This window comes from Flammeovirga sp. EKP202 (assembly GCF_014534745.1).
GTDB lineage: Bacteria > Bacteroidota > Bacteroidia > Cytophagales > Flammeovirgaceae > Flammeovirga.
In genome coordinates, this window is sequence record NZ_JACVVP010000024.1 from 1 (window position 1) to 57671 (window position 57671).

A 57671-nucleotide genomic window follows, 5' to 3' on the forward strand; every position below is an offset into this window, starting at 1 on the left:
GTTTGAAGCTGAATCTCTCAAAAAAAGATAATTATCTTTTCTGCTTAGACAGTCCGAACTACTGGGGTAACTATATTTCCCCATAGTTTTATAAAGTTATACGTCACAGACTTAAACTATGCTATAGTTCTCAGTGATGCCTTACGGCTTGACACTAAGAACAGACATTTTAATCTCACAAGACAAATAATCTTCTAAGTATTTATTATGTAAGATGATTCTATCATCGCATAATAATTTAACTTTATCGTCATCAGTATTTTTAGGGAGTGAAGGGTTTGAAAAACGATCAAATTCTCTTAAAATTTTGTAGTCCATACTTTTAGTTGAATTAGTTAAGTCTGAGGGATCTACTATTTCTATTTTTAAATTTTCATTATAAAAAAATGCTGTCTGAATAATTCTATTTATATGATCATCTCCAAGTGAATAACCCACAATTATTAATTTATTACTCTCCATACAATCTTTTTCAAAGGCATTATGCATTTCTCTAAGAGGTGGAATACTTATTCTTTGAACTTTTTGATAACCTGATATGATACTTGATAATAATAATGGCTTTCCCTTTTCCACTCCTTTAAAAACTCTCATTTCAGGCAAACTGGGGCCATATCCTTTTACTATAAAAGGAATGTTATCTTCATGTTCCCAATCGTCAATATCTGTAAATCTCCAATAGATTGAACCATGTAAATTATAGTGAATATCTTCTTCTGAATCTGAAATAATTTTATATAAATCAGGCCCCCTCTTATTAAGATTATCGGTTTCATTAAATCCATCGAATAAGTTTATCCCAACTTCTTGCATAATTGCTTTAAAAATCGAATCATAATTAAGGGTATAAATTCGAATTGATGATTCACTTTTTATTGATTGAATCCATTTTTGAAAATTTTCAATTAAACCTTTTTTATCTTCTTCATTGGTAGAAAGCAGTTTCAGTTTTGAACTTTTAGTGTGATATGCATATTGGTGAATTTCAGCATTGATTTCAATAATGATTTTACCCACTAACTCCTTTATGATTTCTTGTATTTCATTTTCAGTTGTAGCACCAGATTCCAGCATTCTAACTGTTCCCTCTAGATGATTTGGATTAACAACTTTATGCTTGAATTTATCACCATTTAGAAATACACTATAGAAAGATGATATATTATTATGAGTATTAGCATAGAATATATACAGTTCTTCTAAAACGGCAATTAGTGTCTCGAAGTTTACTTCATCTTCTGAAAACCCTGCATCAAGCAATTTATCAAAAATGTATTGTGTAATTGTTTTTTCTTCATCACGTATATTTGGTCCAATTTTAAGGGCAATTTGTGTTAAGTCATGAGTTGTCGGACCATTAAACGGTATTGCTGCTCCTGCTCCAAATAGAAATGTTGTTTTAGTTTTATTTGAACTTCCATTGATTGCTTTGCTCATTCTTAATTTTAGTTTATTATATAGATTTCTTTAAGAGATAAATAAAATTAGATATTCTAAAGAAGAATTAAAACTAAGATCAACTTATTACATTGTAAACGAAACTATCGTTAATTATTCTGTTTAGAAATCAGGAGATTTCTGATGATCTCAAGGACACGAATGACGCTTACGCTTAACATTCGCGCCAGTGAGGTTTCTACCATTTGGACCTGCTATTCAATTTCAAACACAAAAAAAGTGATGCCATTGAAAACAGCATCACTTTGTAGTTTGAAATTAGTATAGCTTAATCCCAAAGTTCTAATGAAAGTTCTTTGTTTCTGAATGTTAGAGTATCTGTAACGATATGCGTTTGATTGTCCAATTCATATTTATATTTCAAGTACACTCTTTGGTCTTCTTTTACGTAACGAGAAGCAATATTTTCAACATCTTGGATTTCAGAATCTGAAGCACTTGTTACATCAATGATACCGCTTTCGAAATCCATATTCATATGTAAGCGGGATGTAAAACGAATTCCTGAAAGTCCATTTGAGATCACCTCTGTTGCACCTACTGTCGAAAGATTCCAAGTGGTGTTGTTCACCATATCTTCGTTGCTATTTACAGTCACCTCTTCTAAGCCTCCTGTTGTGTTGAAAGCGGAATCAACGCCGTGATGATACCAAACGGCATCTAACGTATGAATGTACTTGATCACCGGAATCATATAGTCCATAGCTTCTACCCCTTTCGTTTCATCTCCAGTCAGTACTGAGTCTGTAGTGGAAGTTAGAATTCGGATGGGTAGAGCATAATTTCTGATCAATGCATTAGGATCTTGAAGGAATTGTGCAGAATCTAAAACAACGTCAATTAAACCGTTGAATTCTCCTTCTTGAATCCACATTTCATTATCATTGCTCAAGGTGTAATATTCCGAAGGTAAAAGCTCAAATGCGGTACCTTCTAACAGGGTTGAATCAATGGTATAGCTTACCACCTCTGTTCTGTTGTTCTCTCTTTTTCCTCCAAGCACTACGCCCATTTTAAACTGTAAGCCCTCTCCTGCAATCACCGTTCTTACTGGTTTTTGATACGGAAAATAGACTGTTGAATAATCGTAGTCGTTAAGGTAGTTATTGTAACTTTCGCAACTTGTCAAGAAGAACAATGATGCGATAAAAGTATAAAGTAATTTTCTCATAATTCATTCATTTACCATCCCTTATTTTGAATAATAGCATCACCTTTCAATACTTCACGATATGGAATAGGTCCGTAAATCATGTAGCTTTGGTAATTTCTATCTTCAACATGAATCTTTTGATAGGAAGTTGTCAGTGTGTTTTGATCTATATTTATTTCAATACCATTTACAGGTAAATTTATTGCATCTAAGCTGTAATTCCAACGGCGAATATCATAAAAACGGTGATTTTCAAAAGCCAATTCAATACGTCTTTCGTTATGAATAAAGTCTCTGAAAGCCTCTCTTCCCGCAATGGAATTAAGGTAAGCGTCTGAAGTAATTTTGGCTCTCTGACGTACTACTTGGATCGCCTCTTTAGCAGTCATTCTACCAAACGGCGGTACAGTGTTAGGGCCTGATAACTCATTAGCAGCCTCTGCATAATTTAAATAAGCTTCCACTTTTCTAAATAAAGCAATATAATGACGTCCGTTAGAGACAGAACCTGGCGTAATACTCACATTAGGATTGATAAACTTTTTTAGGTAATACCCCGTTCTTGTGGCAAAATCATTGACTTGAACATGGTCTTCTCCTCCTACATGCGTTGCAATTGTTGTGCCTTTAAAAGAAGTACCATTGTGAATAATTGTTGCGTAAAAACGTTCATCTCTCCCTTCATAAGGTTTTGTAGCATCGTAACCAGAATCTGGGTGATCAATCGGATAACCATTGGCCATCGGGAAAGCGTCTACCAACTCTTGTGATGGGTTCGTACTTCCTTGTCCATTGAGTGATGGTGGATAGTTTTTACGCTCAATATCGTTGTTGTTGGCATATCTTCTCATAATCGGCTCGCCCAATCGGTCATCAAAGAAAATATCATCATCCCATGCAGGAAGTCCGTTCATGATATCAATCAATTTCTGACTTTCGTATAACGCTCTACCCCACTTCTCTTCCGCAGAAAGTTGGTCTTGTTGATCTGCGAATGCAGGACTCGCAGCATAAAGTGTAACGACTGAACGAAGTGCTTGAGCAGCCATTTGAGAAGCTCTACCAATATTCGATTCTCCAAAATCTACATCCGAACCAGTGTATTCCAATGGCAAGTTCTCCATGGCTACTTCGGTATCTTTTAAAATTTGTGCCACTACTTCTTCGTAAGTATTTCTTGGCAATGTGGTATTGTCAGATGTTTGTCCAAGCATAATGGGAACACCCAATACTCTACCATTTGTGGCTACCCCACCATGTCTTTTTAAAAGATTAAAATGATAATAAGCTCTTAAAAAGTGGGCCTCACCATATAAACGTTGTTTGTAGTTGGCGTTTCGGAGTGAATCAGAGATAAAGTAATCCACGGCTAAACCTTTTTGAAGAAAATCATTGATATTTCTAATCACCTCATAAGATCCTGACCAATCACCAATAGGATTACTTGAAGGGTTCCATCCGCCAGCTGACATTCTTCTAAGCGATGATTCAATTTGTCTTGTTACGGCATTGTCAGTCGCACAATCTAAAATATCATTTCCATAAGAAGTATACACTGATGGAAGTGCTTGGTAAGCAGAAAGCAATACACCTTCTGCTGTGCTAGGGTGAGCCCAAATTTCTTTTTCAGGTCTGTGGTTATCTCTCTCTAACTCTAAGTAATTTGAACATGCTGATGTTGATAATCCAATAATCAAGCTTAGCACTATGTATTTTATTCTTTTCATATCATTACATCAATTAAAATTTAAAATGAGCTCCCAAAGTCACACTTCTCATAATCGGGAAGTTCGTGATCCCTGTATTGGGTCTTTCAGGATCTAAATTTTTATTTCCAATCGTTGTGAATTCATAAAGATTATTACCTCTCAATGTAAATGTTGATTGAATTCCAGCCATTTTCTGTACAATTTTAGCTGGCATTGTATAACTCAACTCTACACTTTTGATTCTGAAGAAATTGCCTTTTTCTAACCAGAAATCTGAGTTTTGGAAGTTGTTGGTAGACTGTGCTGTTGTTAAGGCAGGGTAAGATGCCTCTCCAGCTGTTGCCTCCGTCCATGCTCCTCTTGCAATCTCAGAGTAGTTCATCAGACCATCAAACTGATAGTATTGACTGTTGTTGTTGACGTAGTGACCTGCCAATCCAGAACCATGAACGAATAGGTTAAAGTTCTTATACCCCACATTCAATTGGATACCGTACGTCATTGTAGGGTCCGTTGTGCCCAAGTACGTTCTGTCATCTTCATCAATCACACCATCGTTATTCAAATCAGAATACTTCAAATCACCAGGTCTTACCGCACCAAATGTTTGGTTGGTAGCACCTGCAATGTCACCGGCATTTTGGAAGAAACCTAAGTTTCTGTAGCCGTATATATTACCAATCGGCATTCCTTTTTGACTCAAGTAAGTTTCATCAAACTGATATTCTAACACCTCATCCCACTCTGTTTGCTGATACATGAAATTGGATGAAACACCAATATGCCATGCTCCTAATTGCTTCATGTAAGAAACCATTAACTCAAAACCATTACTTAATGTAGCGTTATAATTCATCATCATTTGATTTCCGCCTAAATAATCAGGGTAAAAATCGTCCATGGCTACCGGCATATCTTTACGGGCATTTCTAAATACATTTGCCTCCACATAGATTTTATTGAATAATGCCAACTCAGTACCTAAGTTTAACTCAATTGATTTCTCATATTCAATGTCCTCATTACCGTATGCCGTTGGTGTCCAAACAGGGTACCTGTTGTTGTTGGTAGGACCAAAACGAGCATCGCCACTTTCTCCGTATCGAAGTACCTCTGTATAATAATTCAATGAATTATTGTGTGCTAATACACCTGCAGAACCCTTTAGTTTTAAGTAAGTCAACACATCATTGTTTTTGAGGAAGTTTTCATTAGAAACTATCCAACCTAAACCGCCTGAGTAAGTCCACATCGATTGATTTTGGTTCTGCAGTGTATTAGAAGTCACAAGCACAGAAGATCCTTCCACTACATATTTTTTATTGAACATGTAATTCGCCGACAGTCCTGTATGCAAGTGTTTGTGCACTTGGAAACTTTGACTGTCCGAAGTTCCTTGAAGATATCCTACACCTGTTAGAAGTAAGTGGTGTTTGTCATTAAAAGTTCTGTCGTAGTTAATCGAACCGTAAAACGTATTGCTGTAGTAATCACTTGATCCTTTTCGCTCTTGGTCATCCGATTTAAGACCTGAATTGACCAATTGTAATTTATATCCTTCTTCTTCGCCTGGCATCACAACAGCATAACTGTTATAACCTTCATTTTTGCCGTATCTAAACATAGAGTTATAGTCAATAGAGGCATAGATATCAGCTGATAAACCTTTAACATAATCGTCTAAATCAAAATCAAAACCGATTCTTGTTTGGATATTTCTATCATTCTGAATATCATATCCGCCATAATTCATTTGACCATAAATGTTTTGAGGGTGATTTAAACTACCTCCCAATACGGTCGTTTCTCTAGAGTCGCCTTGTTCAATAAAAATAGGATATTCTAATGCTCTTGTTGACGCTAAATCCGTAAAGAAATTAGCCGTGGACATTGCTGGTTTATTTCTGAACTCTGCTCTACCCGCTACATCCGTTTTTAAAGTAGCCCAGCTTGACAATTCAATATCAACATTGGCTCTCATATTGAAACGTTCGTAAGTGGTCTCAAAACCCGTAGATTCTAATCCTCCATCACCAGTGTATCCTAGGTGAGCAAAGAACTTCGCCTTTTTTGTCCCTCCTTGAAAATTCAAATACCCCTTTTGATACTGCGCTGATTCTTTTAAAGCAAAATCTCTGTAATTTTCATTAGGGTATAAAAGTGGATCTGTCCCATTTCTATACGCTGCAATCTGTTCTTCACTGTAAAAAGCAGGAAGACCATCATTCAAACGCGCTTGATTATAATACTGAGCGTACTCATCAGCACTTAAAAACTCAGGGTTACTGGTTGGCGTTTTCATTCCAAATTCAAATCCGCCACTAATTTGAAGACCACTTGACTCCCCTCTTTTGGTTGTAATCAAAATTACACCATTGGCTGCTCTTGATCCATAAAGAATCTTTGCTGTAGCATCTCTAAGAACTACCACTTTGTCGATTTCCTCTGGATTCAGATCCATCCAAGGTCTATCAATACCATCTACCAATACCAAAGGTGAGTTACCACTGTTACTGTCTTTTCCGCGTACAGTAATAGAGGCTCCTCCACCTCCTGGTACGTTGGCATTTGTAGTCACTTGCAAGCCAAGGATTCTACCTTGTAATGTGTTAGAAAGATTGAGTTCATTGGAAGTCGAAAGATCATCTCCATAAATTCCGTTGGCTACTCCAATAAACTGCTCTTTCGAAAGCGTTCTGTAAGTAGTTTCTACCTTTTCGTCACTACTTAGTTTCAATGTTCTTTTGAACCTTTCAGTCCCCTCAGAAGTCACTTTTGAAGGTACTTCTTGTAATGGCACTTCAACTTCTTCTTGCGCATAAGCATTTGCACCCATAAAAAATACGAGGGAAGCAAAAGTCCATTTATATATTTTATTCGTATAATTCATAACTTTCTTACCATCCTGGATTTTGAGTGAAATTTTCATTTTTACTTACTTCCTCCAATGGAATTGGGTACCAATAATTTCTTTCGGCAAAGTTTCTCGCATTCGGAATTTCAGGGTATTCATAAGTATAGTTATCCCCGTCTTTTGTAATAATTACTTTTCGGATCGAACGGTAATCTTGCTCGGCTGTTTTCCATCTACGCGAGTCGAACCAACGGTGCCCTTCAAAACATAATTCTACAGCTCTTTCGTTGCGAATTCTCTCTCTAAAAACATCTTTACTAGAAGTGTATTTAGCGTTTACATCTGGCATCCCTACTCTGTTTCTGATAATATTGATGGCTTGAACGGCTGACATTCCTGCCTCTGGAGCTACTGTCGTTGGGCCGTATACCTCATTGGCTGCTTCCGCAAAATCTAAATAAATCTGTGCATAGCGAATAAATACCCAAGGCATATAATGCATACCGTATCTATTTTCCCAACGGTTGTTGCCTACTGGCCAGTATTTTTTGACAAAATAACCTGTCAATGATCTTTGGTTGATCGGTAACTTATCTTCTCTACCTCCAGTAAATGTTTCAATGTACAATTGTGTATTACCATTTTTACCCCAAGGTGCTCCATTATACAAAATGTTGTTGTAGAATCTAGGGTCACGATTTTCATATGGATTATTCGTATCATAACCTGAATCAGGATCATTGATTGGTAATCCATTACTCATTTCATATCGATCTACTATATTTTGTGTTGGGCCAGTTGTGGCATTGGCACCTCCATAGGATTGTGGTATAAAGTGATTTCTTACATCAGTAGAAGATCGGATACCTGTATGTCTCCAGAATACAAATTCTGAATTGGCTGGCTCAAACTCATTGTAAAAAATATCACTATAGTTATTTCCATTCATCAATTGAATACCGTATTCACCGGCAGTTCTGAACAACTCTCCTTGAACAGTCATGGCTTGCTGAAGTAATTCATTATTATAAACCGCTCCATTTCCTGCATCTTGTTGCATTAATGGTGAAGCCATATAAAGTTGAATCATTCCTTTTAATCCTAAAGCGGCACCTTTAGTGACACGACCTAGTTGATCGGCTTCCCATCGATTGGGTAATAACTCTAGTGCCATATCTAAATCTTCCACACAATCTTGAGCACTTTCTACAAAGTTTCTTCTTGGAAGGTTAAAATCCGTATCCGGTGTAAACGAGTTTTTCATTTCCGGCATTCCTCCCCAACGAATCAACACTTGGAAATAATGCCAAGCTCTCATAAAGTAGGCTTGTCCTAATAACTCATCAATTTGTTGTGGAGTAGCATCCTCTAACATCTCAATTCTTTCGATTGTGATGTTCGCTGTACGAATAGCCTGAAAACTATTCGCAATGACCGGAGAACGTGAACCAATACCTTGATTGCTCATTTCCCAACCTACTTCTGTATTATTAGCATTACCTGGTTTTGAGTAAAAACCACCTGCATTCATATCGTTTTGAACGGTCCAGTTCGAATTGTTCTCCGTTTCGTCACTGAAACTACCTGAATCAAAACGACGACGCCAATCAAAATAATCATCTAAATAAGCATATAGTTTGTCATTGAAGGCTCTATATGACTCATAATTGGTAAATACTTCAGACTCTGTAACACCTTGATCTGGTGAACGATCTAAGAATCTTTCGCAAGAAAGAAAACCAATTGCCAGTAATAATATTATAAATCTTTTCATTTCCTTTTCTTATAAACCAAGTCGTAAACCAAGATTAAATCTTCTCACTAGAGGATAAGCCGCATTTGAGTTGGCAGGGTCCAATCTCTCATCAAAATCAGTAACTGTAAATAAGTTATTACCTGATGCATAGATGTACATATTTCTGTAGAAAGCCCCTGTCTTGCCTTTCAGCGTATAGCCAACTTCTAAGTTTTTCAGACGCCAGTAAGACGCATCTTCCCATCTGTATTCCGTTGGGTTATTGTTATGCTGTCTGTTTTGGAAGTGAAGAGTTGGGTTCGCATTTGCGTTTGGATTTTCTGCACTCCAAGTATTAGTATGGAATTCATCCAATACATAAAAACCTTTTGAGAAGCCCCACATCATATCGTCTGAGATATTTGCGTAATTACCACTTACACCGTAGAATAATGCTGAAACAGAAAGTCCTTTATAGCTCAATGAAAGGTTCACACCATACGTCTGTGTTGGCACATCCAATCCTTTCAGTACAGTTTGATCATTGATGTCTACACTACCATCGCCATTAAAATCAACATATTTGATATCACCCGGAATCGGCGAACCACCCAAGTTAGTATTTGGTGAGTTATAAATGTCGTCCCAGTTTTGGTATAAGCCATCAGTAACGTATCCTTTTTTCCATCCAATCGGCTTACCTGCATCTTTTTGTGATTCAGGAAGTAAAGCTGGATCATCTCTGTTGATGATTTTACTTTCGTTCATTGAGTAGTTTGGAGCAATTCCAATCTTCAAGTAATCTCCTACTGTAAAGTCATAACTTAATGCCACTTCAAAACCTCTTGATTTCACCTCTCCAATATTGGCATAAGGATTATCAGGGAAACCTGACCATGCTGGAATATTTCTTCTTTCCATCAAGATATCATAACGGTACTCATTGAATAGATCTACGGTCAGTTTCCAGTTCTTTAAAACTGTCGCTTCAAAACCTAAGTTCTGTTTCACCGCTTTTTCCCAAGTTGCATTTTCGTTAGGGATTCTACCTTCATAATAGTGAGGAGCCCAGTTTCTCGGATCTTGTCCTAATCTCCAGTTGATGTTACCGTCTTGGTAGTATTCGCCAAAGTAAAGGTGTCTTGTATTGTTGTTGATGTGCGAACGTCCAACGGTACCATAAGAGTAACGTATCTTAGCACTGTTCAACCAATCCAATCTTTTAAAGAAATTTTCTTCTGAAATGGCCCAACCCAATGCAAATGATGGAAATACACCAAATCGTTTTCCAGGAGCGAAGTTATCAGATCCATTGACACCCACGTTGATTTCAGCCATATACTTCATACGGAAGTCATAAGTTAGTCTACCTGCCCAGTTCTCTTCATAGAATGGGAAAGAAACGTCGGGTGAATTAATTCTTCTTGAGAAGAGTAATAAACCGGTTACTGAATGGTCTCCAAATGTTCTGTTATAACGAGAAGAAAATTCATACAACATCGTTTTTCTAAACCAACCATATTCCCAATTTTCAATAGTGACCGGTTGTTCAACGAAGTTAGCATCAGGATAACGTACTTGGTTTTCAGCGTCAGGAGTTGGATAGTGGAATAATGTTCTGTCTTTAACAATTGATTTGTTAAACTCTGTATAAGTATCAAAAGCAATTTTAGCTCTAAACGTAAGTCCTTTAGTAATGAAATCTAGTTTTTGATCTAGTTGTAAGTTTGTAAACAGCTCCGAACGTCTCGTTTGTCCGCTACCTGATTCGTTTAGAATTGATAAGGGGTTGTCTGCTCCGTTTGGATCAATACCACCATAAGTCCCATTTTCAAATCTTGCAGGATAAAGGTAAGAAGGTGTTCTGTAGATTTTCTTAAAAAATTCACCTTTTTGATATTCACTTGATTTTACTTCTTCAGGACTTGAATACCTTTTTTGATTTCCTGAAATACCAAAATCTACACTCGTTGTTTTCGTTACTTTAAACTTAAGGTTGGTTCTAAAGTTTAATCGATCATTCATAAAACTTGGATCATAATCCTGACTCGATTGAGAATTTAGAACATCCGTTTCTCTCAAATAACCTACTGATGTAAAGTATTTGATTTTCTTTGTTCCACCCGAAATATTGAAGTTGGTTTTCGATTGGTAACCTGTTCCGACTACCTCATCCCACCAATCTACTTCTGGATATCTTTCAAGATCTCTATTAGGATCTTCCCAGTTTCTGATATAGCTTTCTGGAATCATTTGATCCCAAAGTCCATCGTTTGCCAATGCTCGATTAGATAATCTAAATGTATTAGGCATATCTAATCTTGATGAAGTATTCATTGGAGTCTTAATACCTACTTCCTGAGAAATATTAATTCTTGTTTTCTCCTCAGAACCTTGTTTTGAAGTCACTAAGATTACGCCATTGGCACCTTTCACACCAAATACTGCTGTTGCCGAAGCATCTTTCAATACTGAAATCGATTCTACTTCGTTAGGGTCAATATCATTAAAGCTTCTTTCCACACCATCTACTAGAATAAGTGGCGAATTGTCGTTCCATGAAGAGCGACCACGAATTAAGATTTGTGCTTCATTCTGTCCTGGTTCTGAAGTAGTCTCCATCACCGTCATACCCGCTACTCTACCTGTCAATGCACTAGTCATATTCGTTGCACCGCCAGATTCTAATAACTCTTCTGTTGGCGTAGTTTCAATAGCACCAACAATACTTTGTTTCTTTTGTACACCATAACCAACAACCACTACTTCTTCTAGTAGTTCCTCGTCTAGTGACAACACGATATCGATAACAGATTGCGTACCAACAACAACTTCCTTGCTTTTGTAACCAATGAAGGAATACACTAATACGTCGTTAGTATTAACAGATAGTTTGTAAGAACCATCAAAATGAGTAATTGTTCCTTTAGTAGTTCCTTTTATAAGGATAGACACACCTGGTAGTGATTCTCCCATTTCATCTTTTACTACTCCAGAAACAACAATGTTTTCCTGAAGCGCTTGAAGAGTCTTATCATCAGCTTCTGAATTGGCAAGAGTATCAAAACTAAATAGTAGTAAAAAAGTCAGATACAGAATGCTTTTTCTAGTAATGCTGTGAGCCACTCTAAAATGAGTAAACTTCTTGTGCATAATTTCAAAAAATGTTAAAGTGTTCTTATTGAGAATAGAACCTATTCTATTTCATTTCATTACAAAACAACAGCTTTAAAGGGAGTATAATCCCCTAATTTTTCATTAAAAAAGGGGGAAAAACTAATAAAAAGTGCGTTTTTACGTATATGGTGGCTATTTATCGTGTTTTTTGGACCGTAATAACGAAAATATTAAAAAATCAAAAAAAAGGATATTTTCGTAATCATAAAATTACAAAAATATCCTCATTTTTCGGTCTCTCTTATTATCAATTAGCACATTATAGACTAAGTTATCGTCAACTTTTATTGGTATTTAGAAATCAGGAGATTTCTGCTGATCTGTAGAACACAAATGACGCTATCGCTTAACATTCGCGCCAATGGACTTTCTACCCAATTCATTTGCTACTTCTTCCCTCGGCCTTGAAGGGAAAAGCGTTAAGAATTCCATGTATTGAGCCGTTAAAAATGATTTTGCTGTTTGAGCATCTCAAAACGATGAAGTTTTGATCGAGTTATCCTTTCAATAGGCGAGAGAAATGGAATTTAGCTTTTGACTTCTAAGCCTTGAATTTTTTGCTTCGTTTTTGTTTCAAGACAAAAATGAAGAAGAAGTAAATTTGAAAGTCGACCCTATAAATGCTTGTAGAAAGGTCGATAAAAAGTTGACGATAATTTAGTTTACAATGTAATTAGGGTGAAAAGTAACCCGAACACAACACTAATGTGTCATTTTGCTTTTGTTACTCCCACGTTTATATACCGGACGATAATTTTCCGGTGTTTTCTTCATTGCTAAAGGAGCATTCGTCTTCTCCATCCACTTCTTCAAGTCCTTCAGCAATTGATCTCTTTTTTTCGTTTCAATTTTTGATAAATCTTTCTTTTCAGAAGGATCATCTTTTAGGTTGTATAACTCGACCATCTGATTGGATGCAATTTTAGCTTCACCTCCATCTAAGACATATTCTTCATGGAAAAGAAGTAATTTCCAATCTCCCTGAATAGCCACCGTGACCGGTCGATTTCTAAAGTAAGCATCTCTTGCTCCTCTTGCATTTTTACCATCAAGGTAGATAGGGTAATGATAATAGATGGTTGATCTTGAAAGCTTTTCCTTTTTTCCTTCAAGAATTGGGTTGAAACTTTCACCGTCCAATACTTTGTCCTTTGCTTTGTTGATTCCTGCTAGATCCAACATTGTAGGATAAAAATCGATGTTGATAATTGGCGTTGTTGAGTGGGAAGGTTTGATTTTTGAAGGCCATCTTACAACCAATGGCACTCGAATCCCCCCTTCATACAACATCCCTTTTGCCCCTCTCAATGGTGTTTGTTTTACTTTACCAATAGCCCCATTATCAGAAGTAAAGAATACAATTGTATTGTCATCTAACCCCAAAGACTTCAATTTATCCATGATCATTCCCATACTATCATCTGTATGTTTGACCATTGCCGCGTACTTGGCATTTTTATGGATTTTACCTTTTTCTTTTTGCTCAAAGTACTCAATCATGGGTTGTCTAGCTTCCCATTTGGTGTGTACTGTATGGTGTGAGAGGAATAAGAAAAAAGGTTCATCTTTATTTTCTTCCATAAAATTACAAGCTTCCTCTGTAAGGCTGAAGATATCTTTCGGATCATCCGTTTCCTTAAAATTAATTTCGCTTGCATCCGTTTCTCCGTTGACATCAAAACCTTGTTCAGCTGGAGTTCCTGCAATATGCCATTTCCCAAAAATTGCTGTTTTGTACCCCCCATCGTTTAAGGCTTCTGCTAGAGTGTAGTTTTCTAAAGGCAAACCTTGATCAGGTATTGGCTCCAACCTCATTTGCTCTTCAATTCCTCTTTTTGAATTCCAAACGGCCACTTTACCATGTCTTGGTGTATACTGCCCAGAAATCATACAAGCTCTTGATGGTGCACAATTGGGTCCTGCTGAATAGGCATTATGAAATACTATTCCTTCAGATGCAAATTGATCTAAATGAGGTGTTTCATGGTAATCAGATCCCATAAAAGCAGGGTCTTTCCAACCCATATCGTCTACAAAAAACAGAACGATATTGGGCTTTTTATTGGTTTGACTTATACCTTCTGTTAAAACAGATAGAAAACAGAAAATAAATAAAATTGATTTGAGATGCATGATTATAAACTTTCAGCTTGGAATGGAAATGCCCTAGATACTGTTCTTGCTTCATCAAAGATTTTTTGAGCTCTTTTTACAACCTCAGGTTGTTCTTTCGCAAGGTTGTTACTCTCTGAAGGATCATCTGATAGATTATAAATCTCAATTTTCTTCTTCTTCTTCAAGTTATATTGTACTGCTTTCCAATCACCCATTCTTACAGCTCTACGTCCCCCTTTTTCATGGAACTCCCAGTATAAGTAATCATGTTGTGCTTGATTTTTTGATTCTCCTAACAATGTAGGCAAGAAAGAAATACCATCGATATTTTTATCTTCTGCAATTTCAACACCTACAATCTCTGCAACAGTTGGTAAGACATCCCAAAATGCTGATGGATGATCTGAAACCGTTTTTTCAGCAATTGTTTTTGGCCATGAAACGATCATTGGAACTCTAATTCCTCCTTCATACAAGTCTCTTTTTACACCTTTAAAAGGACCAAAAGATTTGAAATAATAAGGATCTGCTCCACCTTCTTTATGTGGACCGTTGTCAGAACTAAAAATGATAATTGTATTTTCTTCTAAACCAAGGTCTTTTACTTTTTGAACTACTTCACCTACAGATTGATCCAAATAATGCATCATAGTAGCAAACGCAGCTCTTGGGTATTCTTGATCACCATAAGCTCCTCTATAAAAACGATCTTCGTGTGTTAAATTCGGATCATGGTTCGCTTTATTAACATACGGTTTTCCTTGAGGGAATTTTTCTTTATACGCCTGGAAAAGCGAATCTTGTGGCACAACCATCTCAGCGTGTGGAATAGTGTAAGGCAAGTACATAAAGAAAGGTTTATCCTTATTTTGATCAATAAAAGACAAAGCCTGCTCATGAATCATATCGTGCGTATACGTCATCTGACCTTCTGAATTTGCTGGTAATGGTACTTTGGTTCCGTTGTGTCTTAAATACAATGGATAATAAGTATGTGCTAAACGCTGACAGTTATAACCATAAAACTCATCAAATCCTTGAGCATTGGGTGCTCCTTCTGATTGCGGATAACCTAAGCCCCACTTACCAAACATACCTGTTACATAACCTTCTTGCTTTAGCATTTTTGGTAAACTGTATGTATCTGCTGGAATTGGTACTTGCCCCTCTGGCAATACTTCTTTATTACCTCTGATTGGTGTATGTCCTGTATGCTGACCCGTTAATAATGCTGATCTTGATGGAGCACAAACACTACTTCCTGCATAATGATCCGTAAATCGAATGCCACTTTCTGCTAATGCATCAATATTAGGTGTAGAAAATTTTTCTTGGCCATAGCAGCTAAAATCTCCCCAACCTGCATCATCAGCAAGGATATAAATAATATTAGGTTGTTTAATTTTTTTGTCGACTGACTTCTTATGAGGAGTTGCACAAGAAGAGACCCCAAAAACCACGGCTAAAACCACCGCTATTTTTAAGATGTTATTTCGTAATACATTCATTTGCATCTTTCTTAATTGATAAAAAATAAGTATTGGAATAAAGAAATGGGTGTTTCATACACCATCGTTAAAATTATAGACAGATGATTATACAACCTCATCAAGATTGAAGTCTTGAAAGTTGAAAACGTAGACAACACTTTAGTATTGGTGAAGTCTGTATCACCTACTTAAAACTTCAGTCATGGTGCACGTTATTTACTCCCATTTCTTTTTCGTTTATACCTCAATCAAAAGTAGGTTAAAAAGTAGGTTTAGCTAGGGTTCTTATTCGTACAAATAGGCCTACATTTTAGTTGAAAAGTATTTGAATGAATTACACCCCAATAACTTAACTCGCCATATCCTGTTTCTCCGAAATTTCAGACATCTTTTTGATATACTCTGAAGCAGACATTCCATAATGCTCTTTAAAACATTTTCTGAAATATTTTACATCATTGAAACCAATTTCATAAGCGATTTCAAAGATTTTTAAGTTCGAGGATAAGAGTAACTCTCCCGCTTTTCGCATACGAACATCTTTGATAAATTCAACTAGTGATTTTCCTGTCACATCTTTCATTTTCTTGTAGAGTGCAGACTGAGACATCCCCATTTCATCTACCAATAACTGTACATTTAAATTGGCATCAGGAAGGTGTTTTTCTACAATTGAAATGGTCTCTTCCAAGAAACTATCGTCCATTTCTTTAGAATATTTACTCAATGGTTTCTGCAATTGCATTACTCCTTGGTACATCACCATTACATGCTCTTTATTCTTCAATACGTTGATGACTTTCTGCTTCAAGATACTCGGTTTGAACGGTTTGGTAATATAATCATCAGCCCCAGTTTCCAACCCTTCTAATTGATGTACTAAAGATGTTTTCGCCGTCAATAAGAAAACAGGTATATGCCATAAATGTTCATTGGTTTTGATTTCATGACAAAGCTCTGTACCGTTCATCTCTGGCATCATTACATCACTGACTACAAGAGAGATATTTCTATCTTCTTTTAAGATTTCTAGTGCTTCAATACCATTTGAGGCTCCTTTTATAGTACAAGTATCTTTCAATAGATTGGATAAATAAAGCAATATATCTTCATTATCTTCTACTAACAACACGGTTTGTTTTTCAAAAGTGGACCCTTTAATTTCAATATTCGTTTCCTGTTGAACAAAGAAATTTTGAGGGATTACCTCTTCATTTGGTGTTTCTTTTAAAGGTAGTTCGATGATGAAAGTTGTACCTTGCCCTTTTCTACTTTCCACTTCAATTTTACCTTCATGTGCCTCAATAACACTCTTGGCAATTGACAAACCTAAACCTGTTCCTTTTATATTAATGGAGTTCGCATTTTTGGTTTGATAGAATCGGTCAAAGATTTTATCTAGCGCATTTTCATCGATACCAAGGCCATCATCAATTACTTTTAATTTGATCATTTTATCAGATGAATCAACATCTACTTTGATCGTAATATTTCCATTTTCTTCCGTGAATTTAAAGGCATTAGAAAGTAAGTTATAAATAACGGATTCAATTTTCTCCGCATCAAAATACACATTGAGCTCTTCCTTGGGTTGATCCAATTGGAATGTGATTTTCTTGTCCATTGCCTTTAATCGGAAAGAATTATAAATATTCTCAATGAAAGACGTTAGTTCAAACTTCACACATTTTAATTCCAATGTTTTATCAAACTTCCTAAAGTCCATCAACTCATTGACTAAGCGTAAGAGTTTGTTCGTTTGATTATAACTCAAAGAGATTTTTTCTCTGATTTCAGGAGAAATTGATTTATTCTGAACCACCTCATCCAAAGGGCCCTGCATCAACGTGAGTGGTGTTCTTAAATCATGCCCTACATTGGTGAAAAATTCAAGCTTTTGTTCAATCAACTCTTCATCTTTTTCTCTCTGACTTTGTGCTAAAATTAATTGCGTTTTTAATTTATGTTGATGAATGTATGATATATTTATTAAAATAATAACCAATATGAATATACACACAAATAAACCAATAGAATACCATCTTTGCCACCAAGGTTTTTCAATTTCAAAATAAGTTGACTGTACTTCAGACCAAGGGCCGTTATGTAATCTTCCTTTTACTTTAAAAGTATATTTCCCACTCGAAAGGTTAGAATAGTAGGCAAAACTATTTCCTTCAGATACTTTTATCCATTGATTGTCATACCCTTCCATCTTATAAGAATATTCCATTTTTGGAACTTCACTTGGACTAACCCCAATAAACTCAATTGAAATGTCTTTTTCATTCGGTTGAAGTTGATAAAATTTCTTTTCTCTTACCTGACTATCTAGTACTACTCTTCCATTAAGCTCCTCTTGATACAGTAATTCTTGATGATTGATCTGTATTTCCTTGATATTAATATTGATCTTCTGCTTTTCTTTTCTCCAACTTCCAATGTCGATATAAGTCAACCCATCAACCCCTCCAAAGAACAAACGGCCATTGACATCCTTAAAATCTGTTTTCACTTTAAAACCATTTTCAGCATGTATACCATCTGATTTACTATATCGTGTAAATGTCTTTGTTTTACTATCAAAACGCGTGATCGAAGTCCCTGCAATCCAAATATCTCCATTTTGATTATCTACCAAAAGTCCCTCAACATCGTCTTCATAGAATCCATTTGAATGATTATAACGCTTAAAAATGCCTTCCTCTTCATTGACAAGATAATTAAGTGCTCCTCCAATTGTTCCTGCCCAAATGTGTCCTTCCTTATCCCTTACTATTGAATACACAAAATTAGCACTGATGGTCTGCTCATTCCCCACTGAATGCATATATTGTCTTGCATCAACAATGCTATCTCCCTCTAAAGTCAAGCGAAGTAACCCCTTGTTTCTTGTCCCTAACCAAAGTAAATCTTTATTTTCTTCATACAACATCGAATTAATCATTGCTAAGGAGATGTTCTTTGCCTGTTGTATATACTTCACCTTTTTCGTCAACAAATTATATCGGTAAAGTCCTCCATCATTGGTCGCTATCCAAACATTTTCATATTTATCAGTGGTTACTGTTTTAATATGGTATCTTTTGGGGAGTTCTAACTCTTTTGGCATTTTCAGTTGTTCGAAAGTCAAATCTTTGAAACCACAAAAAGGTTTTTGTGAAATATAAAGCCCATAACCTGACGAACCTGCAATGATGTAATTGGAATTTGAAACTGCAATTGCGGAAACAGGGCAGATATCGTTCTTATTTAAAGCATCAAAATAATGCTCTCGTTTGAAATCTTTTGAAACAAAGTGAATACCGTTTTGTGTTCCGTGGATGTAGTAATTATCCACCTCATTCATGCACCTTGAATAATTGAATTGGAAAGTATCATTCTTCTCAAAATCAACATGCTGGAAATTAGCTTCTTTCAAATCCGTATAACGAATACCTACGGAATTACATCCAATCCAGATCGACTTAAATTGATCTTCCAATAAAGCAAAAACACTCACTCTTTTTTTACTCTCATCCATCTCAATAAATTGAGGTTTGAGGTTATGTTTCAGCAGCCATAATCCTTGATTATTACCTGCCAAAATTCCATTATGAGCTGTTTTCAATAATACATTTACTTTGTAAATTCCTTTCCCTCTCTGTAATCTAGTAATAGAGTTATTGTACAAAGAAACTTTAAATATACCATTGTAAGCACCAATGATGTACTTATCGTCTTTTAGTTTGATAATTGATCGAACACCTTTTAAAAGCTTCTCTGAGTTTTTTATTTTCTTGAAATTTACTTTTCCATTTTTCTTAAAGTATAAACCATTTCTTTTTCCAACCCATAGATTCTCTTGATCGTCGCAGTAGATTGATCGAACAAAATTGTCCGGTTTTACTTGTAAATTAAAAGGGATTTCCTCAATATGTTTTGCATTACCTTCCTCTGTTAAAGGAATTTTATAAATCTTACTATTTGATGAAAGAAGATACAAACAATCCTTTTTATGAGAGATGGTCATAAACTTAATGGAAAGATTTTGAATGTCGTAAAGCTTCTTACTTTTTGAATCTTCTAATAATTGATAATGGTCAATGTGATGTGTTAAAGGGTCAAAAGAACTAATACCAGAATTTTCTGTCAATATCCATAAACGTCCTGTATGCCCTTTTTTCATTTCTATAAGTCGGTTAGATTTAAAACCTGTTGACTTATCAAACACTTTGATTTCTCTTCCATCAAAGAAGTTGAGTCCTTTCAGAGTGGCAATCCAAATATACCCATAGTCATCCTGGCAGATGGCTCTTACATCTGAATGTGATAATCCATTTTCAACAGTGATCTTATTAAGGTCAAAAGATGTAGATGCAAAGGAGTTAAAAGTGATAAAAAAAACTAGTAGTGCAAGTAATATTTTATTCATTTCATTTCAGTTAGAACCATTCTCTTATTTAAAAAGTCCTTCCTAGCTGGAATATTTAAATTCATTGATCTGGAAGTCATAAGGGCTGTATAGGTTTAGTAAAAGTACAACTAAACCTCTTTCTTCACAACAAATTTACCTTTTTCGAGCACGTAGGAAGGGGTAATTATTCATTTTCAATGGGTGAAATATTAATACTTAACAGAATCAAATGAGTTAATATGATACTGTTTTACAACAAAAAAGACAAATTGTGCTTAAATCAAATCATATTGAAATGAAACTTTTTATATCATTACTTGTATTGATGGTCACTTGGGAAACAATAGCCCAAACCAAAGAGCAACCTAATATTTTGTGGATTACTTTTGAAGATACTTCTCCGCATTTAATCTACGACAATCCTTCTTCAATTACTCCTAACATGGATCGGTTAGAGAAAGAAGGCGTACGCTTCAATGCCATGTTTTCTACGGCTACTATTTGCTCTCCTTCAAGGTCAGCCATCATAACAGGTTTACATGCTTCATCGATTGGTACTGGAAATCATCGAAGCAATATTCCTGTACCTTCCTCAATCAAAGGCTTTCCTTATTACTTAAAAGAAAAAGGCTACCATACTTCTAACAATGTAAAAACAGATTACAATGTTAGAAATCAAAAAGCATTTATTGAGGAATGCTGGACTGAATCAAGCAAGAACGCACATTGGAGAAATAGAAAAGACAACCAACCTTTCTTTTCAGTCTTCAACTTAAATGAATCACATGCTTCTAGAACTTTTGTTTGGAAAGAAGAAAAATACAAAGAGGAGATTTACAACAAACTTCCAAAAACGTTGAGAACTGATGAAGAAACTCTAATCCTCCCTCCTTTCTACAGAGATAGTCCTGATATGAGACATCACATGGCTCGTATTTATAACTGCATCAACTACACTGATTATCGTATTGGAAAAATATTGGAGCAACTGAAGGAAGATCAACTAGAGGACGAAACGATCATCTTTATTTTCGCTGATCATGGCGAGGCAATGCCAAGAGGCAAAGGTAATGGCATCAACCTTGGCCACCGTGTCCCGATGTATGTATATGTTCCTGAAAAATACAAACACCTCAGCGGCTTAACAATGGGGGAAACTACTGAAAGAGTTGGTAGCTTTGAAGACCTCGCCACCACCATCTTATCTTTAGTGGATTTACCTCAACCTGCTTATTTAGAAGGCACTAACCTACTTGCTGAAGAATATGATAAAACTTATTTCTATGGTCATAAAGACGGTGCTGATGACGCAAGAGACATCACTAGAGAAATCTCTGATGGCCGATTTATGTACTCAAGAGTATATAACACTGCATTGCCTGAATTACAATTCAAACATTATACGGGTGTGGCGAAAATCTATGAGACTATGCGTGAGGATTTGAGAAATGATCTTCTTAATGAGGACCAAAAAAATATATTCATTCAGAAGAGAGACAAAGAAATGCTTTTTGATCTTCAAAATGATCCATGGGAACTTCGAAACCTAGCCAATGACCCTGCTTATACTAAACAATTGAAGAAGTTTAGAAAACTTTGTCAAAATGAAATTTTAAAGACTAGAGATCTTCAGTTTATCCCTTATGGAGAAATGATGGCAATGTCTAAAAAACATAATATGACTCCCTATGAATTCAAAACGGATGAGTCCATTTATCCATTAAAGGAAATGATGTCTCAAATCAATATTGCCGGTGAAGGAGAAAAGTTCATAGAGAAACAATTAAAAGGCTTGAAATCTGAACATGGGTTAGTGAGATATTGGGCAGCTTATGGCCTAAAGAGTCAAACCTCACTTCAATCGGATCATTATGAATTAATTCATGAACTATTAAAAAATGAGACTGAAAGCTATGTACAAATTGAATTAGCGACCATTTTATGTATTAATACTCCGAAACACCATGCTTTTTCAACTTTAGAAAAATACGCTTTAGGAAGTGATTATTTTGATCAATGGCATGCACTCCGAAATATTTTTGATTATCTCCCAAATCAAGAAAATTATAATGGCATCTATTCTAAAGTAATTGATCAACTTCCATCGAAACAGAAAGTCGGAAAGAAATATAAGAACATTTATTTCGATGTAATAGAAACTGCAAAAAGTGGATTGTATATGAATCGTTGGAGGGAACAGTAGTTTTAAAATCTATTCATCTATAAAGTGACTTTTCAGAAAACTTTTAAGGCATTACTTCCAAGTTACCTTCTTCTTCATTTTTTCCATTGCTGAAAAAACGAAGCAAAAAAAGCTAGGCTTAGAAGTCAAAAGCTAAATTTCATCCCTTTCGCCTAAATGATTTTAAACTCGCTTTGCTCAAACAGCAAAATCATTTTTAACGGCTCAATGTATGAAATTCTTAACGCTTTTCCCTTCAAGGCCGATGAAAGAACTACAAAATCATTGCCTTAATCACATTTCAAAATTATCTATTTAAATGTAATTAATTCGATTATAGAAAGTCATATGAAATAGGTTTGTTTTCTATATAAAGATATTGGTTAAAATATACTCTAAATACTTTTAATTGATTACCAAATATCTTTATCAATAGAAAGCAGCCTATTTTTTTATACCATGATTTATAATTTTATTTAGGCATAAAAAAACCCACTGAGAGACGCTTTTCTCAGTGGGAGTATATAGAACCAACTTGTATAGGAACTATACTGTAGCCGGCTCTTTCTCGAAAATCGATTCTAAGATTGACATGGCAGCCTCTCTACCGTCCAATGCTGCAGTAACCACAAGGTCAGCACCACGAACAGAGTCTCCACCTGCAAATACACCTGGCACAGATGTTTCGCCTTTCGCATCTGTTTCGATCGCACCCCATTGGTTCGTCTTCACACCTGCGTCAGTGATCCATCCTAGTTTTTCATTGCTGAAACCTAATGCTAAAATAAACACGTCAGCTTCAACAATTGCTTCTGAACCTGCAACTTCAGTCACAGCTTGACGACCCGATGCATCTGGCTCAGAAAGCTCCATGTCTACGAATTTCGCTCCGTAAACATTTCCTTTATCATCAGCTACAAAATTCTTAGGTGATTTTAAGAAATTGAATTCTACACCTTCGTCTTTTGCGGCTCTAACTTCTTTACGGCTACCTGGCATGTTTTCTTCGTCACGACGATAGAAACATGTTACCTTTGCAGCTTTTTCACGGATTGATGAACGTACACAGTCCATTGCTGTATCACCACCACCGATTACTACTACACGCTTTCCAGTTACATCGTATTTCTTATCGAATTGTTGCTCATCGATTTTCTTTTGGATGTTTGTCAAGAAAGGTACTGCCATATAAATGTTATCAGAGTTATAAGCCTCATCGTCTAATTGACGACCTGCCATTGCTCCGATTCCTAAGAATACAGCATCATAGTCTTTATTTAATTGCTCTAATGTCACATCATTTCCGATGTCCACACCCAATTTCAATTCCATACCAGCTTCTTGTAACAATTCAACTCTACGTTCAACTGCTGCTTTTTCTAGTTTGAAACCTGGGATACCATATGTAAGCAATCCACCTGCTCTGTCTGCTTTATCAAAAACAACTGGCTTCACTCCTGCTCTTAACAAGAATGTTGCACAAGAAAGACCTGCAGGACCTGAACCTACGATAGCTACTTTCTTACCTGTCATTTTCTCAGCAAACTCTGGCTTGAATCCTTTTTTGAATCCTTTCTCAGAGATTGCTACCTCAATAGAACCAATTGTGATTGCTCCAATTGTCTCTTCTTCGTTACCGTCATTCAAAGTACAAGCACCTTCACACAAACGGTCTTGAGGACAGATACGACCTAAGATCTCTGGGAATGGTGAACTCTCGTTTGAAATTTTGAAAGCTTGTTCTAAGTCTTTCTCAGCAATAAAACGAAGCCATTGAGGAATATAGTTACTTAGAGGGCAACCTACTGATGAACAATATGGGTTACCACATTGCACACATCTACTTGCTTGTGAAGCAGTTTCAGATGTAGAGTACACCTCACTGATTTCATTAAAGTTCCCTACTCTTTCATCTGCAGGACGAAGTGTAGGTGTAATTCTTTCTATTTTAGTGAATTCGTACATATCGTTTTCTTTTAAAAGGTATCAGAATGTGGTGGCCTTTTCAGACCACCAAATCATTTAGTTGCCCTCCATTGGGTTTAATGGAGATTTCATATCTTTTGAAGTCACCATGTAGAAGTAACGTACTTCTTCACGGAAGTGATCTAGGATATGTTTTGCTTTCGTAGAACCTGTACGGAACAAGTAGCTACGTAAGATACGTTGTAAGTAGAAACGTCCTTCGTCTCCCTCATCCGTATCGATACGAGTAGCCTTGATCAACTCTTGGTTCATTTTGTCGATAAAGCGGTTCGTCTTGTCATAAACAAAAGCAACACCACCTGTCATACCTGCACCGAAGTTGTTACCTGTTTCACCAAGGATCACTACAGTACCACCTGTCATGTATTCACATGGGTGATCACCTGTACCTTCAACAACTGCAAGAGCTCCAGAGTTTCTTACGGCGAATCTTTCACCTACTTTACCTCTTACGAACAATTTACCACCTGTTGCACCATATAAACAAGTGTTACCTGCTAATGAGCGACCTTCAGACTCACCATCTCTTGGAGTGATGATGATTTGTCCTCCACTCATACCTTTACCTACATAGTCATTACCTGTACCTCTTAATGAAAGCAACATACCATGACTTAATAAACAACCAAATGATTGTCCTGCAGTACCTTTTAAGTTGATTGTAATCAATTCTTTTGGTAAACCTTTCTTACCGTGGAATTCCGCAATTTGACCAGAAATTCTAGCACCGAAACTACGGTTAGTGTTTACAATCTCCTTGTTCAAGACAGTTCTATAATGAGGTCCTTTAATGACTGGCATTAATTCCTCTAAGATGTCTTGTTCGAATTCGTTTGGATCAAATGGATCGTTAGAAGCTTTTTCTCTGATGTTTTTACCTTCTGCATAGTAAAGAACATCTTTGAAGTCGAACTTCTGAGCGAACTCATCTTCAACCACTTTTAATAAGTGCGTTTGTCCGATGATTTCATCCATTGATTTATATCCTAATTCTGCTAAGATCTCCCTTACTTCCTGAGCCATAGCTTGTAGGTATGAAACCACACCTTTCACTGTACCCATGTAGTAAGCTCTCAATTGCTCAGATTGAGTGGCGATACCCACAGAACATTTGTTCAAGTGACATACTCTTAAGATTTTACAACCGATAGTTGTCAATAATGAAGTACCAAATGCAAAGCTTTCTGCTCCGATCATTGCACCTTTTACAAGGTCAAGACCTGTTTTCAAACCACCATCTGTTTGTACTTCTACAAAGTCACGAAGACCGTTTACTTTCAATGCATTGTGTGCTTCAGCTAAACCAAGCTCCCAAGGGTTACCTGCGAATTTGATTGAACCTAACTGAGCAGCACCAGTACCACCGTCAGCACCTGAGATAATGATCTTATCTGCATATGCTTTGGCAACACCTACTGCAATCGTACCTACACCAGCAGTAGACACCAATTTCACACAAATACGTGCTTTAGGGTTCACTTGCTTCAAGTCGAAGATTAGCTGAGCTAGATCCTCAATTGAGTAGATATCGTGGTGTGGAGGAGGCGAGATCAATGTTACACCTGGAATTGTACATCTTAATGATGCAATCAAAGGCGTTACTTTAGAACCTGGCAACTGTCCACCCTCACCTGGCTTCGCTCCTTGTGCTACTTTAATCTGAATTTCTTCAGCATTTCTTAAGTAGTGTGGAGTTACACCAAAACGACCAGAAGCGACTTGCTTGATCTTAGAGTTTTTGATTGTACCAAAACGAGCTGGATCTTCACCACCCTCACCAGAGTTAGATTGACCACCGATTTGGTTCATTGCTTGTGCTAATGCTTCGTGTGCCTCAGGTGAAATAGAACCTAATGACATCGCAGCAGAAGTAAATCTCTTTGTAATTGCCTCGATAGGCTCTACTTCAGAGATATCTATTGGTTGACGATCTGATTTGAATTCAAAGAAGTCACGAATCATACGTAAACCTCTATTGTTGATTTGATTCTTAAGATCGTTGTAATCCTCTTCTCTACCTGTTACAGCAAACTTACGGATTGATTTTGCTACAGTTGGAGCGAAATCATGGTATTCACCGTTTTCAGCATACTTGTAGAATGAACCTACTTCCAAAGGATACATCTTCTTGATATATCTTGTTTTGAAAGCTGCCTTATGGTAAGACTTGATTCTTTCTTCGATATCTGCGAAATCTAAACCTGGGATCAACGCTTCAGATCTAACGAAACATTGCTCAACGATTGAATCACTTAAACCAATTGAATCGAATAACGATGAGTTTTGGTAAGACTCAATAGTTGCAATACCCATTTTAGACATGATCTTCAATAGACCTGCGTTTAAGGCTTTTTGCACCTTGATCAATGCTTTCTTACGTGACATGTAAGAGTTAGCACCAATGTTTTCTGCAATCTGAAGAGCAGTACCAAATAATAAGTAAGGATAAATACCTGTAGCACCCATTGCAAGTAATACTGCACAAGAGTGTGAATCATGTGCTTCACCTGTAATTGCGATGATAGACACTTTAGATCTTAATCTTTTTTTCGCTAAGTAATTACTTACATAACCTACTGCCATTGGCATAGGGATTAAGAATTGTTCTTTAGATAAAGAACGGTCGTCTAACATTACATTCGCAACATCCTCGTCTCTAACCGCTACTTCAATTTCTTCACCTAAACGGTGTAATGAAGCTTCTAAGTCAGAAGTGAATGCCGTGCTGAATGATTTTGAGTTGTATTGATAATCATACAATGAATCTCCTTCAGTACCGAATCTTCTTAATACGTCGAAGTGTTCGAAACTTAAGATTGGAGACATTGACTTCAAACGATGAGCGTTCATCGGTCCATCAATCAATACGTTATTATTTCTACCAAAAGTAACTGAAGTTGACATTACCATCTTCTCACGAAGTGGGTCAATCGGTGGGTTCGTTACTTGGGCGAATTTTTGACGGAAGTAATCCGTGAAGTTTCTTTGTACTTTACTGAAACAAGCTAATGGCGTATCATCACCCATTGAACCAGTATCTTCCTTACCAGTTTCAATCATTGGACGAATCACTTGCTCTAATACCTCATTCGTGTAGTTGTGGTATCTTTGCTTGTCTACAATGTCATCATATCTGTAGTCTTCCATTGACAAGAAGTTCTTGTCAACGTGCTCCATTAGATAAGCACTGTTTTCGTGAATCCACTTACCCCAAGGGCGAGCTTCTTTCAAGTAAGTATTGATTTCGTCATGCTTTAAGATCGTACCATAACGTAAGTCAATACCAATCATTTGACCTGACTGAAGTTTACCTTGTTCTTTAATGTTAGGCTCCTCTAAATCGATTACACCATACTCAGAACTGATAACAATTCTATCGTCATTCGTCACAATATATTTTGCTGGTCTAAGACCATTTCTATCCAAAATACATGCTAAGTGACGACCATCACAAAGGTTCAAGGCCGCAGGACCATCCCAAGCTTCGAAGTTGCTTGCTGCATACTCGTAGAATGATCTTAATTTAGCATCTAAGTTTGGAACGTTTTGCCAAGGTGCAGGCACTAATGAACGAGCCGCTTGGAAAAAGTCCATTCCTGAAGTAACAAGGAATTCAAAAGCGTTATCTAATGATGCACTATCTGAACCACCTGGTACTAAGATTGGGAAAATTCTGTCTAATTCTTCTTCTGTAAATACCTCAGACTTTAATACTTCTTCTTTGATAGAGAAGTTAAAGCGGTTGGCTTGGATTGAGTTGATCTCACCATTATGTGCAAGACATCTAAATGGTTGAGCTAATCTCCATTGAGGTAATGTGTTTGTAGAGAAACGTTGGTGGAATACCGCAAACGACACTTCGAATTCATCTTGACTTAAGTCAACAAATAATTCTTTAATATGCGTCGGCATTACCAAACCTTTGTAAGAAATCACTTTTTCTGAGAAAGATGGGATATAAAATCCTTCATCATCTCTTAAAGCGTGTTCTACTTCTTTTCTTGTTAGATATAAAAGCGCTGAGAATCTTTTTGTAGACATCAATGCATTTGGTACTACAAATGCTTGAACAATCTCTGGCAATAGTTCGAATGCTTGCTTTCCTAATACCTCAGTATTTAAAGGTACTTTTCTAAAGAATAGTACTTTTAAATCATTTCTCTCACAGTATTCTGCAAATACCTCCTTTTGCTTTTCAGGTTCCGTTAGGAACATCATTGCCACTGCATAACGTTGCGGTAGATCAATTCCATTTAATTCTGCTTCTTTACGCATGAAGCGATCAGGCATTGAAAATAAGAATCCACTACCGTCACCACTCACACCATCTGCTGCAATCGCACCACGGTGAATCATACGTGACAAAGCTTCAATAGCGTCTAAAGTCATTTGCCTCGTAGGATTTCCTTTGTAGTTGGCAAGCATACCAAAACCACAATTGTCCTTAAAGGCGGTTAATCTGTGTTCCATAATAAAGCGTCTTCCGATTTTCGATAATTGTTGGTCTTTGATCGTCGGTTTGTTAGCTGTAGAATAAAATTTGCAATATATCAAGACTATTAGTAGTGATACATCCAAGTAATTCCGACAATAATATCAAAGTTTTCCGTTCACAACACTTTCAAATATAACAGTATATTTTATTAAATCATCAAGAAAAGGGGCTTTTCTATGAAAATTTATCATTAATTGGTTAATCTTTCACAAAAAAACGAATTGATGTTATAAATACAACACCAATTCATACGAATAAAAAATTGTACTTTTTACGCTATATTATTAAATTTTCTTTAAGAAATTCACCCCTCTTCTTCGAGGAGTGCAACATAATTTCCTTTATCTAAAAGCGTAATTGTTGAGCGGGTATAATCAAGAATATTCATTTTCTTATACTTACTCATCGATTTTGAAACTGTTTCTCTAGAAGTGCCTATGAGTTTGGCAATATCACTTTGGGAATAATGATGCTTAACAGTTTGTTCATCTTTGAAATTATCTTCGAAAAGATCCTTCAGAAATTCCAATAATCGTAACTCCGCATCTTTACAAACAAGGATCTCTAAACGTCTTTCAATCTTTTTTACTCGCAAACCAATGAGTTTATAGATATAAAGGCCAAACCTTTCGTTTTTCCTCATCAATTGTTGCATTTTGTCGATAGATAAAAGACACAAGGCGGTATCATTCCCTTCTGCAATAGCATATTCTTCTCTCTTATCTTGCCCTAACAGTACCTTCTCCCCAAAAATCTCCCCTTTAGATAAAATCATTTTCACCATTTCTTCTCCATCCGCATTGTATTTACAAAGCTTCACCTTTCCCCTACTTACTAAAAATAGCTTCTGTTCTTCATCTTCTGGAAAATATATAATATCGCCTTTCTTAAAGAGCAATCCGTTTTTTTTAAAATAGTTATTAATTTTCGTTGGGCATAATATTGAATAGAGATCAAAATTATGCATTTCCCAAAATTCCTGCATATCGTTAATTGAATGAATTGAGATAAGTAAGTACCAAAACAAAATTGTTTAATACTAATTCTATTTTTTTGTGATTACTTCCTTCAAAAAACTTTCAATAGAACCACTATTTATATGTTTTTTAGCGTGGTACTTACAAAAAATAAATTAGAATGAACTATGATTTATTTTTGGCTTAGTACTTAATCGTGAATATTTAGTCGTAATTACTGATTAAACCTTACAAAATTTGAAACTACACTAAGAATTCACAATTACCTACTTTTACAATAAAGTACAAAAAAAGGTAGTCGTTTCAAATTTAACAGACTACCTTTTCTTATCTAAGATTTGATTGGTGGCTCAATCATTTTAAAGAGCTCATAATCGTATAATTCTTTATCCATCAAATGGGATGGGGAAACATTTTTTATGGAGTTGAAAATAATCTCCGTTCTATCCGGGTAATTTTCTTCCCATTCTCTCAACATACTTTTCACCATCTTTCGCTGAAGTTTTGGTTGTGACCCACACAAATTACAAGGGATTATCGGGTAGGCTCTTAATTCAGAAAACACTTCAATATCCGATTCCTTACAATAGGCTAAAGGTCGAATCACTACATGCTTTTGGTCATCTGTTTTATAGATTGGAGGCATTGCTTCTAGCTTCCCGCTAAAAAACATATTGAGTAAAAATGTTTCAACGATATCATCACGGTGATGCCCTAATGCAATCTTTGTTACTCCTAGTTCCTCTGCCGCAGTATACAATGTACCTCTTCTTAATCGAGAACATAAACTACACATTGTCTTCCCTTCTCCTAGCTTTTCCGTAACAATTGAATAGGTATCCTTATTCAAAATCTTATAATTCACTCCTACTTGCTCTAAGTATTCCGGTAAAATATGTTCTGGAAAACCAGGCTGTTTTTGATCCAAATTTACGGCGATAATCTCGAAGTCATACTTCTTTGTACTCTGAATATGCATCAGGATATCCAACATCGTATAACTATCTTTTCCACCCGATAAGCAAACCATCACCTTATCACCATCTTCTATTAATTTATAATCATCAATAGCTTTCCAAACATTTCTATGCAAGCGTTTCTGAAGTTTCACTTGCTCAGGAGTAAATTCTGCTGTCATTTTAAATTTTGAAATTTTGGCAAAGTTAATGGTTTGGATAGGAATGAGGTGAAGAATGAGGAAATTATTTGAAGCGAATTAAGGATTATTGAATTGTGTAAGGAAGAATTATATTCCTTTCACTCATAAAGTGAATATTTTATTGTAGGTACTAAGCCAAAAATAAATGATAATTAATTCTTAGTTATTTTTTGAGAGTACAACGCTCAAAAACGTATAAATAGTGGTTCTATTTAAAGTTTTTGAAAGGCAGTAATCGGAAAAAATAATATGAATTAGTGGTATATAATTTTGTCTTAGTACTTAGTACCAATGACCATCATAAAAAGCGATCTTCGTCATCTGATAATCATTGCTCAAAATATTATCCTCTACTTCACAATCTTGTTCCTGAATAGGGAAACTTGAGTAATAAATGGTGCGGTCTTTAAAATGAGTCTGTTCTGCACGTTGCAACTCCACGATAAATTTTTCGCCTTTTTCGTTTTCACAATATAAATCATAAATGGCTTTACGGTCGGTGTCATTTTTGGGTAAATGTTCCGTCGATTTATACGTCAAATCATAGATCTGATCTTCGGCAGGTAATACTGAATTCAAGAAATCAATCAGAATATCTTTATTCGCTTCTTCTCCAAATATTTTCTTAAATCCGAAATCCGTAAAGGGATTGATATAACGTGAAGTGCACATAACTGTTGTTCGTTTATGGCGTAAATATACGATATATAAGGTCAATTTTTGATGTAAGAGTATCAAAAATTGGCCTTATCAACTATTCTTCTTTTTGTTTGAGGTTATAAGTTGAAAACTTATTCAATAGCTAAGTTCTAAGTGACGCTAGCGCTTAACACTTAGAACAATGGGGAAAAATTATATGAATTCATTTGATTTTTAAGACAGTACCTCGGAACAGTGTGGGGGAAGGCATTTTAAAATCAATAATATGAAATGGATCTTTCTTCAAAATACATATTTGTTTGATTACCATCAGTTGAGTCAGTATATCGTGATATCCAATTTCCTCTTTCATCAAATTTGTAGTTATAAAACTTGTGATTTGTAAACTTACTTACAATACTTACTAATGTCCCATTTGAATATTTATAATGAGATTCACTTAATAAAGAGTCGTATTGATTATAATACATCATTTTCTGTATAAGATCATTATTATAATCTATTTTAATTTTTGTAAGAGGTTGATCATTTTTTTTAGAAATTAATACCATCTTCTTCGGAAATATACCAATATGATCAGTACATACTGTGACATCCCCCAAGGAAGATGTTAATTTGGATATTCTATTATTTTTATATTCATAATTAACAATTTCTAAATTCATAAAATTGCTCAAACTTATTCTATGATTTCGATCATAATATAAAGTTTCTACAAAAGGATTTTTACTTTTTTTATCCCTATATCTTTTGGTTGTTTTTATACTTTTTATATCACCATGAAGACACGGGTCATCCCAATAAGATTCTTCTATGGATTTAGAACAACCAAAAATAAAGAAAGTTGATATTATTAAAGGTAAACTAATTCTAATTCCCATTGTTATATTTTTTATATTCAAATTCAATATTTGTTCTCATTTCACCTTGTGGATTTCGACCTATTGTTTTTTTATATGGACCTTTTGTTGGTGATATCCAATCCATTGACTCAACAGTATCTACAATTGCTGATGGATCCCCACCTAACATAAAGTTAGCTCCTTCTCCTTCATTCATTATGTAATCAGTTGTATTTATAAACATATCGGCTGATGTTAAACCTGAGTTACCTTTTACATCAAAATTTAACAAATAAGCGGAACCTGAAAATAATCCATCGGCAGTAATAGCATTGAAGATAGAACCATTTGTACTGCCTTGAGCAATCTCATTAGGATCAAACATATCTACGACCTTTTCTCCCTGTTTTGCTTTTTCATGTTTAACAAGAGGTTCACTAGAAGGCCCTTTTGTCCAAGAACGAATCCTATCATAATCCATGTCTCCTAAATAATCAATTGCTACTTGCATTATAGGATTTTGATCAAGGTAAAAAGCACTCTTAAATCCAGAAGCATGTGTTATATTTCCAAATAAACTTTTCCCGTCTGTATAAGAACTCCAAGACCCATTATCAGCTTCACCTACAAATTCACCATCGATATATATTTGATCTTCACCTTTTTCTTCTGATATTTCTATTTTACCATTTCTTTTTATATTGATTATATCATCAGGACTTTGTCCATCAGGATCAATAAATCGGATCGGGTTATCAAAAGCATAATTATAAACAGAATGCCTTCTCATTTTCTCCGCTAACGGATCTACCACAAACCATCTCCCCAAACTTGCATCATAATGTCTAGCACCGTAATCAATAAAACCAATCTCCTCCTGTTTCTCTTTTCCATTATACTGAAATTTATGATCCGGTGTCCCTTCCTTCTCAATACCCGCCATATTCATACCAAACGGATAGTAGTGGTTTTCTTGGACGATGTAATCGTTGAATTCGATCTTTAGATCATCAAAATAGACATTATAGCCTTCTGTATCATTAAAAATACCTATTTCTACTTGGGTGGCTGTGACAGGAGTAGTCTCCTCTAGCTTTAGTTCTTCCCATTGCATTGGAGTAGAAACAAATTTTATTTGATCGTTACCAACATTATTCCCTTCACTATCTTTAAAACTTACTTTTATATAGGCTTCAGCATCCCCTTGGGAATCAGAACCGGCAGTGAGAATAGGCATACTCATTCCTGTTGATTGCACTGCTTGTCCAGAAGTTTCACCAGCTGTTCCCACCGTAGTTGTCCCTACTTGAGAGGTCTGGGTCGTTTGGGAATTGTCACTACTACTGCTGTAGTACTTCGACAAAACAGAAGCGGTAAAGGTTTCCCCTTCTTTGACTGCTAAAGTGATTGATGCACCTATGGATTTACCTTCCTCACCTGTTAAAAGCTGAGAGTGCTGAGGGGAATAACTGTTTAAAGCAACACGGTTTTGATCTGCATTATCAAAAATGGAAGTGTTATCATCAAAGTTTTCTAAATAAACAGAATTCGGGCGAACCGCTACTCTTAAGTTCCCCAAATGATCTTTATAATGGTATTCATGCACAAACTCTAACCCCTCACTATGAGATACAATCCCTGATCCTTCCGCTAATGCCCTACCATCTGCTGTATGCATAAATTGCAAAATGGAATCTTCATAGACAAAACCTCCTATATAGTCTGTTGTTTTAGTTTTATCTCCAATAGTCGCAATTTTACGCAACTTAATTCCTGCCGCATCATAGATATATTCTACGGTTCCTTCTTCAACAGTCACCTTTACAGAATAGTTAACTAAACTATATTTTCAATACTCATTTTTTGAATCATAAGTACTATATAAGCTCAAAATAATAAATAGAATTAGTGGTATATAATTTTGTCTTAGTACTTAAATAAAGGAAAACCAATAAAAACCAGAGTATTTTCATTTAGTTCTAAGAAATTTTCAAAAACTTTTATTCTATTTTTTTGGCCATAAAATAACTTTGGCAGTGATCTCTTTTCTACCTCAAAAAAAGAATAATTTCACTAGTTCTCTATCTATTTCATTACAACCACCTTCTGCGCTTTTCCAATTTGTCCTTTCTGATCAAAATGATTTAAATAATATACTCCTGATGGTAGGTGCTCTAAATTAATACTATAATTATTCCCTGAGAAATTTCCTGTTTTGATTTCTAACCCTGCCAAAGTCGTCAAGACCCATTGTGCATCAAATAAAGTGTTTGGACTTTTTACAGTAATAATTCCTGATGTGGGATTTGGGTAAACAGTCCATTCTACATTTCCTAAAATTGGATCATTACTGGTTACATTTTTAGGATCAGTAGATACAAGGTGAGATACATCTCTTCGAATGGCTTGGAAGATTTCCTTGGTTGTATTATCCTGAACGAATACAATTACTTCTGCTTTATCGGTATCGTAAACTTGTGGGTTGTCCCAAGCTACAGTAAAGGTTTCTTGACTTCCTGGAGACCAACTTCTTCCAAAGAAACTCGTCCCCTCTGCTCCTGGAGCCGGACTCATCGATTTCATGACACTATGATGTGTAAATACACCCTCACTTACCTCTACTCCAAAAATTTCAGATTCAACTGTCACTACATGGACTACTATCTCACTTACTTCTCCTGAGAAATTGGCGTTGGAAGTCAAAGTGACTTCAATTTCATCTGGATCGGAAGGATTTGGTAAACTTATATCAATATCAAACTTAGGATCTAGTAAAGCCCTCGTGGCAATAATATTTTGGTAATTGTCAATAAAATCTTCAGTGTGGCCGCTAAAACTACTTCCATCTACAATTGTACTTGGTGCATCAGTCACACCATAATAAAATCTTCGACCACTTGAAGGCTCTGGGTTATCAATATTTAAAGAATCACTTTTTCCATCTACTTTAATATGATAATTGATGGCTAAGACATCAAGGTCAATGGTATTTAAAACAGAATCTAAATCTGGTAATTCTCGACTATCCTCTTGTTGCCCTGCATTAGTCATGGTCTCTACCACTACTACTTTCTTACGATTGCCAATGAATACATTGTCGATGGACACTCCCTCATCTTCAAGGTCTGAATTGGACTTGAAGGCAAATCTTAATCTTAGATGTTCTTCTCCAATAAACTGATCCAGGTTGTGTCGTATTGACTTATTCTCTCTGAATATACCACCTGTTTCTTCGGTATTACCAGTCCATCCTTTTGAATCGGTATTACCTCCTACTACCTGATTACCAGGATCTGAAAGTATATTGGAACTATTAAACCAACCGATCGGATCTTTCATATCTCCGAGTACATTCCAAGTTTGCCCAGAATCTAATGAGTATTGTAAGGTCACCCCATCAATATGAGCTTCAGCATCCAACTGCATATCAAAAATAATGGCAGGTCGGCTTAAGCCTGAAATATCAAACGACGGTGTATTGAGATAAGAATCTTCACTTACATTATAATTCGTGGTCAGATTAGTAACCCACACCTTGGTATCTGTGATAATATTTTCACCTTGTGCTACCCCATGTTCCCAACTTGAAGCTGTACCTCTAGGAATCCATCCTCCATCAGCTCCATTAAAATCCTCAAAATATTCATCTTCTTCATTTGTGAGGTAAACTCTTGGAATGACATAAACTGATTTTGAAATCACCTTAGAACAACCTCGTTTTGTGGTAACCGTCAAATCAACATCGTAGGTTCCCACCTGACTATACTTATGAGTGATAGCACCATTTGCATTTGTAGTGGCATCAATCATAGCACTTGTTCCATCTCCAAAGTCCCATTCCCAAGTGGACAATGTATCAAAATCAACGACAGATGATACTTCCTCAAATTCCATATCTGCTCCAAATTCAGAAATTTTCCATTCAAAATCGGCATTGGGTGGCGTACCTATATATATACTCTGGGATGTGGATATATTGGTACAACCTGCATTGGTTTCCACAGTTAAAGTGACTGTTTTAAAACCACTTGTCGAAAAAGTATGCTCATAGGAAGCAGCTGAATCAGCACTTGTAATGTATTTTGACCCTTCACCTGCTCCAAAATCATAGAACCAGCTAGTGATCACTGTAGAATCTGCTGTTGTTGTCAAATCCCTAAATTGGACTACTTTGGTATCACAGAATACATCAAAATTAAACTTCACATCAGGTACATCTACTATCGTAAAGTTTCTTTCTACATAATTGACACAATTGTTTTCATTGGTATAAGTATAACGGATGGTATGATTTCCTAATGGAGAGTTTTCAAGTACAACTTCATTATTTGAACGAATCAACGCACCTGTTGATGAGGTCAATACACCTCCTGAAACTGTAGTGATGACCAAAGGATTATCATCACTTTGACAAAATACCTGCCCTTCATCTATACCAAATAAATCAAACAACGGCAGTGGATGAATCACAATATCCAATTGAAGTGGAGCACCTTCACACCCTAAATGAGAATCCGTTACATAATAGGTATAGGTTGTTGTTTCTGTTACAGATGTTGGATCTGTTGGCGTAAATGAATTGGTAGTCCCGACCACATTCGTCAAATCCGCATCACTATACCAAGTTACGTCTTCTACGATACTTGATACAATCATAGGTTGAAGAATATCGCCCGAACAATAACTCAAGGTTGCTGCCACTGTCGGAATCTCAGGTCGCCTATTAATTGTCATTGTTACTTCAGTGGTATCACTCTCACAACCATTTACTGTTTGGGTGATATAATAAGTCTTAGTATAATCTTGAGCGCTATTGGGATCTGGAGGTGTAAAAGAGGTATTTGTTGATACAATACTTGACAAGAGTGCATCATCATACCATCTAATATTCGTTCCTGAAGTCACAGTAATAGGTTGGATTTCATCTCCTGAGCAGTAAATAGGAGCACGATTATCAACTACCGGTTTTGTTGGCGTTGGATAGACAGGAATATCAACTTGAGTCGGCAAACTACTACAACCATCAGGTGTGATTTGTACTACCCAATAATGAATTGTATCAAGGGATGCAAAACTTGGTGCATTGATCTCAGGACTAAAAACTTGATCTGTAGATATTCTTAATGTTAAACTTTCATCTGTGTACCATTCATAATTTGCATTACTTTCTCCCGAAGCTGAAATAGGTTGAATCAAATCATCTTCACAATAAGGTGCAATAGCCGCTACAACCGGTGCTTCGGGAAGAGCATTAATAGAAATATCTATTTGCCCAACTCCACTTTCACATCCATTCAGGGTACTTGTCGCATAAAGGCTTGCTACTGAATCTGCCTCCACCAAAGAAGAAAAAGTAGGTAAATAGTTATTACCCATACCTAACAAAGTTGTCTTTGATGCATCAGAATACCATTTGATATTTACCCCCGTGGCGATACTTAAATTTGGTAATGGATCACCACTACAAATCAACGAAACAGGATTAAAAGTAGGGATATCAGGCGTTCTGTAAATGGTAATTGTGGTGGAAGTCGCAGCTCCTTCACAACCATTTGTAGTTTCTGTTACATAATAAGTGACGGTTGAGTCTGCTGACACATTGGTATTTATGGCTGGTGTAAAGTCATCCCCAAAACCAACTTGATTCGTTAATCCTGCATCAGAATACCACTTGATATTATTACCTGCTGTTGCCACTGAAAGTGAGGTTACAATATCCCCCGAACAATACACTAACTGGTTACTTGCATCTAGTAAAGGAGCTACAGGGCGTGGGTAAACGGGTATGTCCACTTTATACGGTGGACTTATACATCCATCGGATGCAATTTGTAACACCCAATAATTCAAAGTATCCAAAGTCGGGTAACTTGGAGCATTGGTCATTGGGTCAAATGTAGCCGTTGTTGCTACTCTTGAAATTAAACTTTCATCAGAGTACCACTCAAAGCTCGCATCAGATTCTCCTGAAGCAGTAATTGCTGACAATGCATCTCCTTCACAATAAGGTGATATACTTGGCACTGTCGGTAAAGCCGGTAATGCATTAATATTAATATCCACCGAAGACACCACACTTTCACACCCATTCAGAGTACTAGTGGCATAAAAAGTTACTGTAGAATCATTGACTACTGTAGTTCCAAACGAAGGTAAGTAAGTATTACCTGTACCCAATAAAGTGGACTTGGAAGATTCTGCATACCATCTAATATTGGAGCCCGTAGCAATACTGATCGTTGATAATGCTCCCCCAGAACAAACCAATGAAACAGGATTAAATGTTGGTACATCTGGTGTTTTATAGATCGTTAGTGTTGTTGAAGTAGAGGCACCTTCACAACCATTTGTTGTTTCTGTTACATAATAAGTGACCGTTGAATCTGCTGCAACATTGGTATTGACAGCTGGGGTGAAATCATCACCAAAGCCAACTTGATTCGTTAAACCAGCATCAGAATACCATTTTATACTATTTCCAGGAGTAGCCACAGACAATTGATTTATCACTTCTCCAGAACAATAGATCAATTGATTACTCGCTGATAATGTCGGTGCCACTGGTCTCGGGTAAACAGGAATATCCACTTCCAATGGTTCACTCTCACACCCATCCGTTGCAATCTGAATCACCCAAAAATTCAACGTATCTAACGTTGGATAACTTGGTGCATTCATCATTGGATCATAGGTTGCCGTTGTCGCTTCTAAAGATGATAGTGTTTCATCTGAATACCATTCAAACAAAGCTCCTGTTTCACCAGCAGCAGTCATTGCCGTGATCACATCTCCTTCACAATAAGGTGTTATGGTAGGAACCGTTGGCATTGCTGGTAATGCATTAATATTGATATCCACCGAGGAAGTGCTACTTTCACAACCATTTAAGGTACTTGTTGCATATATCGTCACTGTTGAATCATTTACTACATCAGTTCCAAAAGAGGGTAAATAATTATTGCCGCTTCCTAGTAGTGTTGTGGCTGATGCATCCGAATACCATCTGACATTAGAGCCTGAAGCAATACTTATATTTGATAAAGCATCCCCTGAACAAAGTAATGTAACAGGATTAAAAGTAGGTGGATCTGGGGTTTTGTAAATTGTTAATGTTGTAGATGTAGGAAGTCCTTCGCACCCATTTGTAGTCTCAGTCACATAAAAAGTAACGGTTGAATCTGCTGATACATTGGTATTAATAGCTGGTGTAAAACTATCTCCAAACCCCACTTGGGTTGTCAATCCGGCATCCGAATACCATTTAATACTATTACCCGGAGTAGCTACAGACAAAGAGGATATGGTAGCTCCAGAACAATAAATAGTCTGATTTCCTGCAGCCAAAGTAGGTGCGGGAGCTTTAGGATACACCGTAATATCCACTTTCAAAGGAGCAGAAGTACAAGATTCAGAGTTCGTTTGTCTTACCCAATAGGAAATCGTTGTCACCGTGGATACAATACCTACATCGGCAGGGGTTAACGTGTTGGAAGTACTTAAAATAGTAGAAAAAGAAGCATCTGAAGACCAAGCAAATTGAGCTCCAGTGCCCCCTGAAACTTCCAAATCTTGCAAACCTGTATCTTGAGAACAATAAGAAGGAACAGAGGAAATAAGAGTAGGTAAAACGGGTAGTGGTTTTACATACAACGTATCTTTTACTTCTCGAGTACACCCTTCAGTATTTTCATAAGAATAGGTAATGATGTGTGTAGAATAATCGCTTGTGCTTGTTTCTCCTGCATTTGTAGCTGCTACGGAAGGGTGAAATAAAATTGTACCATCCATTTGAGTAGTAATACCACTTGCACCTGTGTCAATACTCCATGTCACTCCTGTACCTGAATAGGCTGCACCACCTTCCATTGGTGTGATGGTGACATCTCCTTCGCTATAACATACTGAATCCGATGCTGAACTTCTTGCTAAAGTCACTTCATCGTATCCATAAACTGTTACAGTTGAATCCACTGCATTTGCACATGAATTACCATCAGTATATGTAAAAGTAATTTTAAAATCTTCATTCAAATCAAACTCATCACCATTAGCCAATGATGGAATAAATGCCCCTGTTCCATCTCCATAACTAATAACTGCCCCTGCCATAGCATCAGAAGATGAGAAAACACCTGAAGAAACGTTTGTCCCTCCTGATTTACCTTGTAGAAAAACGGTATCTGCATCAAAACAAAAATCTCCATCATCTGAAGGCATTGTATAGTCAAAACTAACCGATGGTAATGGATTTATTGAGAAATTGACAACATCAGATGCTGAACACCCATTACCATCAGTGTAAGTGTAGGTCAGTGTATGACTTCCTAATGATAAACTTGATGGTGATATGGTAATAGGATTTGACCTAGGAATATTTGAATCTAAACGAAAAGTACCATCAGTTGTCAATGATCCATCTACGTTAGCGGTCACATTAAAGTCTGAGGCATCAATACAATAATTGAGCTGACTCATATTAATGGCTGCAACATGATTTTTAGTCACGGTGACCGCTTGAGAAACACTGAATTCAAGAGGAACCAAAGGAGTATTATCTTGGTATACTGCCGTGATCGTCACGGTCTCATCTTGTCCATCAGCAGTAGACGTCACTACTGTCGCAGGTGTAAATGTCGCCCCAGATGGTGTACCTGATCCCGAAGTACCTGTTCCTTCAAATCGAACCAACGTATAAGGGGGAACACCACCTACAAAAGAAGGTGTTCCTCCTGGAATTGATAATGCTACTGCCGCGTCATCTTCACAATAAAGCGGATTGAGGTTAATGACACTTGAACCATCATAAACCGTAAATGAAACTTGGTTAATTTTTTCACACCCTCCTTTTGTAATATGATAATTGACAATATGCGTCCCTTGACCAGCCAAATTAGGATAAAATGAATTTTCTCCAGGACCACTACCCGTACTTACCACCCCAGGACCAGAACAGTAAAAATTTTCCCCAGCTCCTAACCCTGAAGCTGCTAAAGCTACTCCAGCAGTTTGCTGATCACTATAGTTGGTGGTCGTTGGAGACAATGTATAACCAGTGGGTTCAGATGGTACTGTAATCGTTGTTGTAGCTGAAGACGTAGAGGTACAATTTTCAGAAGTTACTATTCTCCTAAAAGTATAATTACCTGCAGTAGATACACTTGATAAGAAATAGCTTTGTGAAGTCGCCCCAGAAATATTGGTATACCCACCTCCATTTAAACTTTGTTGCCATTGATAGCTATACGTCGTATTTCCTCCTGAGGGAGAAGAACCTACAATGATAATAGGTTCAGATAAACACACTAAAGTTCCGGAGGAATTTGTAATCGTATTATTAGAAATATTTGATGTTAAGACATAAGTCAACGTATTTGAAAAGGACTCACATCCCCCTGATCTCACTCTCCTTCTAAACATATAGGTACCTGCCGATGATATTACAGGTGAATGAGTGTATGAAATCGAAGTACCTGAAATATCCCCCCAATTATCACCTCCATCTGTACTCATTTGCCATTGGTAAGCATAAGAAGCATTCCCTCCAGTAGGTGTTGAACCTGTAAAAACTAAGGCATTCGCTGTTATCGTATTACAATATCCTGTAGCACTTGTAGAACTAATGGTGTTAGAAGAAATATCAGCATTAATATTAATTGAAATGGTGTTAGAATTTAATACAATCCCCTCACTCGTTACCACTCTTCGGTAAGTGTATACACCACTTGATAAACCGGATGTTTCAGTATAACTTTCTCCATATGAATTCAAATTAGTATAACTTCCTGCGTCTTTTCGCCTCTGCCAAGAATACGCGTAGACACCTGAACCTCCAACTGCTGTTGTACCTGTTATTGTATAAGTATAGTTATCTGAATTACAATAAGTAGTGGTAGCAGGAGCTGTAATTGTATTCGTTAAGGCAGGGAAAAAGGTATTCGTAGAACTATTTGTTGTTGCTGTAACATTGGAAGCGGCATTCCCTGCCTGATCAACGACAGGAATGGAAAAGCCAACATTAGTGTAAGCACCTGGTGTGGAAAAAGTTCTTGCTGCTGTATAAGTAAAACCAGATTTAGACGGTGTAACCGAAATGCCTCCCAATGTCACATTAAATGAAGATTGAAGTGTCTCATCACTCACAAAAGTTAATGTCGATTCATCGCCATCTGCTACCATAGAAGTATTGGAGGAGTTGTCAGAAACTATCGTTACACTTGTTAGGGTCGGTGGCGTTACATCTATTTCTAGGCTGATATTGGCAGAAGTCCCGACATTTCCATACACATCCTCAACATGAAATGTCAGTGTATGAGAACCTTCTGATAAAGTTGTTAAAGTAATATCTTGGTTGGTTGCCGTTATTGTTTCTCTTGCTACTTCACCATCCAAGTTACTGCTTATAATTAGCTCTTTGTCATCTGAGTCATCTAAGCTTGAGAAAGAATACGTTGGGGTTTGATCATTGGTTTTATTATCATTGGCTGTTCCTGAATCTGAGCCTGCAGCCAAAGTAGGAGTTGTCAACGCACCGATTGATACTGATTTATAATCCACAACTTCTGTATTGGATGCATCTGATTCATTCCCTGCTTCATCCGTGACTTTTACTGTAAAATTATAACTTCCAGTGGTTGTAAGAGCTGTCGCAGTGATATCATCATCACCTGTACTAGTGAGTGTACCATTAGAGTTTGTATCTTCAAACAACTCTATGGTAGTTCCTGATTCTGAAACTACATTAAAAACAGGTGTATCATCATTTGTTTTCCCATCCTCATCATCTCTTCCTGTATCAGAAGTTGATAAAAAACTTAATACTGGATCAGAAGGAACACTTGTGTCAATAGTAATCGATAAAGCAGCAGAAGAAAGTCCTTCATTTCCTGCCGAATCCACCACCATACATGTGATGCTATGCGTTCCATCAGTCAAACTATTTAAAGAAAAATCAAAGGGTGATGCACTATAATTGAATCGTCCAACTTCACCATCAATATCACTTTCAAAAACCACTTCATTTCCTGTTTCAACTGGAAGTGAAGCAACATTCAATTCGGGTGTATCATCGTTGGTAAGATCATCTGAATTATCACTACCACTGTCACTTGTTGTTTTCAAATCCAAAGCACCCGGTGTGGAAGGTACTGATGTGTCAATAGTGACTGTAACAGGTTGAGAGGTAAATGTGAGATCACCATTGGTGTCTTCGCCGTAAGCGTAAATGATATGATCACCATCGCCTAAGGTAGAAGAGACTAATAAATCTGCTGAACCCGTCGCAATCGTTGTCCCAATCGTTGTTAGTCCTGACTTTAAGTAGACAATGTTGGTGGCTGTAGAATTAATTGTAAATAATAAATTACTCAAACTCGTCACACCATCATTATTCAATTCTCCAAGATCTGAAATTGAATTCAATGAGAATTGAGTAGCATTGGATTCTAACCCAGCACTTATATCAATAGTATAAGTGTCTGCGGAAGTAGTAGTCAGAGGATCATAAGTTAATGAAAACCCTACTCCATCTGCGTAATTTCCTCCAAGATTTACATATACCGTATAATCTGTACTTGGTGTATTTTCAATTAATGTAACCTCACATGAAGAAGTAATATCCGTATTACCGACCAACTCTTTCACTGTAAAATCAGAAACAGAGGGGGTAATAGCTGTCACTTCAAAATCCCATGAAAGAATAACACTTTGTGTCGGTGAGCTCCCAATTTGTGTAAAAGTATTTATCTGCGCATTAGTAGCATTTACCACTAGGAATATACCTAGTAAAAAAAAGAATAATATTGGGTATTTATTTTTAATCATATCTAATGGTTCAACAGCTTTCGCAAAACAATAAACAAAAAAAATTAACCCATTTAAATTTTCACATCTACATATCAAGCTGATCGTTAAAATATAAATGTAAAATATTAAATGACTACAATTGACTTACTTAATGTTAGGAGGCTGGTTATTTAATCTAGCAGTAGTTTTGGTTAATATACGTAAACATAAAAGTTATGTTCTGTTCGAGAAATGAAAAAGCAGTAATGTCACATAAAGTCACATTACTGCTTTTCTTAAAAAAGATAGGATTGTTCTTCTAATTAAATGCTGTTAGAAGTCTATTTTATCGTACCAACCACCAAAGGCATAGTTCTTTGCATTGTCCTCTTTGAGGAACTGAGTAGGGAACCCTAAATTGATTTTACTTATATCTGATAATGTTTGAAGATCCTCTTTTGGCAGTTCCCATTCCAAACACTTCAAGTTATCTTCAATTTGATGTGGCTTTCTTGATCCTATGATAGGAATAATATTTTTATGCTGAGCTCTTAACCAATTCAAAGCGACTTGAGCTGGTGACTTCTCTAATTTTTCTGCAATCTCAGCTACTTTTTTTGCGATAGCGATATTGCGAGGATTAAATTTCACACTTTTTTCAGAAAGACGACCTTCTTCAATCATTCCGTTATTATACTTTCCAGATAAAAGGCCAGCTCCCAATGGTGCCCAAGTAGTGAGTGACATACCAAAATGATCTGCCATTGGCAACAGCTCTCTTTCGATATCGCGGGTAATTAAACTGTACTCTACTTGTAATCCTACAAACTCTTCCCAACCCCTCAATTTAGCCATCATATTAGCCTTTGCTACTACCCAAGCAGGTGTATCCGAAATGCCAATATAACACACTTTCCCTTGAGCAATTAAGTCATTCATAGCCCTCAATACCTCATCTACTCTTGTGGTAAAGTCCCACATGTGAACCCATAAGATATCCATGTAATCGGTATTCATTCGCTTTAATGAAGCTTCAACAGTTCGCATCATATTTCTTCTCGAATTGCCAGTACCATTGGGATGACTTGCATCTTCAATCAACGTATATTTTGAGGCCAATACATAACGATCTCTTTCTGTCCCTACAAATTCGGCTAAAAACTTTTCAGAAGTTCCGTTAGTGTAAAAGTTTGCGGTATCAATAAAGTTACCTCCTGCTTCGGAAAAAGCATCAAAAATTTTACCTGAAGTGCTAAAATCCGCGCCTGTACCCCACTCTTCACCAAAGGTCATTGCCCCCAAACAAAGTTCCGAAACTTTTAGGCCTGACTTACCAAATAACTTATATCTCATTTTATCAAATGTTTAGTATCAAAAGTGATTGGTATCGTTTAGAAATATTTTTTGTATTTAATATCAATAAGTACCAAGACAAAATTATATACTACTAATTCTATTTATTGTTTTGCGATTACTTCCTTCAAAAAACTTTCAATAGAACCACTATTAATGCGTTTTTTAGCGTTGTACTCACAAAAAATAAATTAGAATTAACTATGATTTATTTTTGGCTTAGTACTTATTCCTCTAATACCTCAAACAAGATAAACAATCTGAATGAAAGAAAAATGTTTTAAAACAAGTTTGACAGTCTTAAATTCCGAATCGGTAATTGATACCTGTCATAATAAATTTTGAATAGTCAGAAACCCCATATTCTCCCCTCAACCAGATTTTATTATTTAGCTGAAATTGGCCTCCAAATTGGAAAGTCCATTTCTTAATTAATTCTTTTTTGATGTGATAGTCTACGGTTGAATTCATGACTCCTCCTTCTCCTATTTCCAAGTTGTATTCTTCATTTATACTTTTAATAGTCTTGTCTAGTAAGCGTTGTTGGATAGGCGTAAGTTGATTATACCAATCATTATAATGTTCATCTAACCCTGGTAATGCTTCTTTGATTTGAATCGCTCCCACATTGGTTTCTCTACTATTAAAGTTCCTATACATGGCTCCAACGTAAAAATTGACAAGTCGATCTTTCTTTTTTAGATGAAACGTTTTACCAACTCGTAGTGAAGTCACTACTACATTGACATCATTTTCCAACAAATCAGTCCGAGTACCTGAATAGTTAACATCGGCAGAAATAAAATAGTCTTTATAACCGTAGTTGAGTGTCATTCCTCCTCCAAATGATATAGCATCAAAAATCACACTGGACTTAAAAAGGGGCATTTTTCCAGACCCGAAATCTGGTTGTAATGCTACTTCAGTTCCTCCTTCAACATATGAAAATAAACCATATATATTAAGGAATGGCAACGTAAATAAATCTCCTCTTAAATTTATACCATTGGAATATGCCCTCGTGGTTTGAAAGCCCAACGTTTCTTCATTCAATATCGAGGAAAGGTCGGTTCCATTGATCCCCATTCCAAATTCTGATATCCCTAAATACATTTCGTTGTAAACATAGTGAACAGAAATACCTGCTGGAAGTGGAAAATCAATTCCTTTCTCCTCTAAAATTTCACCCCATATTGGAAAAGTATAGGGATATTTTTCAGTGCTATCATTTTCATTGTCCAAAAAGTCTGACTGTGCTAATAATGGATTTGAAAATAATAATAGCATTAAAATAGTGGTAAGTTTTCTCATTAAATTGATTCTGCTGATCGTTCTAAATTTTGTAGTCTTCAAATATAGTTAGTGTATAAACATTTTAATCTTAAACATTGTTATACATGTTCGATACAAAATTCACACAAGACACTAAAAATCAACAAACAAAGTACACATCAACTCAAAAACAGCATTAACAATCAAAAGGATAAATTACCTTATTCTGTTATTTGTTATAATAAATTATGAAAAAAATAAGGCCACTTCCAATGAAGGAAGCGGCCCGTGATCTTAAAAAAAATCAGCGATACTAAATAGCCTAATTATCTTGTTTTAATACGAAAGTGATTTTTGCATTACCCATTTGAGGAGCAATTCTAGTGTCTTGAACACTCACTTTATCTTCCATATTGATTGTAAATTCAATGATTTCTTTGGGGTTATCAAGGTTGGTAACCTGAACAACAGTTAGCTTATCATCCTTCTTTTCTTTTACGTTGACTTTTAACTGTTTCATTTTCTGAGTCATCATATCAGGAGAAACAAAAACCGTTTCATAACCTTCTGTTAAAGGTAGTCTTGCTAAGAATAAATCTAACCCTATATCAGCACATAAAACAGCTCCTTCTACTGGAATATTGAATTTACGTCCCATCATTTCAATCTCTACATTCTCTTCAGCAAAAGTCATTAAGAAAGTCTGCCCAGCTTGATTGATTTCTCTCTTTACTGGCTTCATGTCCTTTATGTACAACTTATCCATTACCTCTCCCATTGGTGAGTTCGCTTTATCTGTAATGGTGATGAATTCGCCTTCTTTTTTCACGGAACGATGTGTCGTCATAGGAATTGTTTTCCCTTGAACTTCTATAGAAACATCATAATCATACTCCCCTTCATTGATATCAGTAGTCACAAATGCTAAAGATTTGTCAGTTGCTACCTCTTCTTTTGGAGAATAAGTCACTTTTGAAACGTCAACAGTAATCTCACCTAAACGTTTCATTACTTCATCAGAACCACCTTCTTGATATCTTCCACCTAAATGTTTCGCTAAGAACTTCTCTGTTGCTACCCACATCGCCATGTTGTTGGTTGGCTTTCTAAAACCATGCCCTTCATCATCAGCTAATAGATATTCTACTTCTTTATCCGCATCTCTTAATGCTACAACAATCTGATCACTCTCTGCTTGCTTTACTCTTGGGTCATTGGCACCTTGAATAATCAATAGAGGTTTTTTCATTTTGTCAACATGGAATAAAGGACTAGCTTCCTCAATCAGTTTTTTGCCTTCTTCTGTCTCAGGGTCACCCGTCATTTCGTATAATGATTTTCTAAATGACTCCCAATAAGGAGGGATAGACTCCAATAATGTAAATAAGTTACTTGGCCCTACAATATCAACACCACATGTATATAAATCTGGAGTAAAAGCAAGTCCTGCAAGAGTGGCATAACCACCGTAACTTCCTCCCATTATAGCTACTTTAGATTTGTCGGCAATTCCTTCATTGATTAAATATTTCACTCCGTAAGTGATATCATCTTGCATGAGTTTACCCCACTCTTTGTTTCCTGCATTTAAGAAAGATTTACCATAACCACCACTTGCTCTAAAGTTAGGTTGTAGTACAGCATAACCTCTATTGGCCAGCATTTGAACGTAAGAGTTATAACCCCAGTAATCTCTTGGGCCTTTTGGTCCACCGTGTACTAATACTACTAGCGGAAGATTCTTTGCTTCTTTGTTTTTTGGAATGGTCAAATAACCAGGAATCTCTAAACCATCACTACTTTTATAAGTGATCGGTTTCATTTCCGTAAGATACTGCTCATTCTCTTTCAATTTTGGTTTTGGAGTGTATTGGTGAATTAGCTTTTTTGAATCACTATTATAATAATACACCTCAGGAGCATACTTGTCACCTGATACCGAAATCAGCATTTGTTTGTAATCTTTAGTGAAGCTAGAAAATCCAACTTCTCTACCTTTGAATTGCTTTTCTAAATGCTTGAATAATTTTTCCCACTTCTTATTTTTCCAAAGTCTTTCTCTTTTATCATAAGTATAAGAAGTATATAAAAGTTCTCTTGTATTATCATCAATAAACACACCTCCAAAGTCTACCTTATTCTTAGGGTCACTTTCTACTTTTTCAGTCGCTTTTGTTTGAGGATCCATCAAATATAAAGTCGACAAATCAACATCACCTTTATTCGATACTAAATAGAAACGAGAGTTATCCTTGTTCCATCCACTTACGTAAGCACTTTCTTTAAGATTCGTTTCATAAATCTTTGTGAACTCATTATCGCCATCAACACGCATAATTTCAGAGTGCCCTTTATCATTTGTTCTGTAAGCTAACCTTGGCTTTTCATCCCAGTCAAAATTCCAACCTGTAATACGGTTATTATTTTCAAAGATCAATGTTCTTTCACCCGTAGCAATATCCACTTTATAAAGGTCATGCCAAGCTTTATCACGATCGTTGATCCCTACCATCATAATATTAGGTTGGTTACGGCTTACTTGATAGATCTGAATTCTTACATCTTTAAGAGGCGTTAGGTTTTTTGCTTCAGGCACACCCTCTTTGACTTCAGCAATTGGATCAACGGCATACACATTAAAGTTTTCATCGCCTTTGTTGTCTTTAACATAAAGGATATACTTACCATCGTATGTCCAAAAATACCCTCCGATTGGTCTTTCATTATCTGTTAGTGGTTTTGCTTTTTCGAATGGCTCATCGAATTTTTTAACCCAGATATTTAGTGTACCGTTGTACTCTTTTAAGAATGAAATAAATTTCCCATCAGGACTTAATTGCCCACCTGCAATTTCAGGATTTCCAAAGAAAATTTCTCGATCCAGCAACGGAACTTCTTGTTTTTGAGCGTAAGTTTTTGTTCCCATTAATAGAAATAGGGATAAATAGATTAGAAATGTGTTTTTCATTATTTAATTTGTTCTTGAAGTTTTTTTAAGCTTTAAGCTTATTCAATAAATAGAATAATTAGTTAGGAAAATAAATAGACTTTGCTTTTTACATAAAATAAATGTTTAATGATAGAATGATGTAACGTTGGTCATTTAATTTCGTTTACGAAATATAATTTATTTAATATTTTTTAATATTAACACTTTAAATTTAAATCAATAGAGTGGAAATAGTTCCTTTTTATTTTGAAGTCTGCTATTCCAATAAAATCGTTAAGCTCCATTTGACTTGATGAATATACTCACTTTTATGGAAATACAATAAATATTTGTTAGAAACTATTTTCCAAAACGGTAGAATAGTGTTCAACTTCAGGGAAAGGTTCATAATAATGATGTAAAAGAGCCTTCCATTTTAAATAAACTTCAGACTTTCTAAATCCAATTTCATGTGCCTCTACGGAGGCCCAGTTCACTAATAATAAGTATTTATTTTTTTGCTCAATACATTTTTTGAGAGTATGCCCTTTGTAGCCCTCAATTGAACTAATATATTGACCTGCCGTTTCAAAATCAATTTCAAATTGCTGCTCCATTCCTTCTTTAACTTGAAGGTTTGCCATTTCTAAAATCATAATAAGCGTCGTCTACTCTAAGCTCTTAAAACCTTTATTTTCTTTGCAACCCATTCCATTGAAAAAGAGTGGATCAGTAAAGATAAGAAAACAATGAAACTGACAATGTAAATACTATAGGCGTTGCTTCTTTTTGAGGTTGATCACTAATATTTTCCTCATGAAGTTTCTCTAAGCGTTTCTAAATGACAAATGATTTTTTTGTTTACTACGGTTCTATATAGCATTAATGGAAGAGATGACTTTTGAAGAAGAAGTGATAGCAAAACCATTATTGCCCACATGACCAATACTTACTGTTTCAATAATTGGTAAATCCAACAGTTCTTGTTCGGCACCATAATTTACAATAAAATTTGCTCCCGCCCCTCCTTTTTGATTATTGTATTCTACAACAAATTCTCTTGTCTCAAGAGGTCTGAGTTTATGTTTTTCTTGAACATATATTGATATCAACTCTCCAAAACTATTGTAGTAATTTACTTTATCAACATAAATTGACTCTGTAAGACTCGTATTTCGGATACTTAAAACAATTGAACAATAGACATTTTTTTCTGCACTTCTAGAATAAAGATTAGAATAGGCCGATACGTATCTTGTTTCTTGAAAATCTAAATCAGGAACAAAATCATCTGACAAAGAGATTCTATTCACTTCTTTATTAATATTCATTTGTTCTCGCCCTCCACTTTTACAAGAAAAGAGAATAATACTACAAAGAATGATGATGATCATAGCTCTTAAATTAAGAAGTTTAAAATACTCCAATTTTTTCTGATTACTGTCTTTTAAAAACTTTAAATAGAACCACTATTTATACGTTTTTCAGTGTTGTACTCACAAAAAAACGAAGAATTAATTATCATTTACTTTTGGCTTAGTACTTAAATATATGAAGAACCCAACTAATGCTACTGCACCGATCAATAATATAAATTTTGCCATAACGTTTTTTATTTAATTTGTTTACGCTTACAAAATTCATCAAATAAGATCTCTTTTATATTGTGTTATCACTACGGTTTCAAAAAGTAGAGAATCACATAAACGACATAGGTGTTTCACGTAACGTTACTCTAGTGTATCCATATCATAGTCATCTAACATTATTTTAGAGGCCATCAGTATCAAAAAAAAGTCCGACTCAACATGAATCGGACCTTTAACTCAACTAAAACTTTACAATTCTTGATGTTATTGTCTTACTACTCTATTTTGTATTCAACATTGTAAATTTAGCTGTTCAATTCCTTAAAATATTAGGTGAAAAACCAATATTAGTCTATTGGTGAATCACGTAGACAAAAAAGAGGCTAACTTCTCAATGAAATTAACCTCTTATCCGAAGATTAGTATGTTTTGCTATCGATCCTTAAACTTTAATCACAATATTTTTTCGATATAAAATTAAGATCGGGATCCCAATCAGTGTTACATAGGAGATTGCAAATAATAAACTATTCGCCTCTATTGGAAAAGCATTTATGGAAATCAGTGAAAAAATGTGACCTTTTATTGTTGTATCGCCTATGGAAATCACTCCTATTAATCTGGCGATCATCTCTGCCAACACATAAGCTGCCATAGGGTTTAAGCCGAAAGCCCTTGGTATTAACACATGATCCCTTCCCTTCTTTTTATAATCAAAAATGTAATAAGACAGGCCTAAAGTGATTGCACCCAAACCTCCAGTATATAGTACATAAGAGGAAGTCCAAAGACTTTTGTTGATCGGAAAAACAATGCCCCATAACTGACCAATGACCACACCGACAATTCCCCAAACTGTCAACCTTTTTACAACTTCATTTCCTTTATATTTTTTGACAATCTCACCTGAAAACAAACCTAAAATTGCTGTTCCGATGGCTGGTATAGTGGTAAATACTCCTTCGGGATCCCATGTTTTAGTTCCTGACCACATATGCCCTTTCAAAAGTAATTGGTCAATATAAGCCGAAAGTACAGCATTTGGATCGTCCAGATTAGGTACTCCAACTCCCGGTACTGGAACGATGGTCATGACAAGCCAATAGATCACCAAAAGGCAAATCAATGTAGCCAACATTGTTTTCCTGTCTGCATAAAGAAATAAGGCAGAAGTAATGATAAATACCACACCGATTCTTTGCAATACGCCAGGAATCCTCATTTCTGCAAAATTGAAAAATGGAAATAATCCTAAAAACAAACCAATCCCTATAAGCTTCGCCCCTCGCCAAAGTGCCTTACGCATAGCTGTTGGACGTTTAATGGGGTTGTTTTTTACTTTAGACATTGAGAAACTAATGGAAACACCTACTATAAATAAGAAAAATGGAAACACTAAATCCGTAGGTGTACAACCATGCCATTGAGCATGTTGGAAAGGAGGGTAAATAGCAGACCAGGTGCCTGGATTATTTACCAAAATCATCAATATTACCGTTAAGCCACGAAATATGTCAAGTGATAGTATGCGTTCAGATTTGTTCATTATTATTCATTTCATTTATTAGAAAGGTAATAGGACAAATGTAAACCTGCTGTATTTATAAAAAGTGCCCTAATACACAATAAATGTAATTTGAGCACTTTTTATAATCAAGAATTTTAGACTACTAGCACATATTCATATACTAACAACCTTTTTTCATTTATCAACTGAATCATTTTTCGATGACAAAAGATATAACCCAAAAATTGTAATAGCGGTATTGACCAATAAAATCTCAAAACCGAATTGATAACCAAAGAATAATTCTTTGGAATAAGCATTGATTAAATAAGATGCAATGGGAGAAAAAAGGCATAAATAAACCACAAATTTATCCTTGACTTTTCGGCCTGTGTATATTCCAAAAACAAACAAGCCTAATAATGGTCCATAGGTATACCCTGCCCATTTGAATACTTTCGAAACTACTGTATCATCATTTAAAGCTCTAAAACCCACAATGACTAAAAACAATAGCAAAGAAAAGCCTAGATGTACAATTTTCCTTTTTTTATTATTATTCTCATGACTTTTATCCATCGATAAAAAGTCAATACAAAAGGCCGTAGTTAGTGCTGTAAGGGCCGAATCTGCACTTGAAAAAGCTGCTGCAGTAATACCCAATAAAAAGACAATCGCCGTAAATAAACCAAAGTGATTTAAAGCCAACAATGGGTAAAGTTCATCCGATCGTTCAGGGGCTTGAATTCCATGGTAAGCGATGTATTCATACAATAAAACACCTAAAGCTAAGAACACAACTGTGGCAATAAAAAATGCTAATGCAAACCAAAGTACGTTTTTCTGTGCCTCTTTTACCGACTTACAGGTAAGGTTTTTCTGCATGATATTCTGATCCAAACCATTCATTGATATTGTAATAAAAATACCCGCAAAAAACTGTTTCCAAAAGAAATTCCCTGCCTTCCAATCACTCACAACTATATCAGACATCTGACTTTCCCAAACAGTGGTTACCATACTTCCTAAATTCATATTTAAAGAATTAGAAATCGTATAAATAGTCCATATCACCGCTAATATTAGAAATGTTGTTTGCAAAGTATCTGTCCAAACAATTGTTTTTATTCCTCCTTTAAAAGTATACAACCAAATCAATAAAATGGTGATCAGTACTGAAATCGCAAATGGAATATTAAACTCATCAAAGAAAGCAATTTGAAGGACCATAGCCGCCAAATAGAGTCTAAAAGCTGCCCCTAATGTTTGGGAGACCAAGAAGAAAAAAGAACCCGTTTTATAACTCACAATACCAAATCTGTCTTTGAGGTATTGATAGATCGATATCATTTTCTTACTGTAGAACAATGGTATCAATAAATACGCAATGACTGCATACCCAACCATATTTCCCATCATAAACTGAAGGTAACTCCACCCTGATTTTGCAACCATTCCAGGTACAGAAATAAAAGTCACACCTGACAGTGTAGCCCCCACCATACCATAAGCGACCAAGTACCATTTGGAGTTTCTGTTGGCAGTAAAAAACGAATTAGACTGATTTTCACCTTTCTCTGAAGTGAGAAAAGAGATCAACATCAAAAAGGAGAAATAGAGGAAAATGACAATAAATACAGTTGTTGCAGACATAGTTTAAAAAATCATGTTTTTACGAAAAATGAATATAATTTTTATACTTATCTTGTACAACAATTTCAATTAATTATACAACCTAATCCGTTTTTGATCGATTATACTTCACATCAACGGTACATAGAAAACCAATTTTATAATCATTTTATCATGACAAATAAACTTTTAATACTTCTTCTATCTCTATTCGTCTGCCAATTTAATGCTCAAGCACAAGTCACTCAAAATACAAACCTTTACGAGTTGGCCGATCCGGATCAGTTGAATGTCTCCCTTCTTTATGGAAATCAAAAAAGTAATTTTAAAGGCTCTCCTTTTTACAATGAAGGATGGAAAACCGGTACAGTAACCGTCAATGATGGTATTGAGTATAAAGATATTCAGTTACGCTTCAATGTGTATAATGATGAGCTTTGGTACAAGAAAACGGAAGAAAACATCATCGTTATTAATAGAGTTAACGTTAAGGCATTTAGATGGAAAGATGAAAATGGAATGGCTCATTTTGAGAAATGTTTTATTCAAAAGAAACCTTATTATATGGAGATAATCTATGCTGATCAACATTTTCAGATTTATAAAATGCTCACTAAAAAATTTATCAAGAAAGATAATACATCTAGCAATTCTTATAACTCTGATCAAAAAGATCAGTATGTTTGGGGTAAATCAGCATTATACCATAGAAAAAATGGTAGGCTGTTAGAAATAGGAAGTAAAGACAAGGAATTTTTCTTGCTATTTGGCCAACAAAAAAGTGCTATTCAAAAGTTTGCGAAATCGAATAAATTAAAAATAAAGAATAAAGAAGATGTAAAGGAAATGTTCACCCATTACTACACTTTAATTCAATAATCTATTTAATATGATCACAGAAGAGCTTTTTCAATACCTTAAAGATCTAGGGGAAAACAATAATAGAGATTGGTTTAATGAAAATAAACCTACTTATCAGAAACACCTTCAAACCGTTAAATCTTTATTTCAAACGGTACAAGATGAACTGTCACAAACAGATCAAATTGAAGGACATAAAATATATAGAATCTATAGAGATGTTCGTTTTTCAAAGGATAAATCTCCTTACAAAAAGCACTTCAGCGGTTACTTTTCAAGAGTAAAACCAATGCTGAGAGGCGGTTATTATTTACATCTTGAGCCAGGTGATAAATCCATTGTCGGTGGTGGTTTTTATGGTCCCAATTCTGATGATTTAAAAAGAATTCGAGAGGAACTTTCATATGACGCTACCGAATTAAGAGACATCATTGAAGCTCCTTCTTTCAAGGAAATGTTTGGAGAAATGTATGGGGAGGAATTAAAGTCGGCCCCTAGAGGATTTGATAAAAATGATCCCGCAATTGATTTGATCCGAAAAAAGCAATTTATCTTTTTCAGAACTTTTAAAGATGAAGAAGTAACTGCCCCTGATTTTTCTGAAAAGATAATGAAAGGTTTCATTGAAATCAGACCGTTCTTTGATTACATGAGCAATGTTTTAACTACTGACTCAAACGGAGAACCTCTTTTCTAATGGTTTGTTCTGAAATGGAAGAATGTAGTTCGTCAATACAATAAAGAAGAGAGGAGTTGAAAAGGCTCCTCTTTTTTTATCCGAATTTATAGACTTTACTAGGCTGAACTCCAAACTTTTCTTTGAACATTCTGCCGAAATGGGTCACACTGATAAAACCTAACCCATAAGTACAATCCGATACATTGTGCTTCCCCTCTTGCAACCACTGATACGCCAACTGCAATTTGTAATCATTGGCGTATTGTAGGATCGTTACCCCGAATATTTCCTTAAACAATTTTCTCAATTTGCTATAACCAAAACCTGTCACTTTTTCTAAATCATGAGGCTCACTCTTAGAAGCATAATTTTGCTCAAGATACTTTTTGACTCTAAACGTTTTATCAAGATCATTAGAGCTATAATATTTAGGGATGCACTTGTTTTGAACTCTTTCCAACAAAATGCTTACAAAGTCATAAATCAATAAATAAAGGTCGGAGTATTTCTTAAAAACATCACACGCTTCTCCATCTTCTAAGAGATATTGAAGCTTTGGAAGTATTGACTCATCCATTTTTTTGAATAAAAAATAGCCCTCTTTTACTTCCGAAAAACTGTTTTTCAATACCTCATTTTCATGTATATTTTTGAATACATGTATAGAAGGAAAAGTAATGACTATTAATTCTAACGTTTTATCTGCATCAAAATAAAGGTATTCCTCTTCTTGACAATTTGAAAAATAGCTCCAGCTTTCTTCACTATGCTGATACTGTTCCTCGTTGTTAGATGGAGGTAAAAAACGGAAAGATGATTTTATATATAAAAAAGAGAAAAAGCCATCTGTATTGGACTCCTTAATGAATCGAAGGTCTTTTGTTGGGTTTCCTTTGAGGTGTACTATATTAAATGAGTCAATATTTTGATAAACAATGTACGGACTTGTCACCAGAAAGGATTCAGGGAATAAAATATGTTGACTGTCTATATTTTCATAAAATGAAGACCTTAGCCTTATTTCTTCCATAATAGGGATGGATACTTTAAAACGGTCAAGTTACAACTGTAAAAGAATAAAGAAAAAAAGTAGCAGAATTTTTTACGTTCTGCTACTTCAAGTTTGTATTTGAAAAGTAAATAGTTTATATCTTTTTTCTTGTGGCAATGAGAATCAGAAAATATATTTAAAAGGGGAGTCAAAAAAAACTGATCATATAACTAAAAAAATCTCCCTCCCTTAAAATTCTTCTACCAAACGGTGTTCTTCTAAATCGATCATTGCGTTCAATGCCTTCAAATTCGCAATATGAGAAGCTTCAGTTTGATTTTCCTGAAACGTGCATTGCATCTCTCTTACTGCTCTTTGAAGCTTGTCTAGATTGTCTTTTCTTTCTTTGATTCTTTGGTTCAAAAGCTGATAGTAAGCTTTGTTCACTGCAGGATCAAATTCAACATTTTCATCATTTACTTTTCCTATAGTTCTTTGATTGTCAGAAAAAAATAATTTAATAGTCTTGATAATACTCATAATCTGTAGGTTTGCTCCCTTTAAAGTTCAATAATTATATAAGTAGAATTACTTTGATTTAATTAAGTTATACCTAATCATCAGAAATTTATTGTTACGATCCAACTATTTAGCCTAATAACATTGTAAACTCGTCTAAATTTTAACAT

29 protein-coding genes are annotated in these 57671 nt (G+C 35.7%); 3 read left to right on the plus strand and 26 right to left on the minus strand.

Annotated elements, in window-relative coordinates; translation table 11 throughout:
* Nucleotides 1-141: 141 nt before the first annotated feature.
* From IC221_RS15570 to IC221_RS15610, 9 genes are all read right to left on the minus strand, one after another.
* Nucleotides 142-1437 carry an SIR2 family protein gene (locus IC221_RS15570; RefSeq protein WP_188169855.1) on the minus strand — a complete coding sequence of 432 codons (1296 nt, stop codon included), beginning with the start codon at nucleotides 1435-1437 and terminating at the stop codon, nucleotides 142-144.
* Between the two features lie 289 nt (nucleotides 1438-1726).
* Nucleotides 1727-2629: a DUF1735 domain-containing protein gene (locus tag IC221_RS15575; RefSeq protein WP_188169856.1), complete on the minus strand. Its 903-nt coding sequence runs from the start codon at nucleotides 2627-2629 to the stop codon at nucleotides 1727-1729.
* 11 nt (nucleotides 2630-2640) lie between these two features.
* Nucleotides 2641-4338, minus strand: a complete 1698-nt coding sequence (locus tag IC221_RS15580) for a RagB/SusD family nutrient uptake outer membrane protein (protein ID WP_188169857.1) — start codon at nucleotides 4336-4338, stop codon at nucleotides 2641-2643.
* 13 nt (nucleotides 4339-4351) lie between these two features.
* Nucleotides 4352-7249 (minus strand): SusC/RagA family TonB-linked outer membrane protein, encoded by a 2898-nt coding sequence (locus IC221_RS15585; protein WP_188169858.1) that lies wholly within the window; start codon nucleotides 7247-7249, stop codon nucleotides 4352-4354.
* Nucleotides 7218-8948, minus strand: coding sequence for a RagB/SusD family nutrient uptake outer membrane protein (locus IC221_RS15590; RefSeq protein WP_188169859.1), 1731 nt, complete (start codon nucleotides 8946-8948; stop codon nucleotides 7218-7220). The genes IC221_RS15585 and IC221_RS15590 overlap by 32 nt, the downstream gene beginning before the upstream one ends.
* A 9-nt stretch (nucleotides 8949-8957) precedes the next feature.
* Nucleotides 8958-12062 carry a TonB-dependent receptor gene (locus IC221_RS15595; RefSeq protein WP_188169860.1) on the minus strand — a complete coding sequence of 1035 codons (3105 nt, stop codon included), beginning with the start codon at nucleotides 12060-12062 and terminating at the stop codon, nucleotides 8958-8960.
* A 726-nt stretch (nucleotides 12063-12788) separates the two neighbouring features.
* Complete coding sequence (locus IC221_RS15600) at nucleotides 12789-14219, minus strand: sulfatase (RefSeq protein ID WP_188169861.1); 1431 nt, start codon at nucleotides 14217-14219, stop codon at nucleotides 12789-12791.
* 2 nt (nucleotides 14220-14221) lie between these two features.
* Nucleotides 14222-15709 carry an arylsulfatase gene (locus IC221_RS15605; protein ID WP_188169862.1) on the minus strand — a complete coding sequence of 496 codons (1488 nt, stop codon included), beginning with the start codon at nucleotides 15707-15709 and terminating at the stop codon, nucleotides 14222-14224.
* Between the two features lie 331 nt (nucleotides 15710-16040).
* The gene (locus IC221_RS15610) at nucleotides 16041-20105 is read right to left on the minus strand and encodes an ATP-binding protein (protein WP_188169863.1); all 4065 of its coding nucleotides are present in this window, start codon (nucleotides 20103-20105) and stop codon (nucleotides 16041-16043) included.
* 277 nt (nucleotides 20106-20382) lie between these two features.
* On the opposite strand from IC221_RS15610, the gene IC221_RS15615 reads away from it, so the two are divergent.
* Nucleotides 20383-22290, plus strand: a complete 1908-nt coding sequence (locus IC221_RS15615; RefSeq protein WP_188169864.1) for a sulfatase — start codon at nucleotides 20383-20385, stop codon at nucleotides 22288-22290.
* A gap of 525 nt (nucleotides 22291-22815) precedes the next feature.
* Here IC221_RS15615 and IC221_RS15620 read toward each other — a convergent pair.
* The 15 genes from IC221_RS15620 to IC221_RS15690 form a co-directional block, all read right to left on the minus strand.
* Nucleotides 22816-24234 carry a glutamate synthase subunit beta gene (locus IC221_RS15620; protein WP_188169865.1) on the minus strand — a complete coding sequence of 473 codons (1419 nt, stop codon included), beginning with the start codon at nucleotides 24232-24234 and terminating at the stop codon, nucleotides 22816-22818.
* Nucleotides 24235-24291: 57 nt separating this feature from the next.
* A complete protein-coding gene (gltB, locus tag IC221_RS15625) occupies nucleotides 24292-28725 on the minus strand; it encodes a glutamate synthase large subunit (protein ID WP_188169866.1) in 4434 nt (1477 codons plus the stop codon).
* 329 nt (nucleotides 28726-29054) lie between these two features.
* Nucleotides 29055-29735, minus strand: coding sequence for a Crp/Fnr family transcriptional regulator (locus tag IC221_RS15630; RefSeq protein WP_188169867.1), 681 nt, complete (start codon nucleotides 29733-29735; stop codon nucleotides 29055-29057).
* Nucleotides 29736-30058: 323 nt separating this feature from the next.
* The gene (ttcA, locus tag IC221_RS15635; RefSeq protein WP_188169868.1) at nucleotides 30059-30865 is read right to left on the minus strand and encodes a tRNA 2-thiocytidine(32) synthetase TtcA; all 807 of its coding nucleotides are present in this window, start codon (nucleotides 30863-30865) and stop codon (nucleotides 30059-30061) included.
* Nucleotides 30866-31168: 303 nt separating this feature from the next.
* Nucleotides 31169-31558, minus strand: a complete 390-nt coding sequence (locus IC221_RS15640) for an Rpn family recombination-promoting nuclease/putative transposase (RefSeq protein WP_188169869.1) — start codon at nucleotides 31556-31558, stop codon at nucleotides 31169-31171.
* Between the two features lie 245 nt (nucleotides 31559-31803).
* Complete coding sequence (locus IC221_RS15645) at nucleotides 31804-32427, minus strand: hypothetical protein (RefSeq protein ID WP_188169870.1); 624 nt, start codon at nucleotides 32425-32427, stop codon at nucleotides 31804-31806.
* A complete protein-coding gene (locus tag IC221_RS29925; protein ID WP_367397775.1) occupies nucleotides 32417-34207 on the minus strand; it encodes an RHS repeat domain-containing protein in 1791 nt (596 codons plus the stop codon). The genes IC221_RS15645 and IC221_RS29925 overlap by 11 nt, the downstream gene beginning before the upstream one ends.
* Before the next feature lie 266 nt (nucleotides 34208-34473).
* Nucleotides 34474-44208, minus strand: a complete 9735-nt coding sequence (locus IC221_RS15655) for an Ig-like domain-containing protein (RefSeq protein ID WP_188169871.1) — start codon at nucleotides 44206-44208, stop codon at nucleotides 34474-34476.
* A gap of 294 nt (nucleotides 44209-44502) precedes the next feature.
* Complete coding sequence (locus tag IC221_RS15660) at nucleotides 44503-45522, minus strand: aldo/keto reductase (RefSeq protein WP_188169872.1); 1020 nt, start codon at nucleotides 45520-45522, stop codon at nucleotides 44503-44505.
* Nucleotides 45523-45822: 300 nt separating this feature from the next.
* Complete coding sequence (locus IC221_RS15665; RefSeq protein WP_188169873.1) at nucleotides 45823-46809, minus strand: hypothetical protein; 987 nt, start codon at nucleotides 46807-46809, stop codon at nucleotides 45823-45825.
* 307 nt (nucleotides 46810-47116) lie between these two features.
* The gene (locus IC221_RS15670) at nucleotides 47117-49762 is read right to left on the minus strand and encodes a S9 family peptidase (protein WP_188169874.1); all 2646 of its coding nucleotides are present in this window, start codon (nucleotides 49760-49762) and stop codon (nucleotides 47117-47119) included.
* 314 nt (nucleotides 49763-50076) lie between these two features.
* The gene (locus IC221_RS15675) at nucleotides 50077-50367 is read right to left on the minus strand and encodes an antibiotic biosynthesis monooxygenase (protein ID WP_255516097.1); all 291 of its coding nucleotides are present in this window, start codon (nucleotides 50365-50367) and stop codon (nucleotides 50077-50079) included.
* 228 nt (nucleotides 50368-50595) lie between these two features.
* Nucleotides 50596-51054 carry a DUF3124 domain-containing protein gene (locus IC221_RS15680; RefSeq protein ID WP_188169876.1) on the minus strand — a complete coding sequence of 153 codons (459 nt, stop codon included), beginning with the start codon at nucleotides 51052-51054 and terminating at the stop codon, nucleotides 50596-50598.
* Between the two features lie 700 nt (nucleotides 51055-51754).
* Entirely contained in the window at nucleotides 51755-52858 is a 1104-nt protein-coding gene (locus IC221_RS15685; RefSeq protein WP_188169877.1) for an acyltransferase family protein, read from the minus strand.
* Nucleotides 52859-53014: 156 nt separating this feature from the next.
* Nucleotides 53015-54472 (minus strand): sodium:solute symporter, encoded by a 1458-nt coding sequence (locus IC221_RS15690; protein ID WP_188169878.1) that lies wholly within the window; start codon nucleotides 54470-54472, stop codon nucleotides 53015-53017.
* A 153-nt stretch (nucleotides 54473-54625) separates the two neighbouring features.
* Here IC221_RS15690 and IC221_RS15695 point away from each other — a divergent pair, with 153 nt between their 5' ends.
* Nucleotides 54626-55330, plus strand: a complete 705-nt coding sequence (locus tag IC221_RS15695) for a hypothetical protein (protein ID WP_188169879.1) — start codon at nucleotides 54626-54628, stop codon at nucleotides 55328-55330.
* A gap of 10 nt (nucleotides 55331-55340) precedes the next feature.
* Complete coding sequence (locus IC221_RS15700) at nucleotides 55341-56009, plus strand: DUF2461 domain-containing protein (RefSeq protein WP_188169880.1); 669 nt, start codon at nucleotides 55341-55343, stop codon at nucleotides 56007-56009.
* A 76-nt stretch (nucleotides 56010-56085) separates the two neighbouring features.
* Here the strand turns inward: IC221_RS15700 and IC221_RS15705 are convergent, their stop codons facing one another.
* Both IC221_RS15705 and IC221_RS15710 read right to left on the minus strand, forming a co-directional pair.
* Nucleotides 56086-57021 (minus strand): helix-turn-helix transcriptional regulator, encoded by a 936-nt coding sequence (locus IC221_RS15705; protein WP_188169881.1) that lies wholly within the window; start codon nucleotides 57019-57021, stop codon nucleotides 56086-56088.
* Nucleotides 57022-57231: 210 nt separating this feature from the next.
* Nucleotides 57232-57522: a hypothetical protein gene (locus IC221_RS15710; protein WP_044209739.1), complete on the minus strand. Its 291-nt coding sequence runs from the start codon at nucleotides 57520-57522 to the stop codon at nucleotides 57232-57234.
* Nucleotides 57523-57671 lie beyond the last annotated feature (149 nt).

What these genes read in the sequence shown, in the direction of transcription:
- IC221_RS15570 (WP_188169855.1), bottom strand. Translation starts at nt 1,437, where the DNA reads ATGAGCAAAGCAATCAATGGAAGTTCAAATAAAACTAAAACAACATTT.
- IC221_RS15575 (WP_188169856.1), bottom strand. Translation starts at nt 2,629, where the DNA reads ATGAGAAAATTACTTTATACTTTTATCGCATCATTGTTCTTCTTGACA.
- IC221_RS15580 (WP_188169857.1), bottom strand. Translation starts at nt 4,338, where the DNA reads ATGAAAAGAATAAAATACATAGTGCTAAGCTTGATTATTGGATTATCA.
- IC221_RS15585 (WP_188169858.1), bottom strand. Translation starts at nt 7,249, where the DNA reads ATGAAAATTTCACTCAAAATCCAGGATGGTAAGAAAGTTATGAATTAT.
- IC221_RS15590 (WP_188169859.1), bottom strand. Translation starts at nt 8,948, where the DNA reads ATGAAAAGATTTATAATATTATTACTGGCAATTGGTTTTCTTTCTTGC.
- IC221_RS15595 (WP_188169860.1), bottom strand. Translation starts at nt 12,062, where the DNA reads ATGCACAAGAAGTTTACTCATTTTAGAGTGGCTCACAGCATTACTAGA.
- IC221_RS15600 (WP_188169861.1), bottom strand. Translation starts at nt 14,219, where the DNA reads ATGCATCTCAAATCAATTTTATTTATTTTCTGTTTTCTATCTGTTTTA.
- IC221_RS15605 (WP_188169862.1), bottom strand. Translation starts at nt 15,709, where the DNA reads ATGAATGTATTACGAAATAACATCTTAAAAATAGCGGTGGTTTTAGCC.
- IC221_RS15610 (WP_188169863.1), bottom strand. Translation starts at nt 20,105, where the DNA reads ATGAATAAAATATTACTTGCACTACTAGTTTTTTTTATCACTTTTAAC.
- IC221_RS15615 (WP_188169864.1), top strand. Translation starts at nt 20,383, where the DNA reads ATGAAACTTTTTATATCATTACTTGTATTGATGGTCACTTGGGAAACA.
- IC221_RS15620 (WP_188169865.1), bottom strand. Translation starts at nt 24,234, where the DNA reads ATGTACGAATTCACTAAAATAGAAAGAATTACACCTACACTTCGTCCT.
- gltB (WP_188169866.1), bottom strand. Translation starts at nt 28,725, where the DNA reads ATGGAACACAGATTAACCGCCTTTAAGGACAATTGTGGTTTTGGTATG.
- IC221_RS15630 (WP_188169867.1), bottom strand. Translation starts at nt 29,735, where the DNA reads ATGCAGGAATTTTGGGAAATGCATAATTTTGATCTCTATTCAATATTA.
- ttcA (WP_188169868.1), bottom strand. Translation starts at nt 30,865, where the DNA reads ATGACAGCAGAATTTACTCCTGAGCAAGTGAAACTTCAGAAACGCTTG.
- IC221_RS15640 (WP_188169869.1), bottom strand. Translation starts at nt 31,558, where the DNA reads ATGTGCACTTCACGTTATATCAATCCCTTTACGGATTTCGGATTTAAG.
- IC221_RS15645 (WP_188169870.1), bottom strand. Translation starts at nt 32,427, where the DNA reads ATGGGAATTAGAATTAGTTTACCTTTAATAATATCAACTTTCTTTATT.
- IC221_RS15655 (WP_188169871.1), bottom strand. Translation starts at nt 44,208, where the DNA reads ATGATTAAAAATAAATACCCAATATTATTCTTTTTTTTACTAGGTATA.
- IC221_RS15660 (WP_188169872.1), bottom strand. Translation starts at nt 45,522, where the DNA reads ATGAGATATAAGTTATTTGGTAAGTCAGGCCTAAAAGTTTCGGAACTT.
- IC221_RS15665 (WP_188169873.1), bottom strand. Translation starts at nt 46,809, where the DNA reads ATGCTATTATTATTTTCAAATCCATTATTAGCACAGTCAGACTTTTTG.
- IC221_RS15670 (WP_188169874.1), bottom strand. Translation starts at nt 49,762, where the DNA reads ATGAAAAACACATTTCTAATCTATTTATCCCTATTTCTATTAATGGGA.
- IC221_RS15675 (WP_255516097.1), bottom strand. Translation starts at nt 50,367, where the DNA reads ATGGCAAACCTTCAAGTTAAAGAAGGAATGGAGCAGCAATTTGAAATT.
- IC221_RS15680 (WP_188169876.1), bottom strand. Translation starts at nt 51,054, where the DNA reads ATGAATATTAATAAAGAAGTGAATAGAATCTCTTTGTCAGATGATTTT.
- IC221_RS15685 (WP_188169877.1), bottom strand. Translation starts at nt 52,858, where the DNA reads ATGAACAAATCTGAACGCATACTATCACTTGACATATTTCGTGGCTTA.
- IC221_RS15690 (WP_188169878.1), bottom strand. Translation starts at nt 54,472, where the DNA reads ATGTCTGCAACAACTGTATTTATTGTCATTTTCCTCTATTTCTCCTTT.
- IC221_RS15695 (WP_188169879.1), top strand. Translation starts at nt 54,626, where the DNA reads ATGACAAATAAACTTTTAATACTTCTTCTATCTCTATTCGTCTGCCAA.
- IC221_RS15700 (WP_188169880.1), top strand. Translation starts at nt 55,341, where the DNA reads ATGATCACAGAAGAGCTTTTTCAATACCTTAAAGATCTAGGGGAAAAC.
- IC221_RS15705 (WP_188169881.1), bottom strand. Translation starts at nt 57,021, where the DNA reads ATGGAAGAAATAAGGCTAAGGTCTTCATTTTATGAAAATATAGACAGT.
- IC221_RS15710 (WP_044209739.1), bottom strand. Translation starts at nt 57,522, where the DNA reads ATGAGTATTATCAAGACTATTAAATTATTTTTTTCTGACAATCAAAGA.